Below are 56,739 nucleotides of genomic sequence, written 5' to 3'. Positions count from 1 at the left end.
TCGTCGCGTGTCGTCAGTTGCAGCTGCTCCTTCAGCTTGCGCGACTGATGCGACGCGCTGCGGATTTCGCCGAGCAGGATCCGCCTCTCCGCGACGGCCGATCCGCCGCCGGCATCGGCCGGCGCGAACGTCAGCCGGCCGTTGTCGACCTCGCATTGACCGCGCGTGAACGTCGCGCTCCACTCGCCGGCCGGCACGGCCGCGAACTCGCAGCGCATCCGCTCGTTCGTGCGCCGGCCGACATCATGCGCCGACGCGTGCGACAGCGCACGTTCCGGCCAGCCGGCCGCCATTGCGGCCGTCGACATCAGACACGCCGCGAGCACGATTCCTTTTGCAACATTGCGCATGGCACGCTCCTCTTCGTGTGGGGTGCGGCCGGCGGGCACCTCGCCGGTCGGCCGCGAATGACGATCAACGCACCGCAAACCGGTTGTCGTGCGCATCGACCAGCGGCGCCGTCTCGCCGCGATGCACCGTCGCGCGATGGATTTCCTGGTTGCGCGCGACGGCGGCCGGGCTCGCCGGGTAGTCGTGATTCGGGCTCGGGATCACGCCGTCGTGGCGCGCCCGCACCAGTTCCTGAAGGACTTCCTGCCGGGTCTTCTGCGGTGCGGCCATCGCTTGCGAGAGAGCCGCGATCGACAGTGCGGCGGCGGCGGCGACGATCATCGGTCGCGGAATGTTCATGTTGTTTGCTCCTTGCTGAGAATCCGTGACAGGAGCCTTCACTTTGATCCAGCGGCGGTGCGGAATCGTGATTGCCGCATGACGGTTTCGTCACCACCGAGACATCTTCTGCATCGCACTGCCAATGAAAATTCGTCACGCGTTTCTGTGCTCATGACGCGGCGATGACATTTTTCTCATTTGTCCCTCACCTTCACGATTCAACCGCTTTCCAGAATCGGCAACGCGATCGCGATATTTCCCATCCGCCGGCCAAGCACGCGGCTCCGGAATTGAGCGATGCACAAAACGATCATCTTGAACGCCAGGGGCAAACCATGAAAACTCCAGTTCGGCTCGCCATGATGTCGGGGGCGCTGCTCGCGACCACTCACGCGGCACATGCGTCGGAAGTCACGCTATACGGCCTGTTCGATACGTCGCTGACTTATGTCTGGAACGCCAACGCGGAGGGCAAGAATCTCGTCGGCCTCGGCAACGGCAACCTGCTCGGCAACCGCTTCGGCGTGAAGGGCGCGGAAGATCTGGGCAGCGGGCTGAAGGCGATCTTCACGCTGGAAAACGGCTTCAATCCGAACACCGGCGCGCTCGGGCAAGGCAACCGGATGTTCGGCCGGCAGGCATTCGTCGGCCTGGAAAGCACGCGCTGGGGCACGCTGACGCTCGGCCGCCAGTACGACGCGCTCGCGGACGTCGCATGGCCCGTCACCGGCGACTTCTACTTCGGCAGCGTCTACGCGACACCCGGCGATGTCGACAACTACGACACATCGTCGCGCACCGACAACGCGGTGAAATACACGTCGCCCTTGATCAACGGACTCCAGTTCGTCGGCATGGTTGCGCTCGGCGGCGTGGCCGGCAAGAGCGGCGCCGGGCAAACCTGGTCGGCCGGCCTGTCGTACAGCAACGGCCCGGTCGACGTGGCGGGCGGCTACTACTACGCGACCAATCGTTCGTCGCTCGCCAACGGCATCCGCACCGGCTGGAATGGCACCTCCGACGGCACATTCGACGGGTCGCTGGTCAACGGCGGCTACATCTCGGCAAAATCGATCGGCATCGCGCGCGGCGCGTTGCGCTACAGCTTCGCGCCGTTCGCGGTCGGCATCGACTACAGCAATGCGCTGTACAAGGCCGATGCGACGTCCGCGTTTCGCAGCACGCAGAAGTACGACACCGCGCGCGGTTTCTTCAACTACCAGGCGACGCCCAGCCTGCTCGTCGGCGTCGGCTACAGCTACACGCGCGCCCGCGGCGATACGAGCGCGACCTACCATCAAGTGTCGGCCGGCGCCGATTACGTGCTGTCGAAGCGCACCGATCTCTACGCGGTCGGTGCATGGCAACGCGCGAACGGCGAGCAACGCACGCTCGACGGTGGCACGCAAACGGCGCAGGCGTCGATCGGTTCCTATGGCTATGGCGGCACGCGCACGCAGGGCATCGTCAATCTCGGGTTGCGCCACCGGTTCTGAGCGCGGCGGCGATACGCGCGCCACGTGACGAAAATTTCATGTTCCGATCAGGTTCGCGAAGCGTCGTATCGCTACGATCGAAGACGTGACGGGCAGCGCCCGTTCCAGACCACGCAAGCGGGTCGCTGCCGCACGGCACGTCACGCGTTAGGCCCGGACACGTCGAGTGCCGGGCTTCTTTTTTGCTCATCGCGCATCGACACCGCGCGCGTTCGGCGATGAACCCGCCATCGCCCGTGAGCTATTCTGTGACATTGCCGCTGTCCGCACCCTGTCATGCCAGACGACCCGCAAGCCCTGACACTTCCCATCGACGCCGATCTCGTTCGGCGGCTCATCGCGCAGCAATTCCCGCAGTGGCGCGACCTCGACGTCGTCCCCGTGCTGCCGGGCGGCTGGGACAACCGGACCTTCCGGCTCGGCGACGACAAGCTGGCGAGACTCCCCAGCGACCGCGATTATGTCGCCCAGGTCGAGAAGGAGCAGCACTGGCTGCCGCAACTGGCCGCGCATCTGTCGTTGCCCATTCCCGCACCGATTGCCAAGGGCGCGCCTACCGAGTTCTACCCGTGGCCGTGGTCGGTCTATGGCTGGCTGGACGGCGAACCCGCGCGCGATGAATTGATCGACGACAAGCCGGCGTTCGCGCGCGCAGTGGCCGGCTTTCTGACCGAACTGCATCGGATCGACGCGTCGGACGGCCCGCCGCCGGGCCCGCACAATTTCTTCCGTGGCGGGCCGTTGTCGCTCTACGACGGCGAAACACGCGCCGCACTTGAAACCCTGTCGGGTTTCGTCGATACCGGCCGTGCGCTTGCCGTGTGGGAAACCGCAGTGCATTCCAGCTGGAACGCCGCTCCCGTCTGGGTGCATGGCGACATCTCGGCCGGCAACCTGCTGATGAAGGACGGGGCACTGCACGCCGTCATCGATTTCGGCTGCGCTGCGGTGGGCGACCCGGCCTGCGATCTCGCGATCAACTGGACGCTGTTCGACGACGCAGCGCGCCGCGCTTTTCGATCGACGCTTGCCGTCGATGCCGGTACCTGGGCGCGCGGGCAAGGCTGGGCGCTGTGGAAGGCGCTCATTACGATCGCGAAACTGGATGACGACCTGCGCGAGAACGATCCGTCGAACCGCACGCTCCGGTGCATACTGGACGACTACCGCTGCGAGCACGGCGGCTGAGGGCCGAGTCATCCCGAGCGGCACGATCGCGATCAACGCGTGCCGCTGCGCTGCGGGAACAGGCACGTATGCGTTTTCACATACAGGTTCGGATTGCCACAGCGATGCCCGGCATAGTCGATCTGCTCGCCAGGCATGAGGTCGGTCGGCACCGGCTTCTTTGCGGCGGCCGGTGCGGTCTGCGCGGTCAGCGTGGTGCCGGAACGTGTCGATGCGCAGCCGGCGAACAACGGGACGATCAGGACTGCGATCAAGGCTAGGCGGATGGCGGGACGATGCACTTTTCGGTCCGGAAGGAAAGTCTGAACAAGGCCGCCCGCTTTCGATACCGATGTCGCGAACGGCGTGAATGCCGTCGGCCAAGTCGACCATCGGCAGACTTCATGTTCCGCTTCCCGCTCATCGCACCCATGACGCGAACATGACGCTTGCGTCATGTCGGTCGCATCCTGTCGACGCATCTCCGCAACACGCAATCTGACGCATTTTTCATCTCGCGATCACGATCACGCACGGCTGCTTTCGCATACTGGGTCCACGGTTCGCCACCCGGCGGCCCCGATCAAGGAGAGCACTCGATGAAAACCGCAAAACTCGCAGCACTGTTCGTCACCGCCACGCTGTCGCTCGGCATCACCACGCAGGCCGCATTCGCGCAAACGCAAACGCAGGGCAAGACCCGCACGCAAGTTGTCAACGAACTGAAGCAGGCGCAGCACGACGGCGTCGTGCCGGTGAGCAAGACGCAGTACCCGCCGACCGGCGAACTCGTCGCGCGCAACAAGGAGCTTCACGGGATTTCGGTGCATGGCGGCGAGAAGAAGCCGCAGACCGACAACCACGACAACCTGACTGCGCAGCAATGACGCTCGGGTACACGACCGCGGGCAGCGCGCCGCGCGCGGCCGCCTCATGGCGAACGCGCGGGCGTGCCCGTCGGCGGTGTCAGGTACTGATGGCCGCCGGCCGTTTCAGCTCGGCCGGCCGTCGCGGAAAGCGCAGCCAGAACGTCGTGCGCCGGCCGGGGTCGCTGTCGACGCCGCATTCGCCGCCGTGGTTGTCCATGATCGACCGGACGATCGCAAGGCCGAGCCCCGTCCCCGACGCCGAATTGTGCCGCGACGGATCGACGCGATAGAAGCGCTCGAAGATCCGCCCGACATGCTCCGCGGCGATGCCGGGCCCCGTATCCGACACGGCGATCGTCGTCGCACCGCCCTGCTCCACACAGTCGATCGTCACGACGCTGCCGCGCGGCGCGTACCTCAGCGCGTTGGACAGCAGGTTGCTCAGCGCGCGCTGGTACAGCGTCAGATCGGCATCGACCCACGCATGGCCGTCGACCTTCACCTGCACGCCCGCATCCTCCGCCAGCGGCTCGTAGTAGCCGGCGACACGGCCGGCCTCCTCCGCCGCATCCAGCCGCCGCACGTCGATCGACGTGCCGGCCTGTTCCGAGCGTGCCAGAAACAGCATGTCCTCGATCATCCGCGACAGCCGCTGGTATTCGTCGATGCTCGACTCGATCACGTTCCGGTATTCGTCCGCACTGCGCGGCTGCGACAGCACGACCTGCGCGGCCGCCTGCAGGTTCGTGAGCGGCGTGCGCATGTCGTGCGCGAGATTCGACGAGAACTGGCTCAGCCGCGTGAACGACTCGTTCAGCCGCTCGAGCATGCCGTTGAACGCATGCTCGAGCTCCTTCAGCTCGCCGGCCGTGTCGAGCGCCGGCAGCGGATGGGCGAGCCGGCTCGTCGACATCTGCTCGGCACGCGCCGCGAACCGCCGCAGCGGGCTCAGCCCGAGCGCCGCGATGCCGTACGCGATCGCCGCCGCGAGCACCACGCCGAACACTTCGATCACGACGATCGTATACGCGTGCGTGCGCAGCAACAGCACGTCGGCGCTGCGGTCATACTGCACCACGACGCGCACCACGGGCGCACCTGCACCCGCGCCGGCCAGCGGCACACTCGTCACCAGATACTGGTGCCGCGCGCCGGGTGGCGCGACGCCGACCGGCACGCGCCCCGCATCCAGCGACATCAGCGGCCCATACGGGCGGAAACCGGGCGTGCCGACCAGGCGCGTACCCGTGGCATCGTAGATCGACAGATCCATGTTCGGATGGCCATGCAACTGGTCGATCCAGATATCGGTGTTGCGCGCGACGTCGGCCGTCGAGCGCGCTTCGGCCAGGTGCGCGCCCAGCGCGGCGGAAATCCCGGCCATCTGCTCGGCCGCCGTCGTTTCGACGCGATTACTCAACGCTTCATAGAGCGCGACGCCGCTCGACGCGAGGATCACCGACGTCGACAGGATGATCAGCGCGGTCAGGCGTCCGCGCAGCGTGCGCGGCAGCAGGCGCGCGATCATGCCGCCGCGCCGCCGCGTGCCTCGAGCACGTAGCCCATCCCGCGCACGGTGTGGATCAGCTTCGGGTCGTACGCGTCGTCGATCTTCGAGCGCAGCCGCCGGATCGCCGAATCGACGACGTTCGTGTCGCTGTTGAAGTTCATGTCCCACACCTGCGACGCGATCGTCGCGCGCGGCAGGATCTCGCCCTCGCGGCGCATCAGCAGCCACAGCAGCGCGAATTCCTTCGCGGTCAGCAAGATCGTGTCGCCCTGCCGCGTGGCCTTGCGGCGCGTCAGGTCGAGTTCGAGGTCGGCCACGCGCAGCGTGTTCGAATCGCGCGGCTGGCCGCGTCGCAGGATCGACTTGATGCGCGCGGTCAGCTCGACGAAGTCGAACGGCTTCGCGAGGTAGTCGTCGGCGCCGAGCTCGAGCCCCTTCACGCGATCGCCGACGTCGTCGCGCGCGGTCAGGAACAGCACGGGCGTCGACTTGCTGCGCCGCAGGTTCTGCAGCAGCGTCCAGCCGTCCTGCCCGGGCAGCATCACGTCGAGCACGAGCAGGTCGTATTCCTCGGTCTCGGCCTGGTGCTGGCCCGTGATGCCGTCCTCGACCCAGTCGACGACATAGCCGGCCTCGGTCAGCCCCTTGCGCAGGTACGCGCCCGTCTTCGGTTCATCTTCGACAATCAGAATTCGCATCACGCATTACCCTTGAAGAAACCCAGGCGACGCAGCACGCCCGAGCCGAAGCCGCCGCGCAACGCCGCGCGCCACGACACCGCATGGCTCACGCGGTACAGCACGGGCAGCACCAGCAGCGTCAGCGCCGTGGACGACAGGATACCGCCGATCACGACCGTCGCGAGCGGGCGCTGCACCTCGGCGCCGGTGCCGGTCGCGAACGCCATCGGCAGGAAGCCGAGCGACGCGACGAGCGCGGTCATCAGCACCGGCCGCAGCCGCGTGAGCGCGCCTTCGCGCACGGCGGCCTCGAGCGGCATCCCTTCGTCGCGCAGGTTGCGGATGAACGAGATCATCACGAGCCCGTTGAGCACGGCCACGCCCGACAGCGCGATGAAGCCGACCGCCGCCGTGATCGACAGCGGAATCCCGCGCAGCCACAGCGACACCACGCCGCCGCTCAGCGCGAACGGAATGCCGGTGAACACGAGCAGCCCGTCCTTCACGTTGTTGAACATCACGAACAGCAGCACGAACACCATGAACAGCGCGAGCGGCACGACCAGCTTGAGGCGCTCGCTCGCGCTTTGCAGCTGTTCGAACTGCCCGCCCCACGACACCCAGTAGCCGGCCGGTACGCGCACGTCCTGCTGCAATTGCTCGCGCGCATCGGCGACGAACGAGCCGACGTCGCGGCCGCGCACGTTCGCGCTGACGACCACCCGCCGCTTGCCGTCCTCGCGGCTGATCTGGTTCGGGCCCGGCGCGACGTCGATCGTCGCGAGCTCCGCGAGCGGCACGTACGGCGCCGCCGCGAGCGGTGCGCTGGCGCCGGCCGCCGGCGCGGGCAGCGCGATCGGCAGCCGCTTGATCGCCTCGATGTCCGAGCGCAGCTCGTCGGGCAGCCGCACGACGATGTCGAAGCGGCGATCGCCCTGGAACAGCGTGCCGGCCTTCTGCCCACCGACCGCCGCGGCCACCGAGTCCTGCAGGTCGGCGACGCTCACGCCGTAGCGCGCGAGCTTGTCGCGGTCGAGGTTGACGGTCAGCACGGGCAGGCCGGTGGTCTGCTCGACCTTCACTTCGGACGCGCCCGGTACCTTCTGCAGCGCGGCCGCGATCTGCTCGCCGGTCTGGTTCAACACGGCCATGTCGTCACCGAAGATCTTCACGGCGACGTCGCTGCGCACGCCCGAGATCAGTTCGTTGAAGCGCAGCTGGATCGGCTGCGAGAACTCGTAGGCGTTGCCCGGCAGCTCGGCGAGCGCTTCCTCGATCTCGCGCACGAGCTGGTCGCGCGGCTTCTTCGGGTCGGGCCACTGATCGGCGGGCTTCAGCATGATGTAGCCGTCCGACAGGTTTGGCGGCATCGGGTCGGCCGCGATCTCGGCCGTGCCGGTGCGCGCGAACACGCGCTCGATCTCGGGGAAGCGCGCCTTCAGTGTCTTCTCGATCGACTTCTGCATCTCGACCGACTGCGACAGGCTCGTGCCGGGAATCCGCAGCGCGGACACGGCCAGGTCGCCTTCGTTGAGGCTCGGGATGAACTCGCTGCCAAGCCGCGTGGCAAGCCCGAGCGTGACCAGCACGATCGCGCCCGCGCCGATCATCACGCGCGCCGGGCGCGTCATGAACGCGGCGAGCACCGGCTCGTACGCACGCCGCGCCCAGCCCATCAGCCGGTTCTCCTTCTCCTCGACGCGCTCGCCGATGAACAGCGCGACAGCCGCCGGAATGAACGTGACGGTCAGCACCATCGCGGCCGCGAGCGCCATCACGACGGTAATCGCCATCGGGTGGAACATCTTGCCTTCGACGCCCGTCAGCGCAAAGATCGGCAGGTACACGACCATGATGATCAGTTGCCCGAAGATCAGCGCGCGGCGCGCTTCCTGCGACGCGCCGAACACCTCGGCGAAACGCTCGTCGCGCGTCAGCGGCCGGCCGGCGGCCGCCTGCGCATGCGCGAGCCGCCTCACGCAGTTCTCGACGATCACCACTGCACCATCGACGATGATCCCGAAGTCGAGCGCGCCGAGGCTCATCAAGTTCGCGCTCACTTTCGCGTTGACCATCCCGGTGAAGGTCATCAGCATCGACAGCGGGATCACGAGCGCGGTGATCAACGCCGCGCGCATGTTGCCGAGGAACAGGAACAGCACGGCGATCACGAGGATCGCGCCTTCGAGCAGGTTCTTCTTCACCGTCGCGACGGCCTTCTCGACGAGCACGGTGCGGTCATACACGGGAATCGCCTTCACGCCCGACGGCAGCGTGCGGTTCACGTCGTCCATCTTCGCTGCAACGGCCTTCGCGACCGTGCGGCTGTTCTCGCCCATCAGCATGAAGACCGTGCCGAGCACGACCTCCTCGCCGTCCGACGTCGCCGCGCCGGTGCGCAGCTCGCGGCCGATGTCGACCAGCCCGACGTCCTTCATCCGCACCGGCACGCCGCCAACGTTGGTCAGCACGATGTTGGCGATGTCGTCGACGGTGCGCGCCTGGCCGGGCACGCGCACGAGATACTGTTCGCCGCGCTTCTCGATGTAGCCGGCGCCGACGTTGTCGTTGTTGCGCTCCAGCGCGCGCACGACGTCGGCGAGCGTCAGCCCGTACGACATCAGCTTCGCCGGGTTCGGCGCGACGCGGTATTCCTTCACGTAGCCGCCGATCGAGTTCACCTCGGTCACGCCGCGCACGTTGCGGAGCTGCGGCCTGACGACCCAGTCCTGCAGCTCGCGCAGGTCGGCCGCGGTATAGCGCGTGCCGTCGGGCTTGCGCGCGGCTGCGTCGGCCTCGACGGTCCACAGGTAGATCTCGCCGAGGCCCGTCGACGTCGGCCCCATCGCGGGCGCGATGCCGGCCGGCAGCTTGTCCTTCGCTTCCTGGATGCGCTCGTTGACGAGCTGCCGCGCGAAATAGATGTCGGTGCCGTCCTTGAAGATCACGGTGACCTGCGACAGCCCGTAGCGCGAGATCGAACGCGTCTGCTCGAGGCCCGGCAGGCCGGCCATCACGGTTTCGACCGGATAGGTGATGCGCTGCTCGGCTTCGAGCGGCGAATAACCGGGCGCGGACGTGTTGATCTGGACCTGCACGTTGGTGATGTCGGGCACCGCGTCGATCGGCAGCTTCTGGTAGCTGAACACGCCCAGCGCGGCCACGGCCGCGATCGCCAGCATCACGAGCCAGCGGTGCGCAATCGCAAAGCGGATCAGGCGTTCAAACATGACGGGATTCCTTGAAACGGGGCACGGTCACCGTCGACGGACGGGCCGCCCGGCCAGTCACGCGGCGGGCCGGAAAGCGGGCCGCATAGCGGGCCGCGAGTCGTGCAACGGCACACACGTAGCGCTCATTCATGTTCCGCGCTCCCCTTGCCGAGCTCGGCCTTCAGCACGAAGCTGTTCGACGCCGCGTATTCCTGGCCCGGCTTGAGCCCCTTCAGCACTTCGGTCGCCCGTTCGTCGCGCCGCCCGGTTTCGACAGCCTGGGCGACGAAGCCCTTCGACGAGCGCACGAAGACGGACGGTGCGCCGTCGACGTCCTGCAGCGCGTCGCTTGCGACCGCGAGCGGCACGCCCTGCTTGCCCGCGTCGACCGACACGTTCACGAACATCCCGGGCCGCCACACGCCGTCCGGGTTCGGCAGCACGACGCGCGCCGGCGCGGTGCGCGTCTGTTCGCCGAGCAACGAACCCACGTACGCGATCGGGCCGCTCGAACGCGATTCGAACGCGGTCGCGACGACCGTCGCGTCGCGGCCGACCCGCACATCGTTCAACCGCTGCGCCGGCACGGCCATCTCGGCCCATACCGTCGACAGATCGGAGATCACGAACATGCTGGCATCGGCGGCGATCGCTTCGCCCGGCGTCGCATGCTTCTCGACGATCGTGCCGGCGAACGGCGCGCGCAGTTCGTAGCGGTTCAGCGCACCCGCGCCGACCGGCGCGTTCAGCGCGGCGAGCTTCTGCCGCGCGTTCTGCACGGCGATCTCGGCTTCACGCAATTGCACCTGCGCCTGCTGGTAGTCCTGCTCGGCCGAGATGCGCTCCTGCCACAGCGTGCGTTCGCGCTCGTAGGTCGCGCGTGCGCCCGACAGCCGGCGCTCGGCCGTCAGCAGCTCGCTGCGCCGGTCGGCAAGATCGGTGCTCGCGATCACGGCCAGCACCTGCCCCTTCGCGACGTTCTGTCCGAGCGACACCGACACCTGCTCGACGATGCCGGCCACGCGCGGCACCACGTGCGCGGTGCGATCCTCGTTGAACTTGATCTCGCCAGGGAGCTGGAACGGCGTCGCGATCTGCGCGGGGCCGGCCTTCGCCAGCGCAATCTTCGAGGTCGCCAACTGCGCATCGGTCAGCGCGATCGCGCCGTCGGCGCGGGCGAACGGGAACGATGCGGAGTCGTTGCCCGCCTTCACGTCGATCGTCGCATCGAACACGTGCGGCTTGCCGATCGACTGCGCGGACACGAACTTCTGGCCGGCCGCGTCGAAACGCAAGGGTTCGTGCGTGCGGTCGTAGCGGACCAGCGTACCGGACACGGTCACGCCCTTGTCGGCCCGCTTGCCATCGACGAACGGATAGACGATGAGGCGCGCATCGCCGGGTTTCTCCGTCATCACGATTTCGACGGACAGCTTACCGCGCTTGAGCACGACACCACCGCGCTCGCCGGCGGCTTCGACGGACGAAGCGGCTTCGGCAACCGCCGACGCGGACGCGCCGTTGCCGCCGTTGCGCGTGACGCCGAGTGCGCCGATGACGATTCCGGCACTGCCGAGCACGACCGCCGCGATGATCAGGATTCTGCTGCGTGACATGGTGATCCTTCAGGTAAAAGAGGCGCCCGTTGCGCTATTGCGCGACCGGTGCAAGCGGTGAGAGCGGCGTACCGACGAGCCGGCCGATGTCGGCGCGGGCCGTATGGGCATCGGCGAGCGCGCGCACGTATTGCGACTGGCCCTGGAACAGCGTGCGCTGCGCATCGAGCACGTCGAGGAAGCTGAACTTCCCGAGTTCGTAGCCGCGCGACATCGCATCGAGCGCGAGGCGCGCGGCCGGCAGGATGTCGGCCTTCAGGCGCTGCGCTTCCTGCGCGGCGGCTTCGAAATTCGTGTACGCCTGCGTGAGGTCCAGCCGCAGGCGCGTGCGTTCGCGATCGAGATCGGCATTCGCGCGCTCGGCCTTGTGCGTCGCTTCGAGCAACGCGCCCTTGTTCGTGTTGAACAACGGGATCGGGATCGACACGCCGACCACCGCCTGGTTGTCCGGCACACCGCCCGTGGTCACGCGCTTCACGCCCGCGCTGATCGTCACGTCCGGAATGCGCCGCGCACGTTCGAGCGACACGGCCGCGTTCGAGCGCAGCATCTCGGCGCGCGCGATCCGCGCGAGCGGCGCATCGTCGAGCTGCGCGGTCAGCGCGGACAGCGGGTCGACCGGCGGCACAGCTTCGAGGTCGCCGAGCACCGCAAGCCGGCCGTCGCGCGCTTCGCCCATCACCGCGTTCAGCTTCTCGCTCGCGACCTCGACACGGCCGCGCGCGGTCACGACTTCGATCTGCACGCCGGCCGCCGCCACGTGCGCCTTGGTCGCCTCGACCGGCGACACCTTGCCGGCCTGCGCACGGCGGTTCGCGAGATCCGCGGAACGCGCGGCAATCGCGGCCGATTCCTCGGTCACCTGAAGCTGGCGCTGCGCGGCGAGCAGCCCGTAGAACGCGGCGGTCACGTCGGCGCGCACGACGGCGCCCTGCTCGTCGAGCGACGCATTGGCCGATTCCCGGCCGTACGACGCGACGTCGAGCCGAGCGCTGCGCTTGCCGCCAAGCTCGATCGTCTGGTTGATCAGCGCGGTCGACGTGCGTTCGGCGCGGCGAAACCCTTCCTGCAGGAACGACACTTCGGGATTGGGGCGCGCGCCGGCCTGCAGCAGCGCGCCGGCCGATGCGTCGACGTCCGCGCGCGCGCCGCGCAGCGCCGGATTGTTCCGGGCCGCGATCGACAGCGCATCGGCAAGCGTCAACGAGGTGGAAGGAAGGGTGTCGGGTGTCGGTGCGCCGATCGGCGCGGCGCTGCCGGAGGCAGCCGGCGCCGGCCCCGGCGACAGCGACAGCGACGGCTGCGCATGAGCCGTCGCGGCCATCGCGAAGACGACGGCCACGGCGAGGTTGAGCTTGAGCATGTTCGGTTCTGCGGTAACGGTTCGCGACCGATGCTACGGTCCGGCCGCAGTGCGAACATGAGGCGAAGATGATATTTCCGTCATCTTGGGTGCGGCCGCGCGCACGCGTGCGGCGCCCCGCGGGAGCCACATCCCGCTTGAACGATCAGGAGGATTCGGTGAATGCGCGACGCGATGGCCACGAAGAAGACTGCAGAAGTGCGGGGAATCGGCACACGCGCGCCGAAACCCCGGGCGCGGGAATCAAACGGCCCCTTGCTTCACCCGCCGCCGCTGCACGAGCCAATCAAGCAATTGCCGCCCGTCGCGCTCGCCGAACCAGCGCGCATGCCCGATCAGGTAGCCGTCGTACGCGATATCGACAATTTCCGGCGCATCGATGATGCAGCCGAAATAAGCGACTTCCGACAGCGCGAACTCCGTATGCACGATCGGCAGCAGCGCGACCAGCGCCGCATAGGCTTCGTCGCCCAGCGGTTCGAGCGATTCATACCCGTCGAGCAGCGCGCCGATCTGCGCGTACTCGACGCGGCGCGCATCGGCCGGCGCCATCCAGTCGACCGTATTGCGCTCGATCGCGAGCGCGAGATCCATCACCGCGCAGGTGCGATCCGACAGCCCGAAATCGAGCACGGTCCGCACCTGCGCGCCGGGCCCCGCCTCGGTCCACAACAGGTTCGACGCATGCCAGTCACCGTGCGTCCACAGCGGCGGCAACGCAGGCAGCAGCGGCACGAGGCGCGCGTGATACGGGCCGATCGCATCGGCCACGTCACCGCGCCAGTCGCGCGCGCCGAGCGCGCGCACGAGCAGCGGCTGCGCGTCGACCCAGCGTTCGAGCGCGCCCGCCAGATCGGGGGACGACAGCACGCGAAAGCTCGACAGCAGCGTGCGCACGGGCCGCGCCGGCGCGTCGTAGCCGGCCGACGCGCGATGCAATTCGGCCAGCGCACGTCCGGCCGCGTACGCGTGCGACGGATGTGTGAACGGCTGCCACGACATCACGCCGCGATACGGGTCGACGCCCGGCGCCCGCACGTGCACCTCGTAGGTCCAGTCGCCGGACGCGAACGCGGTCGCACCGTCGCGATCCGCGAGAATGTCCACCACGGGCATCCCGCGTTCGCGCAGATGCGCGATGAAGCGATGCTCTTCCTCGAGCCCTGCGACATCGCGCAGGCTCACGTGATGGCGCTTGACGAACAGCCCGCGCCCGTCCGCCATCTGCACCAGGACGGCCGCCGCGAACTGCCGCGGGCTGTGCCACGTCAACCGCGCCGGCTCGCCGGTGCCGTCGATCCGCGCGAGCACCGCTGCCACCTCGTCGTGCGTCATCAGCGGCCAGTCGCGTTCGGCCTGCTCGCCGTCGACACCGAATTGCGGCGGCGCGACGTCACGCGACAGGGATCCGTCCGGCTCGAGTGGGAATGACATGAACGACGTTGCTCCGTGGTTGATTCAGATCGGCGCGTGGCTCAGCGCGCGCCGCCGCCCGTTGCCAGCGCACCGCCGGCCGCCGCGCGCAGCGCCGCGGCCGTCCGGCTCCAGTCGCGCCAGCCGACGACGGCCAGCCCGATGAACAGCGCATAGAGTCCGGCCGTCAGATACAGTTCCTTGAACACGAACATCCCGACGTACACGACGTTCACGACGATCCACAGCCCCCACGACGCGATGTAGCGCCGCGCGGTCCAGTATTGCGCGACGAGGCTGAACGCGGTCAGCGACGCATCGACGAACGGCAGCGCCGCGTCGGTCCAGCGCGCCATCATGCCGCCCAGCAGCGCGCTGCCGACGACGGCCGCGATCAGGTCGGGCAGCATCTGCAGCGGCCGCACGCCCGTGACGGGCGCGACGTCGCCAGCCGGCGCCGCGCCGCCATCGGCTTCGCTCGCGCGCTGCGCGAGCCAGCGTTGCCAGCCGTACACCTGCAGCACCGCGAACGCGCCCTGCAGCAGCATGTCCGAATACAGCTTCGCGTCGAAGAAGATCCAGCCGTACAGCGCGACCGACACGAGCCCGACCGGCCAGCACAGCATGCGCCGCTTCGCGGTCAGCCAGATCGCGAGCGCGCTGACGATCACGCCGGCGATTTCGAGTGGGGACATCGTCTGTGCTCTCCAGGTTAGCTGCCGGGGCCGCGCGTCACGCTGCCGGTTCCGGACGGTCAGAAATCATAGGTCAACGACACGCGCGCGGTGCGCGGCGCACCCGGGAACAGGTACGCATCGCCCTGCTGCTCGCCCGCGTCGCGCCAGTAGAACTTGTTGAACAGATTGTCCACCGACACGCGCAACACCGTGCGATGGCCGCCGATCTTCGTCGTATAGCGCGCGCCGAGATTGAACACGAACCACGACGGCACGCGCGCGGTGCCCTCCTCGTTCGCATTGCGGGCCGCGCTGTACTCGACGCCGCCCAGCACGTTCAGCCCCGCGACGCCCGGCACCGCGTAGTCCGCATACAGCGACGCGCGCAGCGCCGGCACGTTGATGATCTGGTGCCCTTCGTACGCCGGCGAACCCGAATCGTACGCACGAGCACGAATCGCCGCGACACTGGCAGTCAGTCCGAGCCGCTCGGTCACGCGCCCGGCCGCGCCGAGCTCGATCCCCTGGTGCCGCTGCGTGCCGCGCTGCACGAACGTGTAGCTCGTGCCCGACGGGTCCGGGTCGGCGAACTGGAACGGCTTGCTGATCGAGAATACGGCCGCCGTGAGGCTCAGCCGATCGAGCCAGTCGTATTTCGCGCCGACCTCGATCTGGTGCGATTCGACGGGCGGCAGGAACGCATACGCATTGGTCGCGCGCACCGGCGCCTGGTCGCCGAGCGACAGCGCCTTGCTGTACGACGCGTACAGCGACAGCACGTTCACCGGCTTGTAGACGAGCGCGACCTGCGGCAAGAACACCGAGCGGTCGGTATGCGTGGCGTCGCCGTCGAGGCTGCTCCAGCTGCGCTGGCGCAGCAGCACTTCCTTGCCGCCCGCGAGCACCTGCCAGTGTTCGCCGATGCTGATGCGGTCGAGCCCGAACACGCCGTACTGCCACGCGTCGAGGCGCGGATACGACGGGCCGGGCGAATTCGGCGACGGCGAGAACGTCGTGTCGGGCCCGTAGATGTTCTCGCTGCCCACGTAGTCGTACACCGCGTCGGCCATGCTCACGACGCGGCGCTGCACGCTCACGCCGAGCGTCAGCTCGTGCCGCAGCGGGCCGGTTGCGAACTTGCCCGTCGTGACCGCACGCAGGTCGTCGTTGCGCCGGTATTCGCCGGGGCTGCGGAAGTCGTATACGTCGTAGTCGCCGTTCGCGCCGAAGAAGAACGGCGACGTCGCGCCGGCCGCGCAGCTCGCCGCATACGAGCAGCCGTACGCGAACGCGCTGTTGTCGTCGATCATCGTGCGGCTGCGGCCAGCGGCGATATAGGCCTTCCAGTCGTCGTTGAACTGGTAGTCGAAGCGCGCATTCAAGTTCAGCGCGTCGGTCGTCACCGGTTTCGCCCACGGCTGCGTGCCGAGCGCCTTCGACGTCGTCTTGATCGACGGCACGACGGTGCCGCCGAGCAGCTGGTAGCCGGGTGCGGAACGCTGGATCCACTGCTGGAATTCCGCGTTGAGCTGCAGGCTCGCGCGCGGGCTGATGTCCCAGTCGGCGGCGATCGAGCCGAACGTGCGCCGCCCGTTGGTGCCGTCGATGTACGAGTGCATGTTCTCCTTCGCGGCATTGATCCGGAAGCCGAACTGGTTGTCGGGGCCGAAGCGGCGGCCGAGATCGACGGCCGCCGACGTCGAGCCGCGGCTGTCGACGCCACCGGTCACGCTCGCGACGTTCGCCGAGCGCTTCGTCACGAAGTTGATCACGCCGCCCGGCGCGACGACGCCACTGTCGATACCGGCGAGTCCTTTCAGGATCTCGACGCGCTCCTTGTTCTCGAGCGGCACGTTCTGCTCGCCGGACACCGTCAGCCCGTCGATCCGGATCGCGCTCGCGAGATCGACCGGAAAACCGCGGATCGCAAAACCTTCGAAATAGCCGACCGGTGCATAGTCGTTCACGACCGACGCGTCGTTGCGCACGACGTCGCTCAGCCGCTTCGCCTGCTGGTCGTCGAGCTGTGCGCGCGTGACGACGCTCACCGACGCCGGCGTGTCGCGCAGCGGCGTGTCGTCGAGCCCCGCCACCGATGCGTTGCGGGCGCGCAGCGCGTTGCCGCGCTCGCCGCTCACCGTGATCGTCGGCAGCGTCGCGCTACCGGCTGCCTCGGCGTCCGGCGTCGGCGTATCGCCCTGCGCCGCGGCGGCCTGTGCCGCGAAAAGCGTGATGCCGAGACCGACGCCAAGCCCGACCTTCGCGCGCCGCCGCCGTGCGGGCGACGCTGTTGTTCTATTTACCGTCATTGTTCTGGATGGAAAACTCGCCACTCGACCCTGTCGAAACCATTACGCCGTTGCGAAGCATGCCCGCGCATGAACCCGCGACGATCCCGGCGAACCGCCGGACACCGTCGGCAAATCGGCACGACATTCATCTGACGAATCGGACAATCCGGCCGCATGCGTGCCGTTCGATCGGGAAAGCGCAGGATGGGCATCGGAGGCCGGCGACGCGCCGGGCGCCGACGCGGCTGCCGATCCGTGGATCGGGTACCTGTCGGGCGGCCGGCTGCCTCGCGCGGTCTTGTCATGCGGGGGGGCGCTTCGAACGCCCCGGTGCGGGCGCCGGGCATTTGCGTGCGCCGTTCGTCGGAACGGCGGATGTCCGTCGCGCGCGACATCGCGGCGTGGCGCGCATTTTACCCCGGGCGGACGGGGCGGCAGGGAAATCCGCCCGGCGGGTGGTTATCGCAAGCGTAGCGGGCGGCACGGCGGCCGCCCGTCCGGTACTACGCGGTATCGGCGGCTTTCAGCCCCCATGCGTCGATCATCTGCTGGCGCATCACGAACTTCTGCACCTTGCCCGTCACCGTCATCGGCAGTTCATCGACGAAGCGGATGTAGCGCGGAATCTTGTAGTGCGCGATCTGTCCGTGACAGAACCCGCGCACGTCGTCCTCGGTCATCCGCTCGTCCGCGCGCAACACGATCCACGCGCACAGCTCTTCGCCGTACTTCGCGTCGGGCACGCCGAACACCTGCACGCTCTGGATCTTCGGATGACGGAACAGGAATTCCTCGATCTCGCGCGGATAGATGTTCTCGCCGCCACGGATCACCATGTCCTTCAGCCGGCCCACGATGTTGCAGTAGCCGTCCGCGTCGAGCGTCGCGAGGTCGCCCGTGTGCATCCAGCCGTCGACGATCGTTTCCTGCGTTTTCGCTTCGTCTTCCCAGTAGCCGAGCATCACCGAATAGCCCTTCGTGCACAGCTCGCCTGTCGCGCCGATCGGCACGATACGCCCGTCCGGATCGACGATCTTCACTTCCAGGTGCGGCTGCACACGGCCGACCGTCGTCGTGCGCTTCTCGAGCGGATCGTCGGTCGAGCTCTGGAACGACACGGGGCTCGTTTCCGTCATTCCGTACGCGATCGTGATCTCCGACAGGTGCATCTGCGACACGACGCGCTTCATCGTCTCGATCGGGCACGGCGAGCCGGCCATGATCCCGGTGCGCAGCGTCGACAGGTCGAATCGAGCGAACTCCGGATGATCGAGCTCCGCGATGAACATCGTCGGCACGCCGTGCAGCGCGGTGCAGCGTTCATCGGCCACCGCCGCGAGCGTCGCGACCGGGTCGAACGCCTCGCCGGGGAACACCATCGCCGCGCCCGTCGACACGCATGCGAGCACGGCCAGCACCATCCCGAAGCAGTGATACAGCGGCACCGGGATGCACAGCGTGTCCTGCTCGCTGAACCGCATCGCCATCGCGATGAAGCGCGCGTTGTTGACGACGTTGCGGTGCGTGAGCGTCGCGCCCTTCGGGCTGCCGGTCGTGCCGCTCGTGAACTGGATGTTGATCGGATCGGTGGCCGCGAGCGTCGCGCCGATCGCATCGAGCCGCGCGACATCGAGCGTGTCGCGGCCGCGCGCCATCACGTCCGCGAAGCGGAACATCCCGGCCGGCGCGACGTCGCCCATCGACACGACCGTGCGCAGGCTCGGCAGCCGCGCGGCATGCAGCTCGCCCGGCGCGCAATGCGCGAGTTCCGGCGCGAGCGCCTGCAGCATCTCCAGGTACTTCGACGACTTGAACTGCTCGGCCGCGATCAGCGCGCGGCAGCCTGCCTTGTTCAGCGCGTAGTCGAGTTCCGCGAGCCGGTAGGCCGGGTTGATGTTGACGAGGATCGCGCCGATGCGCGCGGTCGCGAATTGGGTGAGCAGCCATTCGACGCGGTTCGGCGACCAGATGCCGACGCGGTCGCCCGGCTCGATCCCGAGTGCGACGAGGCCGGCCGCGAGTACGTCGATCTCGTGCGCGAACGTGCGCCAGTCCCAGCGAATGCCCTGCTCGCGGAATACGACGGCCGGCCGCGCCGGAAAGCGCGACGCCGTGTCGCGCAGCAGCGCGGCGACGGTCGCATCCGACAGCGGCACGTCGGTGCGGCCCTGCACGATCGACAGGCCGTCGCGCGGCATGCCGGCGGCGATGGCGGTGGTCATGGAGTCTCCTGATCTATGGCGCCGGCCCGCGGGCCGGCGCATGCATCATCGTGTAAACATCTGTGCGGTCGTGATCGCCATGTCGCCGCCCGGCACGCGGATGTCCTTCAGCTTCTTCAGCGTGTCGGCGTCGTACACGGCGACGGTGTTGTAGGTGCCCGCGAGATACACCTTGCTGCCCGCGCGGTTGAACGACAGGCAGTAGTACGAGTGATCGAGCGGCGCAGCCTCGACCAGCTTCTCGTTCTTCACGTCGTACTTCGCGAGCCGGTTCAGCACGCCGTACATCGCGTTCGGATCCTTCGGCGACAGCCCGCCCGTGAAATACACCTCGGTGAGCGGCGCGAAATCCCTGACCGTTGCGTTGCCCGTCTTCAGGTCGATGTCGACGTAGCCGTACATCGGCTGCGCGGATGCCGGATCCATCTTCTCGTCCTTGAAGCGATTGGCCGTGTAGAGCAGGTTCAACGTGTGCTGCGGACGCTGCTGCGGCCACACGTACAGCACGTCCGGCTGGCCGTGCAGCGGCTGCTTCCAGTTGCGCAGCGGCACCGCGACGTCGTACTTGCCGGTCTGCACGTTCATCCGGTAGATATCGGCGCCGACGATGAACAGCGACCCGTCGTCGGCGGCCTGCAGCATCGTCGTCTGGCGCGGTGCGGGGAAGGTGCGCACCGGCTTCGCGTCGAGCCCGCCATCGGTGCGGTACACCTGCAGGCGCGGCGACTGCACGTCGTAGCTGTCGCGGTTCAGCTTCGTCGGGTTGACGACGCTGTAGATCTCCTTGCCGTCGGGGCTCAGCCCGATCGAGAACATCGCGCGCGCCCGCTCGTTGCCCGCTTGCGCGAGCTCCGCATGGAACACGGTCTTGCACGAATCGAGATCGACACCGTACAGGTCGCCGTAATGGTTGTTCAGTACGTAGGCACGCGTGCGGTCCGGGCTGATCTGGATCGTGCCGGGGCCGAACGCGTCGGGCAGCGTGCAGGTCTTGACGACGCTGTCGGTGCCCGTGTCGATCACCGTCAGGTTGTTCGGATAGTTCGTGACGGCGAGGTACTCGTGGCCGGCCTGCAGCGGGCCGTCGGCCGCGGCCGACAGCGACGCGGCCGAGGCGAGCGCGGCGGCGAGGAGCGCGCGGCTCAGGGGTGTCGTGAATCGCATGGAGAATCCTTGATCGGTGCCGGGTGGATCACTTGTCTTTGGGGAACACGCTGCCGAGCTGGCGCCAGTCCGCGCCCGAATCGGTCGCGTGCTTGTTCCAGTCGGGATAGGTGCTCATCATGTCGGGCACCTGCGCGGGCCACCAGCACGGGTCGGAGCAACCGTACAGGTCGGCCTCCATCGGCTGGCACAGCGACGCGACCCCGCCGAACACGTCCGTTTCCCAGCCGGGGTCGGTCGTCGACGTGCAGCCCGCGACGGACGTCATCGCGACGACTTCCTCGAGGCGATCCTGCTGCACGGCCTCCTCGAGCTTTTTCGCCTTGTTGTTGAGCGGCTTCAGATGTTTCATGTCAGTTCGCCTTGCGCGGAGTGATGTGGTTGTCGATGAACGCCGGGTTGCCGGCGATGATCCGGCTGTAGACCTCGATGCCGAAATCGATCCAGTCGCGCATCAGCTCGCAGTAGTGGTAGGTCGGATGCGCGGGGTCGCCGTAACGCGCATAGCTCTCGTGATAGCAGCCGCCCGAGCACAGGTTGCGGATCCGGCAGGTTTCGCAGCCGGTGCCGCTGCGCTCGAGGCGTTGCGACAGGAAGTCGTTGAGCTCGGCCTGCGCGACGCCCTCATGCACGTTGCCGAAAGTCGGCAGCGCCGAGCCGGTGAAGCGGTGGCACAGGTTCAGGTCGCCCTTGTGATCGACCGCCAGCATCTTGAGCCCCGCGCCGCATGGCAACGACTTCTTGTGCCCTTCGTGCAGATCGGTGATCAGCTGGTGCAGGTTCGAGAAGCCGATGTTGCGGTTCTCAAGCGCGGCGGCCAGGTAGCGCCGGCCGAGCGCCTTCATGTTCGCGAACACCTGCGCGAGTTCATCGGTCTGCAGATTGAACGTGTCGAGCTGTCCCGACGTGACCGGCGCGAAGCCGACTTCCGCGAAACCGAGTTCGTTGAACAGGTGATCCCAGATGCCTTCGATGTCGGTCACGCCGCTCGTCAGCGTCACGCGCGCGCCGACCGGGCGGCTGCGGTAGCGCTTGAGCAGCATCTCGACCTTGCGGCGCACGACGTCGTAGGTGCCCGCGCCGCCGACCGTGCGGCGGTTCAGGTCGTGGATCGAGCGCGGCCCGTCGATGCTGACCGACAGCCCGAAGCGATGCGCGTCGAGCCAGTCGACGATCTCCTCGGTCAGCAGCGTCGCGTTGGTCGTCATCACGAACTCGACCTGCTTGCCGAGCGCGCCGAAGCGCAGCTCGCAATACTCGACCATGCATTCGATCAGCTTGCGGTTGCTGAGCGGTTCGCCGCCGAAGAACACGACCGTGTAGCGCGGCAGGTCGGGCGATTCCTTCAGCAGCATCTCGACCGACGCCTTCGCGGTGTCGATGTCCATCCGCCGCCCGGCGGACGGCGTGTCGAGATCTTCCTTGTAGCAATACGTGCAGCTCAGGTTGCAGCCGGTGTTCACGTTCAGCACGACCGTGTCGATCGCGGTGCGCTCGACGCGCTTCACCGCGATCTCGGGCGTAAGCGGCGAGCCGTCGCTGACGACCTCGAGGGCCATCAGCTCGCCAAGCGTCTCGGCGAGTTCGCCGTGCGGCGAGCGGCCGGCCAGCCGCGCGAACAGCTCATCGGCCGTGCAGCTGCTCGCACGCAGCGCGTCGATGATGTCGGCCGTCACGCGATCGGCCGCGAACAGTGAGCTGCTCGGCACATGAAACATCAGGCGCTCGTCGTCGACGCGCACTTCGTGCACGTTGCGTTCGACCACGTTCAGCATGGCGCTCATCGGATTCTCCTTGCGTTCGTCGGATTCGGACCGGGCCGCGTCGCGGCCCGGCGTGCGGACAGGCGGACCGGTCAGGGCAGCGGCGGGTTGTTCCAGCGCTGCACGCCGACGATCATGCGTCCGGTGCCCGTCACCGTGCGTGCCCCGTCCGTCACCGTCGCGACGACGTTCAGGTTGCCCGTGTTGTTGGTGCCCATTCGGCGCGCGGGGTTCGGGCCCGCGTTACCCGGCGTGAAGATGCCGGTCGACGCCTGCATCGTGCCGGCGAACTGCGTGTCGCGATCGCCCTTCGACTGATCGTCGAACGGGGCGACCGACCATTGCGCGGGCACGACGCCGATGCGGAACGGCTTGCCCGTGCCGTCGACACCCCATGCCACCGCGTCGAAACGCCCTTCGACCTTCGGCGTCGAGCCGCCGTTGCCGCCGATGCGCGCGACCGCGTAGTCGGGTTCGACCTTCACGTCGTGGATCTCGCGATAGACCGCGAAGCCGTCCGCATGCGCGGCGCCGACGCTCACCCGGCGCGCGCCGGCCGCGCTGCCGTCGGCGGCCTTCACGCGCACCCGCACGTATTCCGGCGTGCGCTCGAGCACCGATGCAACCGTCACGCCCGTGCCGAACGCAGGCGTGCCCTGCAGGTTCGAGCCGACGATCGTCACGTCGGTCTCCTCGCCCGCCTTCACGTAAGCCGGCTGCACCGCCACGATCTGCGCGTTGCCGAGCTTCGCCGCGTTGAAGTCGAGGCCGCGTTCGTCGTGCGCATCGTCGAACATCCGGCCGCGCAGCGTGCCGTCGCTCGCCATCAGCACCTGACGCATCGTCGTGTCGCCGACCTTCACGCTCGCCCGCCATTCGTAGCCGGTATAAAGCGTCGCGGTGCCGGTGCCGACGAGCGGGCTGCCGTCCGCGAAGCGGCCCTTCAGCTCGACGTCGAAGCGGTCGCCCGCGCCGCCCTTCACGGTCATCGTGCCGTACGCATCGCCCTTGCCCGGCATGTGGCCGCCGAAGCTCCACGTGCCGGCCAGCGCGGTCGCGGGCGGATGGTGCTGCTTCCACGCAGTCCATGCGCTGCTGTTGTACGGGTAGTCCTTCGCGAGCAGCGGCGCCATGTCGGTCAGCGCGATCTTGAACCAGTCGCGGTCGCGGCCCATCGCCGAATACTCGATCGACGGCCACTGCCCGAGGTGGAAGTTCACGAGCTTGTCCCATTCGGCGACCGGGCGGCGCTGCAGCAGCGGGCGCGCGGCCGAGTGGCAACGCGCGCACATCTGCTTGAACTCCTCGTTGCCGGCGGTCTCCTGCGTGTTCAGGCGACGCTCGGGCGCGTAGCGGAAATCCTTCGACTCCGACGGCGCGAGGCCCTGCGTATCCGACAGGTACTTCACCAGAATGCGCCGTTCGTCGTCGCTGATCGTGAGGCCGTGCATCGTCTGCATGCGCGCGATCGTCATCAGCCAGCCTTCCGGCGTCTTGCGCTGATGGCTGATGCGGCTCCACGAATCCTTCGACTCGGCCGCGTGACACGCCGCGCATGTCTGGCTCAGGATCGCGTGAGCGTCGCGCGGCGCCTGGGCCTGGGCCTGGGCCTGTGCGGCGCCCGAGGCCAGCGCGAGCGCACCGGCGGCGGCGACGGCGGCGGCCGCGCGGGGCGGCCGGCGGCGTCGAATGAAAGTCTTGAACAAGGCTCTGCTCCTTTACGTGGGGTCTCGAATCGTCCGGCCTGCAGCGCTGCGGCGCTTGTCTCATGCTCTTCAAGCACAGGCCGTGCCAATTGCCGACGTCGGGTTTGCCACAAGGAAAACACGCGCTTTTACCGCCGAACGCTCGGGAAAATCCCGATTCAAACCGGCGCGCCAAACCGGCATTCGCGCGCCTTTGCGGCGGTGTGGCCATGACGGCCGGCAGCGCGCGTGCCGCATGTCGCGTCTCACGTTGCATCCGGATTCTCAAATTGAGACACCGCTCGGCCGACGCGGCGCGACGCCGGACGGGTGCGCGATCGCGGGCCGTCACGCCGCGCGCCCCGCGCCGCATGGCGTGTGCGGCGCGCACGCAAGCCGCCGCATCAACGTTGGTATGGAAGCTGCTTTTCGCCTCGACACCCGAACCCCGATGAGCGAGGAGCTTCCATGCAGGCAACGTTGTCGTTACTTCCGCAAACCCAGTCGTTCATCGCACGCACGCCGTCGATGCTGATCGGCGAGACGTGGCGCGGCGCCGAAAGCGGCGCCACCCTGGCCGTCCACAACCCCGCGACCGGCGACGAGCTGTGTCGCGTGCCGGCCTCCGGCGCGGCCGACGTCGACCGCGCGGTCCGCGCCGCCCGCCAGGCGTTCGACGATTCCGCATGGAGCCGCATGCGGCCGCGCGAACGGCAGAACCTGCTGTGGCGTCTCGCGGATCTGCTCGAACGCGACGCGCAGCAGCTCGCCGAGCTCGAATGCGTGAACAACGGCAAGAGCGCGCAGATCGCGCGCGCGATGGACGTGCAGCTGTCGATCGACTTCCTGCGCTACATGGCCGGCTGGGCGACCAAGATCGAAGGCGCGACCGTCGACGTGTCGATGCCGCTGATGCCCGACAGCCAGTTCCACGGCTTCATCCGCCGCGAGGCCGTGGGCGTGGTCGGCGCGATCGTCGCGTGGAATTTCCCGCTGCTGCTCGCGTGCTGGAAGCTCGGCCCCGCGCTCGCGACGGGCTGCACGATGGTGCTGAAACCGGCCGACGAAACGCCGCTCTCCGCACTGCGGCTCGCGGAACTCGTGCAGGAAGCCGGTTATCCGGCCGGCGTGTTCAACGTCGTCACCGGCACCGGCGTCGAAGCGGGCGCCGCGCTCGCGCACCACCCCGATGTCGACAAGCTGACGTTCACGGGCTCGACCGAAGTCGGCAAGCTGATCGGCAAGGCCGCGATGGAATCGATGACGCGCGTGACGCTCGAGCTCGGCGGCAAGTCGCCGACGATCGTGTTCGACGATGCGGACCCGGCCGTCGCGGCCGCGGGCGCGGCCACCGCGATCTTCTTCAACCACGGCCAGGTGTGCTGCGCGGGCTCGCGCCTGTACGTGCAGCGCAAGCACTTCGATCGTGTGGTCAGCGACATCGCGGGCATCGCGAGCAACATGAAGCTCGGCAACGCGCTCGACCCGTCGGTCGACATGGGCCCGCTGATTTCGGCGAAGCAGCAACAGCGCGTGGCCGGCTACATCGAGCGCGGCCGCGAACTGGGCGCGCAGCTCGCGTGCGGCGGCGAAGCGTACGGCCCCGGCTTCTTCGTGAAGCCGACCGTGCTCGTCGACGTCGACCAGAAAGGGCCGCTCGTGCAGGAGGAAATCTTCGGGCCGGTGCTGGTCGCGATGCCGTTCGACACGATCGACGATGCGATCCGCCTCGCGAACGACACGCGTTACGGGCTCGGCGCGAGCATCTGGACCAACAACCTGTCGGCCGCGCACCGGATGATCCCGAAGATCCGCTCGGGCTCGGTCTGGGTCAATTGCCACAGCGCGCTCGATCCGGCGCTGCCGTTCGGCGGCTACCGGATGTCGGGCTTCGGCCGCGAAATGGGCGCGGCCGCGATCGAGCATTACACCGAGTTGAAATCGGTGCTGATGAACGTGTGATCGCGTCGCCGAGTTGAGCGACGCCCGCGCCGCGCGACACGATCGCGCGGCGCGCAGGTCGGCCCGTGTTCGTCTTCCGCTGCGCTGTTCCCAAACTTTAACAACAACGAGACACCCGATGCCCCGCCTCCCCGCTTCCCGCCGTACCTTCATGATCGCCGCGGCCGGCCTGCTGTCGGCCGCCGCGCTGCCGCGCGCCGCCTCTGCCGCGCCGGCGCTGCTCGACGAAACCGATCCGGCCGCGAAAGCGCTCGGTTATCGCACCGACGCCGCTCACGTGAACCGCGCCGCGTTCGCACGCTATACCCCTGGTCAGGACTGCGGCCGCTGCAGCTTGTACCAGGGCAAGGCCGCGGATCCGGCCGCACCGTGCCCGCTGTTCGCCGGAAAACGGGTCGCGAACGGCGGCTGGTGCAACGCGTACAACCCGCGGACGTAAGCGCCGCCGCCGCAAGCATTCCGCACGCCCTCGAGCCATGCACGCCGCCCCGTCACGCACGTCGATTGCGGTCCGCCCGCCCGCGCGAATCGCCCGCACTGCCGCGCCCCGCCTGGGCCTTAGGTTTTTGACCGGATGGATTTATGCCCGGGCTTATGCCAGACTCGCCGGGCCTTTTTGCGTGCGGCCGCGCCGGATCGGACGGCCCGACATTCTCCTGAGGAGGGGCGACGTGCAAGACTACTTCCCTTCCGGCCAACGACTTCCGGACCGGCTGCAGGCAACCCGCCTGATTCGCGAGCGCCTCAGTTCCGACGGCGTGCTGCCGCAGGGTTGCCTGCGCATCGAAATCGACCAGTCGTGGCGGCGCAGCCTCGATCACGGCGTGCGCTGGGACGACGACGCGCGGCTGAACCTGCATGAATTCTGCAACCTCGACGAGCTGCACGACGCGAACCGCCTGCTGCTCGCCGCGGCCGCCCCCGAACTCGAATTCCTCGCCGAGCGCTGCGGACGCGACGGGATGATCCTGCTGGCCGATGCGCGCGCAACGATCCTGTCGGTCGACGGCGACGCGAGCCAGCTCGCCGCGCTCGGCATCGGCGACATCCGCGCCGGCGCGAGCTGGTGCGAATCGCTGCGCGGCACGAACGCGCTCGGCACCGCGCTCGTCGAAGGCCGCGCGGTCGCGATCGACAGCGGCGAGCATTTCCTCGGCCGGCTGAGCCGCTTCTCGTGCCGCTCGCTGCCGCTGTGCGACCCGCACGGCAAGCCGATCGGCGTGCTCGACCTCACCCGCGAAGGCGAACTGCCGCTCACGCTCGACGACATGTCGATGCTGATGAGCGCGGCGGCCACGCACATCGAGACGCGCCTGTTCGATGTCTATTTCCCCGAGCACGTGGTGCTCGTGTTCCACCCGCGCCATGCGTATCTCGGTTCGAGCTGGAGCGGCGTGCTTGCCGTGTCGGAAGACGGCCGCATCGTCGCCGCGAGCCCGCATGCATGCGACCTGCTCGGCACGGCGCGCGACGCGCTCGTCGGCCGCCGCTGCGAAAGCGCAGCGGTCACGCGCATGCCGTCGTTCGTCGCGTTCGCCGAGCAAGGCGGAATGCTGCGCGTCGAAGGCGTCGATGCCGCGTTCCATTGCAAGGCGCTGCGCCTGCCGCGCGCAACCGCGGTGCCGGCGTTGCGCGGACGCGGGCCGGCCCCGGCCGCCGCCGTCCGCGACGATGCCGGCGCGCAGGCGCTGGCGGCCCTCGCCGGCCGCCAGCCGCGCCTGCTGCGCGCGCTGACGATGGCGCGGCAAGGTCTCAACAACGGGCTGCCCGTGCTCGTGCAGGGCGAGACGGGCACCGGCAAGGAAGTCGTCGCACGTGCGCTGCACGATGCGAGCGCGCGCGCCGGCAAGCCGTTCGTCGCGGTGAACTGCGCGTCGATTCCGGAAGGGCTGATCGAGTCGGAGCTGTTCGGCTATCGCGACGGCGCGTTCACGGGCGCCCGCAAGGGCGGGATGACGGGCCGGCTGATGCAGGCGCACGGCGGCACGCTGTTTCTCGACGAGATCGGCGACATGCCGCTGCACCTTCAGGCGCGCCTGCTGCGCGTGCTGCAGGAACGCAAGGTTGCACCGCTCGGCGCGGGCGACGAGCAGGCGATCGACATCGCGGTGATCTGCGCGACGCACCGCGACCTGCCGACGATGGTGCGCGACAAGTCCTTCCGCGAAGACCTCTACTACCGGATTCACGGCGTGAACGTGCTGCTGCCCGCGCTGCGCGAACGCGACGACGTCGACCTGATCGTCACGGCGCTGCTCGCGCGGCTCGGCGCGCCGCACGTGAGCGTGAACGCCGAACTCGCCGACGTGTTCCGTCAACATCGCTGGCCCGGCAACATCCGCCAGCTCGAGATGGTGTTGCGCACCGCGCTCGCCGTGCGCGACGAGCACGACGACGTGATCGGTCTCGACCATCTGTGCGACGGCTTCATCGACGGCGTGTGTCCGGCACCGGACGCATCGTTCGGGCTGATCCGCCGCCACGAGGACGACCTGATCCGCGAATCGCTCGCGCGCCACGACGGCAACGTCGCGGCCGCCGCGCAGACGCTCGGCATCAGCCGCGCGACGCTGTACCGTCGCCTCAAGCGGCTGCAGTCATGAGGCCGCGCGCGCGTTCGTCCGCTGCGTTCGTGACGGGCCGGTCGAGCCGATGCTGAAACTCGTCCTGCGTTTCGTGAAGACCGACGACCGCGCGCAGCTCGCGCGCGCGTTCGGCTGGCTGTACGGTTTCGTGCGGCCGCACCGGCTCGCGATCGCCGGGCTGCTCGCGCTGTCGGCCTGCGCATCGCTGCTCGCGCTCGCGCAACCGTGGCTCACGAAGGAGCTGATCGACCGCGGGCTGGTCGGCAAGGATTTCCGGATGCTGGTGGTGGTCGCGTTCGCGATGGTGTTCGCGGGCTTCGTCGGCACGCTGCTCGGCGGCATCAACCGCTATCTGCATACGCGGCTGTCCGGCCGCGTGCTGTTCTCGCTGCGCAGCGCCGTCTATGCGCACCTGCAGCGGCTGTCGCCGTCGTTCTACGGCCAGCGCCGCCTCGGCGACCTGCTGTCGCGCCTCGACGGCGACGTCGCCGAGATCCAGCGCTTCGCGCTCGACGCGCTGTTCTCCGCCGTATCGAACGTGATCGGGCTCGTCGGCACGCTGGTGCTGCTCGTCACGCTGTCGTGGAAGCTGTCGCTGCTCGCGCTGCTGCTGATTCCGTTCGAGATCCTGTGGCTGCGCACGATGCGCCGCAAGGTCGAGCGCGATGCGCGATCGGTGCGCGAAGGCGCGGCCGACGTGTCGTCGTTCCTCGTCGAGACGCTGCCCGCGATGAAGTTCATCCAGGCCGCCGGCCGCCAGCGCGCCGAACAGGCGCGGCTCGACGGCCTCGGCGATCGCTACATGGAACGCCTGCTGAAGCTGCAGGTCACCGAGTTCATCACGCAATCGGTGCCCGGCACGCTGACGTCGCTGTCGCGCGCGGGCGCCTTCATCGTCGGCGGCTACTGGGTGATTCGCGGCGACTGGCCGCTCGGGTCGCTGATCGCGTTCTCCAGCTATCTCGGGATGGCGATCGGCCCCGTGAAGAGCCTGCTCGGGCTCTACGTCGCGCTGCAGCGGATGACGGTCAGCCTCGGACGCGTGATGGAGCTGCAGCGCGCACCGGTCGCCGTCCAGCCGCCGGCCGACGCACGCGAGCTGCCCGCGCGCGGCGATCTCGAGTTCGTCGACGTGTGGTTCGCGCACGACGAGCGCGCGCGCCCGGTGCTGCGCGGCGCCGGCGCACGCGTGCCGGCCGGCAGCAAGGTTGCGCTGTCGGGGCTGTCGGGCAGCGGGAAGTCGACGCTGATCGACCTGATGCAGCGCTTTTACGACCCGCAGCGCGGCAGCGTGCGGATCGACGGCATCGATCTGCGCGACGTCGATCTCGACGCGCTGCGCCGCCACGTCGCGGTCGTCAGCCAGGACATCGTGCTGTTTCGCGGCAGCCTCGCCGACAACATCCGCTACGCGGCGCCGCTCGCGACCCATGACGACATCGTGCATGCCGCGCGCGCCGCGCAGCTCGACGAACTGATCGCGACGCTGCCGGGCGGGCTCGACGGGCCGGTCGGCGAACGCGGACAGCAACTGTCCGGCGGCCAGAAGCAGCGGATCGCGATCGCACGCGCTCTGCTGCAGGCGCCGGCGATCCTCGTGCTCGACGAAGCGACGTCGGCCGTCGACGAAGCGACCGAGCGGCAGGTCATCGCGCAGATCGACACCCTGTTCGGCGACCGCACGCGCATCCTCGTCAGTCACCGCGCGTCGACGCTCGCCGGCGTCGACCTGCATTTCGAGCTCGCGGACGGACGACTCGCGCAGCGCACGCACCGGGATGTCGCGCATGCGTGACGATCGGGCCGTGCGCGTGGGCGTCGTCGACAGCGGCTATCCGCCTGCACTGGACGCACGCGTCGCCGCCGCGCGGCGCTTCTCGTTCGACGCGGCTTCCGTGGTGCAGGCCGGTGCCGTCGAGCCCGACCGGATCGGTCACGGCAGCGCGATCTGCACGACGATCGCGGCCGCCGCGCCCGAGGCGGCGTTGTGCGTCGCGCAGGTGTTCGAGGCACGCGGCGTAACGAGCGCCGCGCAGATCGCCGACGCCATCGACTGGCTGCTCCTGCAACGCGTTCGCGTGATCAACCTGAGCCTCGGCGTGCGCGCCGATCGCGACACGTTGCGCGATGCGTGCGCGGCAGCCGTCGCGCAACGCGTGACCGTCTTCGCGTCGAGCCCCGCGCAAGGCACGCCGGTGTTTCCGGCCAGCTATCCGGGCATCGTGCGCGTCACGGGCGATGCGCGCTGCATGCCGGGCCAATGGTCGTGGCTCGACAGTGCGCAGGCCGATTTCGGCGCGGTCGTGTCGAGCGGCGCACCGCGCGCACCGGCCGGCGCGAGCATCGCGTGCGCGGCGCTCAGCGGCCATGCGGCGGACTGGTTCGCGCGTCACCCGGACGACGATACGGCTGCCCTGCTCGAACATCTGCGTACGGACGCCACCTACATCGGCGTCGAGCGACGCACGCACGCATCATGAACCGCGCATCGGTCGTCGTGCTCGGCGCGGGGCCGGCGGGCGCCGCCACCGCGCTCGGGCTCGCGCGGCTCGGCTATCCGGTCACGGTCGTCAGCGAATGGCGACACTTCGATGCGGTCGAAGGCGTGTCCGATCGCGTGCTGCAGGGGCTGCGTCATGCCGGGCTCGCGCAGGCCGCCGCCTGTGCGCTGCCGCCCTGTGCACGCACGACGCGCTGGAACGGCGACACGCGTACGCTCAATCACGAACACCTGATCGACCGCCGCCGTTTCGACGCGGCGCTGCGCCGCGATCTGGCCGATGCGGGCATTGCGGTGCGCGAAGCGACCGTACGCGCGGTGCAAGCCGACGGCGACGGGCATGCGATCCGCATCGACACGCCCGCCGGTGACGCAACGCTGCATGCGGCGTTCGTGGTCGAAGCGCGCGGCCGGCTCGCGCCGCACGCGCGCGATGCGATGCGCGGCCCGCAGACGCTGAGCCTGCTGAACGTGTGGCAAGGCACGCCCGGCGATGCGGCTTCCGCGATCGAGAGCTTGCCCGAGGGCTGGGCGTGGATGGCGCGCCTGCCTGACGGCCGCTGCTACTGGCAGGCGACGCTCGACGTCGCGACCACGACGCTGCCGCCACGCGACGCGCTACCCGCGTGGTGCGCGACGCTGCGGCAGACGCCGCTCGCCCATGACTTCTTCGGTGCGGGAGGCGTGGATACCGGCGCCGATGCGCGCGTGTTCGCGCGCACCAGCAGCGCGACGCTGTGCGGCGACACCGGCGGCACGAACTGGCTGCGCGTCGGCGACGCGGCGATGGCCGTCGATCCGCTGTCCGGCAACGGCATCTTCCAGTCGCTGTCGTCGGCACTGCAGGCGCCGGCCGTCATCCATACGCTGCTCGCACATCCCGAGCGTGCGGCACTCGCGCTACGCTTTCACGCGCGACGCATCACCGCGCTGTTCATGCGCTTCGCGAGGATCGGCCGCGACTTCTACGCGCTCGACACGCAATGGGCCGACCGGCCGTTCTGGGACGCGCGCCGCGCGTGGCCGGACGATGCGCCGTCGCATCGCGCCCCCGATTTTGGCGCGCTCGCGATCGAGCGTGCGCCCGTGATCGACGGCGACACGATCGTCGAGGCCGACGTCGTCACGAGCCCCGATCAGCCGCTCGGCAGCTGGCATCTGCAAGGCATCCCGCTCGCGCCGATCGTCGCGGCGCTGCGCGAGCGGCCGGTGGCGCAGGTGCTGGCGGAGTTCGCGCCGCCGCAGGCCGCGCTGGTGCGGCACTGGCTCGAAACGCAGGGATATCCGTTCGTACGCGCGTGACGCGCGCGCCTCTGCCTCTTCCGCCTCTTCCGCCTCTTCCGCCTCTTCCGCTGCTTTCGCCTCTTCCGCTGCTTTCGCTGCTTTCGCTGCTTTCGCTCCATCGTCCCGCGAATCACGCATCGCGGCACGCGCCTTTGCCCCCGCACGATTCCGCATCGCCGCCCGTCTCAATCTGAGACGCAACATGCGACACGCGATGCGAATTGCTACGCGATTTGCGCGCGATCAAGCCCGTTCGACGATCACACCACAATGAAACGGAACGCAGCCCGCGCATCGCGGTCTTGAAACGCGTGATGGCACGCCATCTGCTTGTCGAAAGTCACGCGCCGCTCACGCCGCGCGCCGGACCATCGACCGTTTCACCCTTCTAGCCCGCACCCCACATGAAAAAATCACGCCTCATCATTTCAGCAGGATTCCTGATCGGTTTCACGAACGCGCACGCGCAAAGCTCCGTCCTGATGTTCGGCATCCTCGACGAAGGCATCAACTACACGAGCAATGTCGGCGGCAAGTCGTCATGGGAGATGGCGAGCGGCGATCTCGCGACGAGCCGCTGGGGCATCAAGGGCAACGAGGATCTCGGTGGCGGGTTGCGCGCGATCTTCGACCTCGAGAGCGGCTTCCTGGTCGAAAACGGCCAGCTCGGCTATGGCGGCCGTTTGTTCGGCTACCAGTCGTATGTCGGGCTGCAGTCGGACCGGCTCGGCACGCTGACGCTCGGCCGCCAGTTCGATACCGTCGCCGACACGATCGGGCCGCTGACCGCCAACGGCAGCTGGGCGGGTTTCCTGTTCTCGCATCCGCTCGACAACGACAACACCGATGCGTCGTTCCACGCGAACAACGCGGTGAAGTACACGAGCCCCGCGTTCGGCGGCTTTTCCGGCACGGTCATGGTTGGACTGAGCAACCTGGCCGGCGGCTTCGCGCAGAACCGGATGCTCGGCGTCGGCTTGAACTACACGTACCAGACGCTGTCGGTCGCCGCCGTCTACGAAAACATGTCGAATCCTGGCACCACGGCGGGCGGCGCGCTGACGCCGGACGATACGGATTTCGTCGCAGGAAATCAGAAGATCTACGGGATCGGCGTGAACTACGGGATCGGGCCTGCGACGCTGGGCGCGGTCTATTCGCACGTGAACGTCGGCCAGCCCGACGCGTCGATCTATGCGGGCAGCCTGGGCCTCGCGAATGCGCGGCTCACGTTCGACAATGTCGAAGTCAATGCGAAGTACAACGTGACGCCGGCCTTCCTCGTCGGCGGCATGTACACGTACACGCGCGGCGGCCTCGATCGGGCCGGCGCGAAGTCCTCGCTGCACTGGAACCAGTTCGGCGCGATGGCGCAGTACCTGCTGTCGAAACGCACCTCGGTCTATACGCAGGTCGCCTGTCAACGGGTGGGCGGCAGCGCGACCGGCACGCCGCTCGACGGCGGGCTCGTGCCCGGTTCGCCCGGCGCGTCGTCGAACGGGCACCAGCTCGTCGCCCGTGTCGCGGTGAACCACACGTTCTGAGCGCGTGCGCCGCGTGCCGACACGGGAACGCGTGCGGCACGCGCGACGCTCAGAACCCCTGCATCGTCACGGTCGGATCGACGACCAGGTGCACGACGCCGTAGATGACCGCGCCGACGAGCACCGCGAGGATGATCGCCACGAACGGCAGCATCGTGAAGTTGGCGTTCGCGAGATCGGTTGCGTGCGCCTTGCTGTTGCGTACGCCGAAGAAACTCCACAGGACCAGTTTGATCATGCCGAGCAGTTTCATGATTGCGCTCCTTTCATCTATCGGTTGACGCTATCGTCGATCCGACCGGCATCCGGAAAAAGAAGCAGTTGCGCGTGCTTTTCGCGCAGCAGGCCATCTGCGGCGGCATGCCGCAGGGTGCATCAGCGGTCGAGCACGAGCGGTTCCGACCCTTGTGCGGGCCGCGTGACGCACAGCAGCGCGCAGCCGGGCTCGACCGGTGCATCGGGCACCTGCTCGTAGTCGACCGCACCGGACAGCACGCGCGTCGCACACGTCCCGCATGAACCGGAGCGGCATTCGGACGGCACGGCGATGCGCTGCCCTTCCGCGAATTCGAGCAGCGTGCCGTCGGCGGGCGTCCATGCGGCATCGCGCCCCGTGCGCCGGAATACGACGGGCACGCTTGCCGCCGTCGGCCTGTCGGTCGCGCGGGTCGTGTTGCGCGCCACGCTCGACGGCCCGAATGCCTCGAAACGGATGCGATCGTCCGGCACGTTCAGTGCGCGCAGCCCGTCGTACAGGTCGCGCATGAATGCCGACGGCCCGCACAGGTAGAAGTCGTAGTCGTCGAACGGCAGAATGCGCTTCAGTTGCGCGATGTCGATACGGCCTGCCCGCGCGGCCGAGCCGTCGTGCAGACGACTGTCGAAGCAGTGGAGCGACAACCGTTCGTCGTTGGCCGCAAGGCGCGCCAGCTCCGCCGCGAACGGCCGGTCGGCCGCTTCGCGCGCGCCGTGCACGAACATCACGCGGCGCAACGGCTGATCGTCGGCCAGCGCGCGGCGCAGCATCGCGACCATGGGCGTGATGCCGATGCCGGCCGACACGAGCACGGCCGGACGCGGGCTCGCGAGATCGAACGTGAAGCGGCCGCGCGGCATCTGCGCGTCGAGCGTCATGCCCGCCTGCGCGTGATCGTGCAGCCACGCCGATACGCGCCCTTCGCGCTTCACGGTGATCCGGTAATGCGCGCCGCCCGGTGCATCGGACAGTGTGTAGCTGCGGATCGCCGGCGAATCGCTGCCCGGCAGCGCGACGCGCAGCGTCAGGTGCTGCCCGGCTTCGTAGGCGGGCAACGCGCCGCCGTCCGCCGGTTCGAAATGGAACGAGCGGATCGCGCGCGCTTCGTCGACGATCTTCGCGATGCGCAGCGGCCGCCATGCCGGTGCCGATGCCGATTCGGGTGCCGGTGCCGGTGCCGATGCCGGTGCCGATGCCGATGCGATCGCCGGTGTCGATGCCGATTCGGGTGCGGATGTGGACGGCACCACAACCGCCCCAGCGACGGCGCTTGCCTCCGCCGCCGCCATCGCCGCGAACTGCGGCGCGCGCTCAACCGTCGACCACCGAAACGGCAGCACCGCGCGCATGCGCCGCACTTCCCGCACATGGAACCGCACGACCCGCTGCGCGCCGACGAACGACGCGACGAGCGGCCCGTCCCACACGATCTCGGCGCGCGCGGCCACATACAGCAGGTCGCCGTTGTCGAAATCGACGAACAGCAACCCCGCGCGCGGATCGTGCTGCAGGTTGCCGAGCGTGTTGAAGAAGCGGTTGCCGCTGAAATCCGGCGTCGTCAGCGTGCGCGCATCGTCGACGCGCACGAACCCCGGCATCCCGCCGCGATGCGACACGTCCGCCCCGCGCGCGGCGCCCGCGTCCGCCGACGTGTTCGCGCTCGCGACGAAGAACGTATCGGCCTGCGCCAGCAGCGCGCGATCGGCATCGTCCAACTCATCCGACACGTCGGGCCCGGCGGACGCATCGACTTCCCGTGCGACCAACGTCGGCTTGCGGCCCTGGATGTATTTCGCGCAGTTGCCGAAGCTCTGCTCGACCGCGATCGTCAGCGCATCGCCGTCGACCGCACGCACGACGCCGTTGACGCGATTGCGCCGCCGCGTATCGAATTCGATGCCGAGCCCGCCGAGCGGCGCGCCCGGCCGCCACGTGCCGGCCAGCGGATCGCCCGGCAACGCGTGCACCGCGATGCGCAGCGTGCGTGCATCCGGCGACGTCACGAACCCCGGCGCGCCGGCCCGCAGCGTCGCCCACGGCTGGCCGTGCGCATCGACGCCGCCGAGCACGAAGAACGGCAGTTGCGCGAAAAACGTCCGGTGCTGATCCGGCATGAAACGCCGGATCCCGCGCCGGCCGGCCGAGCCCGCGGCCTCCGTCACACCCGCGCGCTGCTGCACGGCAAGCTCGCCCGCGTGAAACGGCGCGGCGTCGAGTTCCCAGCCCGGTACGACGGCGGTCGGGGCAATCGGGGCAATCGGGGCATTCATCGCGTTCTCCCTGAGCAGGCGCGGCTTCGGTGGGCGTTACGCGGCGAGCAGGCCCACGCGCGTCGTCGGCATCGCGACGAAGCCCGGCAGCGCCTCGATGCGCGCCAGCCACGCCCGCACGTGCGGATACGGTTCGAGCGACACGCCGCCCTCCGGCGCGTGTGCGATGTACGAGTACGCGGCGATGTCGGCGATCGTCGGCTGCGCGCCGGCCGCGAACGGCTTGCCGGCCAGCTCGCGATCGATCACGTCGAGCACCTTCGCGGCCGTCAGCTTGGCGGCCTCCTGGTCGAGCTTCGCGCCGAACACGGTCACGAGCCGCGCGGCGGCCGGCCCCGAAGCGATCGGCCCGGCCGCATACGACAGCCAGCGCTGCACGATCGCCGCGCCGACCGGGTCGCCGGGCAGCCAGTGCGCGTCGCCGTAGCGCTTCGCGAGGTACACGAGGATGGCATTCGAATCGGCGATCACCGTGCCGCCGTCGTCGATCACGGGCACCTGCCCGAGCGGATTGAGTGCGAGGAACGCCGGTTCGCGCTGCGCACCGGCCGCCAGATCGACGTCGACGGTCTCGGACGGCAGGCCGAGCAGCGACAGGAACAACCGGACGCGATGCGCGTGCCCGGACAGCAGGAACGAGTAGACGCGGATGGGTGCAGCAGGCTTGTTGGCGGCAGACATGGTAACGCTCCGGTATCTCGCGCCGCCGGGGATCGGCGACGAACAGCTGCAGCGTAGCGCTCGCCGTTCGTCGCCAGAAGACGGATAATCGCGGAAACATTATCCCTTCCCATAGGACAATCGACGATGGCCGATCTGCGCGACGTGAACCTGAACCGGCTGGCGATCTTCGTCGCGGTAGTCGACGCCGGCTCGCTGACGGCTGCGGCCGAGCGGCTCGGCCTGGCGAAGACGGTCGTCAGCACGCACATGCAGCGCCTCGAATCCGAGGTCGGCGCGAACCTGCTGGTACGCACGACGCGGCGGCTGAGCGTGACCGACGCGGGGCGCGCGTTCTACGACGCGTGCCGCGACATCGTGCGCGCCACCGAGAGTGCGCTCGACGCGGTGTCGTCCGACGCGGGGCCGCTGCGCGGCACGCTGCGCGTGAGCGTGCCGATCGACTACGGCGCGCTGGTCGTCGCGCCGGCCGTCGTCGCGTTGCGCGACCGGCATCCGGGGCTCGACGTCGAACTCGTCGCGAGCGACCGCGTGGTCGATCTCGTCGCCGACAATCTCGACGTCGCGATCCGCATCGGCCGCCTCGCCGATTCGAACTATCGCGCGGCGCAGCTCGGCACGTACGAGAAATGGCTGGTCGCGAGCCCCGCGTTCGTCGCGCGCCACGGGCGGCCGCACGATCCGGATGCGCTCGCCGCGCTGCCGTTCGTGATGCTGTCGACGTTGCCGCGCCCGCATACGATCGAACTCGAAAACGCGAACGGCGGCAATGCGTCGGTGCGCTGCGTCGCGCCGGTCGTGTCGAACACCGCCACCACGTGCCGCGCGATCGTGCTCGCGGGCGGCGGCTTCGGGCTGCTGACGGATTTCTCGACCGCCGACGACGTCGCGGCCGGCCGGCTCGTGCGGCTGCTGCCGGCGTGGCGCTCGGCGCCGGCCGGGATTCATGCGGTGTATCCGTCGACGCGGCTGCCGTCGCCGAAGGTGCGGGCGTTTGTCGAGGCGATGAAGGCGAGGATCGGGGAGACGGCGGGGGCGCCAATGGCGAAGCGCTCACGCCCTGCTTAGCCAAAGAAGACGGCGCGGCGGGACGACGCAGCATCTCGTCATACGCGTCGCATGATCCGACCTCCATGACGGCAAGTTCCGCTTCGCCGCTGCCATGGTCCGACTCCAGTCTCGCCAGACGGCAAGCCCGTCACATGAACTTGACGTAGCACGCCTTCTTCTCGACCTGTTCGCGCTTGAATCCGCTGTCGGCCATGCACGCTTCGTATTCGTCGGGCAGCGGCTTCAGATTGAAGATCCGCTGGTCGAGCGCGGTGGGCAGGCCATGATCCAGTTCGTCCTGCGCCTCTTCGCAGGTCGCCTTGGCCAGGCTGAGCTTCACGGGCTCCCCGGTAATGACGTTGCGGATCTTTTCATATTCCCCGCTCTTGCAGGCCGCAATGGCCTCATTGAGGTGTCGCGTGTAGACCGCGTCGCGGCATCGATCCCCTTCCTGGTCCCGGTTCTTGAACTTCGCCGCGAAAGTCTGCGACTTCCACACGGTTTCATAAGTCGTGGACTCGCTGAACGGCCAGCAGCCGCAGCCCGTCAGCCCCAGGACGGAAACAGCCATCCCCGCCGACGTCATGCGGCGCAACCATCGGTTTCGTACTTGCATAGGTTCCTTGTTATTGATTATCGGCCGTGCATGATCGCGGGCGACCGGCCCCGTTCCCGCGAATCTACCCCGCCTCCCGCAACGTCCCCAGCAACACCTTCCGGCAACTCGCGATCATCTGCGCCTCCGGATCGCGATAGTCGGTGAGCAGCCACGCCGCGCCGACGTTCGTCATCGCGCCGACGAGCGCGAGCCCGATCAGCCGCTGCTCGGTACGTTCCGCGGCCGTCGTCGCGTCGCGCGACACGCCGATCGCCATGATCAGCTTGCCGAAATCGATCAGCATGCGCTGGTACGTCATGTCGGTGTCCGCGCTCACGCCCATCACCTCGAGCAGCAGCACGCGCGCCGCGCACGGATCGCGCAGGAACGCGAAGAACGCGGCGAGCCCCGCGTCGACGCTCTCGCGCAGATCGCCCCCGCGCGCGGCCACCGCCCGCGCGACCGCTTCGTGCAACTGCTGCGCGTGATGCAGGTAGGTGTGGCGCAGCAAATCCTCGGTGCTGTCGAACGCCGCATAGAAATAGCGATCGTTGAGCTTCGCTTCCTGGCAGATCGACCGCACGGTCGCCTTGCGGAACCCGACCGTGCCGAACACGCGCGTCGCCGCGCGGATCAGCGCGTCGCGCCGCTCCGCGGCCCGCACCTCGGGCGCCACGCCGCCATACGACCGGCCCCGTTTTTCCGTTTCGAGTGCTTTCTCCATTCCGCTATTTGACATCAGGACACCCGAAAACTAAAGTGGTGACGACCAACACCACATTAGACGTGCCGCCGGCGCAGTGCAAGCGGAACAGGAGGAGCGACGGATGAACAGGTTTTCCGGCAAGGTTGCCGCGATCACGGGCGCCGGTTCGGGCATGGGCCGCAGCCTCGCGGTCGAGCTCGCGCGGCGCGGCTGTGAAGTCGCGCTGAGCGACGTCAACGACGTCGGGCTCGCCGGCACGGCGGCCGCCTGCGCGCAGCACGGCGTGCGCGTGAGCACGCGGCGGCTCGACGTGTCCGACCGCGATGCGGTGTTTGCGTGGGCCGGTTTCGTGCGCGCCGAGCACGGCAAGGTCAACCTGATCTTCAACAATGCGGGCGTGTCGCTGGCCGCCAGCGCCGAGACCGCGCGCGTCGCCGATCTCGAATGGATCGTCGGCATCAACTTCTGGGGCGTCGTGCACGGCACACAGGCGTTCCTGCCGCACCTGCGCGCGTCGGGCGACGGTCACGTCGTCAACACGTCGAGCCTGTTCGGGCTCGTCGCGATGCCGACGCAAAGCGCATACAACGCGACCAAGTTCGCCGTGCGCGGCTTCACCGAGGCGCTGCGGATGGAGCTCGAACTCGACGGCGCGCCCGTGAGCGCGACCTGCGTGCATCCGGGCGGCGTCGCGACGAGCATCGTCGACGCGAGCCGCGTCGATACCAGCATCCATGCGCTGACCGGGCAGGACGAAGCGACCCATCGCCGCCAGGCGAACCGCCTGATCAACGCGACGACGGCCGACGACGCCGCGCGGCAGATCCTCGCGGGCGTCGAACGCAATGCGCGCCGCGTGCTCGTCGGCGCCGACGCGCGCCGGCTCGACCGGATCGCGCGCCTGCTCGGCGCCGGCTACCAATGGCTGATGCTGCGCCACGTGCGCCGCGCCCGTGCCCGCAACCTCGAACGCGCGCACGCCCCGGCTGCGCTCCCGACCACGCCGACCAAGGATCCCGCATGACCTCGACGACGACCGACCGGCGCGACGCGCCGCCCGCCCCCGGCGCCCGTGGCGACAGTTACGACCTCGACGTGCTGATCGTCGGCGCCGGCCTGTCCGGCATCGGCGCCGCGTATCACCTGAAGCAGCGCTGCCCGTATGCGAGCGTGGCAATCGTCGAGGCGCGCGACGCGATCGGCGGCACCTGGGATCTTTTCCGCTATCCGGGCGTCCGTTCGGATTCCGACATGTTCACGCTCGGCTACAGCTTCCGCCCGTGGCACAGCGACAAGGCGATCTCGGACGGCCAGACGATCCTCGACTACATCCGCGACACCGCGCGCGCGTACGGCATCGACAAGACGATCCGCTACGGCCAGAAAGTGGTCGCGGCCGACTGGGACTCGAACCGCGCGCGCTGGACGATCCGCATCGAGCGCACGCGCGACAGCGCGACCGACACGCTCGTCTACACCTGCCGCTTCCTGTTCATGTGCAGCGGCTACTACGACTACGACGCCGGCTACCTGCCCGACTGGGCCGGCATGGACACGTTCGAAGGCAAGCTCGTACATCCGCAGCACTGGCCGAAGGACCTGTCGTACGCGAACCGGCGCGTCGTCGTGATCGGCAGCGGCGCGACGGCCGTCACGCTGGTGCCGTCGATGGCGGCCGACGCGCAGCACGTGACGATGCTGCAGCGCTCGCCGACCTACATCGTGTCGCTGCCCGCCCGCGACAAGATCGCGAATGCGCTGCGCCGCGTGCTGCCGTCGCGGCTCGCACACCGGCTCGTGCGCGTGAAGAACGTGCTGCTGACGATGTACCTGTACAACGTGTCGCGCCGCAAGCCCGACCGGACGAAGCGATTCATCATCCGCGCGGCCAGCAAGCAGGTCGGGCCCGGCTTCGACGTCGCGAAGCACCTGACGCCGCGCTACATGCCGTGGGACCAGCGCGTGTGCCTGGTGCCGAACGGCGACCTGTTCAAGTCGATCCGCTCGGGCCGCGCATCGATCGTCACCGACGAGATCGAGCGCTTCACGCCGACCGGCCTCAAGCTGAAGAGCGGCCAGCAGCTCGACGCGGACGTGATCGTCACCGCGACCGGGCTGAAAGTGAAGATGCTCGGCGGTGCACGCGTCACGGTCGACGGCCGCGCGGTCGACCTGCCGGACACCGTGTCGTACAAGGGGATGATGTACAGCGACGTGCCGAACCTCGCGTCGTCGTTCGGCTACACGAATGCATCGTGGACGCTGAAGGCCGAGCTGATCGCGCGCTATGTGTGCCGGCTGCTCAACCACATGCGCGCGAACGGCTACGACACCTGCGTGCCGCGGCTCGGCACCGGCGACCTCGGCGACGTGCCGGCCGTCAACCTGAGCTCGGGCTACATCCAGCGCGCGGCCGGCATCCTGCCGAAGCAGGGGCACAGCAAGCCGTGGAAGTTCCACCAGAACTACGTGCTCGATCTCGCATCGCTGAAGTTCAGCGGACTCGCCGATTCGGCGATGCAGTTCGAACGCCGCGCGAAAGCCGGCCCGGCCGCCACGACGCCGGTTGCCGAACCCGCACTCGAAACCCGCTGAGGCCGACATGACCCATACGCTCCATCTGATCCAGAACGTGCTGTTCGGCGTCGTCGCGGTGCTCGCCGCGCTCGCGCTGTTTACCGCTTACGTGGCCCGTCGCGTGACGCGCGCGTTTCCGCCCGAAGGCCGCTTCGTCGACATCGGCGGCGACCGCATCCACTACGTCGAATACGGCAACGGCCCGCCGCTCGTGTTCGTCCACGGGCTCGCGGGGCAACTGCGCAATTTCGCGTACCTGCCGCTCGCGCGGCTCGCGCAGCAGCATCGCGTGATCCTCATCGACCGGCCGGGCGCCGGCCGCTCGATCCGCGGCGCAAGCTCGCAGGCGAACGTGTTCGCGCAGGCCCGCACGGTCGCCGCGTTCATCGACGCGCTGCGGCTCGACAAGCCGGTGCTGGTCGGCCACTCGCTCGGCGGCGCCATCGCGCTCGCGGTCGGCCTCAATCATGCGGACCGCGTGAGCCGACTTGCGCTGATCGCGCCGTTGTCGCACGAGCAGACCGAGCCGCCTGCGCCGTTCAAGCCGCTGATGCTGCCGTCGCCGCTGGTGCGCCGCTTCGTGTCGTGGACCTTCGCGATTCCGCTGACGATCCTGACCGGCCGCAAGGCCGTCACGCAGGTGTTCGCGCCGGAAGACGTGCCGCGCGACTTCCCGGTCAAGGGCGGCGGGCTGCTCGGGATGCGCCCGCACGTGTTCTACGCGACCGCGACCGACCTGCTGTCGGCACCCGTCGACCTGCCCGCGATGGTGCGCCGCTACGCGGACCTCGCGCTGCCGGTCGACGTGCTGTACGGCCGCGCCGATCCGATCCTGAACTGGCGCGAGCACGGCGAAGCGCTCGCGAAGAAATCGGCGCGCGTGCGGCTAAAGGTCGTCGAAGGCGGACACATGTTGCCGGTCACGATTCCGGAGGCCACCGCCGACTGGCTGCTTGAAGTCGCTGCTGCACCGGCCGAGGTGGCCGCACCGACGGCACGCATCGCGTAAGCCGCGACCGCGTGACAGGGACTGATTCCGTGCCGCGCAGCCAGCGCTGCGGCGGAATCAGGCTTCGTCGTCGGGCACCGACAGCCCGAGATCCGCGATCACCTCGCGCGCGCTGCGGAATGCCTCGACCGCGGCCGGCGCGCCCGCGTACAGCGCGCTGTGCAGCAATACCTCGCGGATCTCGACGAGGCTCGCGCCGTTGTTGAGCGCGCCGCGAATGTGCCCCTTCAGTTCCGTGCTGCGGCCGAGCGCCGCCAGCATCGCGCACGTGCACAGGCTGCGCGTCTTCAGATCGATCCCGCCCCGCTGCCACGTGCTGCCCCACGCGTGCTCGTTCAGCCAGTTCTGCAGCGGGCGCGAAAATCCGTCGAGGTCGTGCATCGCACGCTCGACGAACGCCTCGCCCATCACGTCGATGCGTCGCGCCTTGCCGTATTCCCTGTCCTGTTCGCTCATGTCCGTGTCCTGTTTGGAGTCGTGGCGGCTGCTTCGCCGGCAGCCGGGGATGTCGCGCCATGTTCATCGGGCCGGCACGTTTCGTCAAAGATGCGGCCCTCGGTTCGAGGCTGGCCGCGTCACGCGATATCGAGCGCTACGTAACATCGCGCCGCGCGTTACGGCGGCTGACGGGAACATCGCAACCGCCGCGCCGGCATGCCGTGCGTAGCCGTCGCGCGAAAGCACCGTTACTCCGTTTAAATCGCGCGTATATCCCCGATTCCTGCAATAAAGCGCGACACCATTTCGGGAAAGCTGGCGTGGCGCGGAATTTGCAGTGGAGGCTTGGACACACTTCCAATGTCGAGGCCAACATGCATAAATTCTTCAAGAAGACGACGGTAACGATGGCCGTCTCGTCGCTGCTCGCACTCTATGGTTGCGGCTCGGTCGATGGACCGACGACCCCGCCGACGATCAAGCCGAGCACGTCAGGGACGGGCGGCAGCTCGGGGACTTCGGGTACGTCGGGTGGCGGGACGTCGGGTGGCGGGACGTCGGGTAGCTCCGGTACGTCGGGTACTTCCGGCACGTCGGGCACCTCCGGCACGTCGGGCACTTCCGGCACGTCGGGCACTTCCGGCACGTCGGGCACTTCGGGCACTTCGGGCACTTCGGGCACTTCGGGCACTTCCGGTACGTCGGGCACTTCCGGCACGTCGGGTACTTCCGGTACCTCGGGCACCTCCGGTACGTCGGGTACTTCCGGCACGTCGGGCACTTCCGGTACCTCGGGTACTTCCGGCACCTCGGGCACTTCCGGTACCTCGGGCACGTCGGGCACTTCCGGTACCTCGGGCACCTCCGGTACCTCGGGCACCTCCGGTACGTCGGGCACCTCCGGTACCTCGGGTACTTCCGGCACGTCGGGCACCTCCGGTACGTCGGGTACTTCCGGCACCTCGGGCACCTCCGGTACGTCGGGCACTTCCGGTACCTCGGGTACTTCCGGCACGTCGGGCACCTCCGGTACGTCGGGTACTTCCGGCACGTCGGGCACCTCCGGCACGTCGGGCACTTCCGGCACGTCGGGCACTTCCGGCACGTCGGGCACGTCGGGCACTTCGGGCACTTCGGGCACTTCGGGCACTTCCGGCACGTCGGGCACGTCGGGCACGTCGGGCACGTCGGGCACGTCGGGCACGTCGGGCACTTCCGGCACGTCGGGTACTTCCGGCACGTCGGGCACCTCCGGCACCGGCGTCACCCCGCTCGGCAATGTCCTCCAGCAAACCGGCACGCTCGTGACGGGACTCGGCACGACCGTCGCGAACGGCGGCGCGCAGATCGGCGGCGTGCAGATCCCCGGCACGAACCCGACGACGGCTACCAGCGTCGGCAACGCGGTCACGAGCCTCGGCAACGGTGTCCAGTCGCTCGGCAACGGCGTCGCGGCCGGCCTCGGCTCGATCGGCGTGTCGGCCAACCCGCTCGGACCGACGCTCACGTCGACCACCGGCCTGCTGACCGGCGCCGGCGGCGCGGTCAACAACCTCGGCAACGCAGTGACGAGCCTCGGCTCGGGGCCGCTGGCCCCGCTCTCGCCGGTGACGACACTGGTCGGCGGGCTCGTCAACACGGTCGGCGGCGCGGTCAACTCGACCGCATCGGGCCTCAACACCGCGCTGAACAGCGCACCGGTCCAGCAGCTCGGCACGCAGGTCGGCACGCTGATCAATCCGATCACGAACGCGCTGACGGGCGGCGTCACGACGCCGGGCGCCACGCAGACGCTCGGCAGCGTGACCCAGCTCGGCGCGCCGCTCAGCAACCTGCTGGGCACGCTCGGCAGCGGCCTGGGCCTCGTCGGCTCGCAGGTCAGCGGTGCAACCGGCAACCCGACCGGTACGAGTCTCGGCGGATCCGTGAACCAGCTCGGCAACACGGTGACGTCCGTCGGCGGCCTCTTGAACAGCCCCACGGGCAGTTCCAGCAGCGGTTCGGGCGGCACCAGCGGCACGAGCGGCAGCAACCCGCTCGCGCCGGTCACGGGCCTGCTCGGCTCGCTGACGGGCGCGCTCGGCGGCAGCAGCTCGAGCGGCACCGGCGGCACCAGCGGGACGAGCGGCAGCCCGCTCGCCCCGGTCACGAACCTGCTCGGCACGGTAACGGGTGCGCTTGGCGGCCTCGGTTCGAGCGGCACCGGCGGAACGAGTGGCACCGGTGGCTCGGGGGTCGGCGGCCTGCTGGCGCCGGTCACCAACCTCGTCAACTCGCTGACGCCGCTCGGCGCCAGCCTCACCGGCACGGTCACGACACCGGGCGGCAACGTGACGGGCACGCTCGGCGGCCTGCTGTCGAGCGGCCCGGTCGGCACGGTGGCGGGTGCACTGACGACGCCGGCGGGCGCCGCGGGCGCCACCGGCACGGCCAGCCCGACCGGCGCGGCCGGCACGGTCACGACGCCGGCTGGCGGCGGCACCGTGGTGGGCGGCCTGACCGGCGGCTCGAACGGTGGTGCCGCGGGCGGCGCCGCCAACCTGCTGTCGCCGGTGACGAACCTCGTCGGCGGTCTGCTGGGCGGCGGCACCAAGAAGTAACGCTTTACCTATCAGAACCACAGGCCAATGGCCGGGCGCGCATCCATACCAAGCCCGGCCGATGGCCGGCGTCACCCGCCAAGCGGGGGCGCCGGCCCTCATCCGTACGAGGATCCGATCATGAACTCCACGCTCGACGGCATTGCCGCGGCCCAGGACCGCCCACCCCGTTCCGCCACGCCCCTCCGCGCCGGCCTGCTTGGCATCGCCGCCGGGCTCTGCGCGCTGTGGATCACGCGCGACCATCCCACGCTCGATGCAGCCACGCGCGCGGTCATCGCCAGCCTCTCGATCATCGGCACGATCGCGCTGCACGAAATCTTCATCTCGCGCGTCTATCTGCGCCCGAGCGCGGGCCTGTCGCGGCAGGCCGTCCGGCCGCTCGGCATCGCGCGCGTCGCGACGCGGCTCGGCGCACTGGCGTCGATCTATGCGGGCATCGGCGCGATCTACTGGCTGCTGCCCGAATACCACGGCGCGTTCTACCTGCCGTTCTGGTCGCTGCTGCGCTCGCTCGCGCCATACGTGATCGTCGCCGCGCCGTTCTACTTCGCGTGGATGGACCGCCACCAGCGCGAGACCGACGACGCGTATCTGCTGTGGGGGCGCCTCCTGTTCCGACGCGCGCAGCCCGCGAGCTGGAAGCCGGTGCGCGAGATGCTGGCCGGCTGGGGCGTGAAGGCGTTCTTCCTGCCGCTGATGACCGTCTACCTGTCGAAAGACGCCGATCACCTCACTGCGTCGCTCGCGAACGCGATGCACGCGCCGATGACGCTCGCGGCCTTCGTGTTCATGTACGACCTGTCGTTCACGATGGACCTGATGTTCGGCACCGTCGGCTACCTGTGCACGTTCCGCCTCCTCGACAGCCACGTGCGCACCGTCGAGCCGACGACGCTCGGCTGGGTGGTCGCGCTGATGTGCTACCAGCCGTTCTGGTCGCTGTTCTCGAACAACTACATCCGCTACGAAGGCTCGATGTTCTGGGACAACTGGCTGCTGTCGGCCCCGACGCTGCGCGTGATCTGGGGCACGGCGATCATCCTGCTGCTGCTGACCTACGCGCTGTGCACGATCTCGTTCGGCCTGCGTTTCTCGAACCTCACCAACCGCGGGATCATCACGTCGGGCCCGTACCGCTTCACGAAACATCCGGCGTACATCACGAAGAACCTGTCGTACTGGATGGTGTCGGTGCCGTTCGTCGAGCCGCTCGGCTGGCAGGTCGGGCTCATGCACTGCGCCGGGCTCGTCGCGGTCAACCTGATCTACTACACGCGGGCGAAGACGGAAGAGCGTCACCTGATGCGCGACCCCGACTATCGCGCGTATGCCGAATGGATCGCGCAACACGGGTTGTTCGCGCGGATCAGGCAGGCATTCGGGCAGCGCGCGCCGGCCTGATGCGGCGGCGCAAGGCGAGGCCTGACACCGCCCCGCCCCCGTCTGCGTTCGTGTTCCCGTCCGTTGTTCGCACATCGACGTTTCGCCGGTTCCGGCGCACAATGCGCGCTCTCTTGCGAACGGAGCAACAGGCGAACGATGAACGTCACCACGGTGCGGCAGGCCACGACCCATGATGCGGCGATTGCCGCACGCATCCTGACCGATGCCGTCGCGTTCAAGTCCGCGCACGACGACCCGGCATGGGGGCACGGCACACGCACCGAACAGGATGTTCGACCGATGCTCGACGACGGCAGCCTTCACATCGTCGAGCACGACGGCCTCGCGGCCGCGATGTTCGTGCTGACGTGGGAAGACGAAGAATACTGGGGGCCGCAAGCGCCTGTCGCCGGTTATCTGCACCGGCTCTCGGTACGGGACGGCTTCCACGGCCGCGGGCTCGGCCGCGTCGCGATCGACTGGTGTGCGGATCAGGTCCGCGCGCAGCAGCGCACGCGTCTGCGACTCGATTGCGATCCGCGTAACGCGAAGCTGTGTGCGTATTACGAGGCACTCGGCTTCGAACGCGTCGCGCTTCGCCCACTGCCCAGCGGCTACATCGCTTCGCTCTACGAGCGCGCGGTGGCCGGTTGACCGCACCGGCCGCGCGCGCCATCGACTTCATCGAGGCGCCGGGCGGCCCGATGAAGTCACGCGTTGCTGCTCGCGTGCTCAGTCGAACGAGACGCCGCGAGCGCTTCCGTCACGCTCACGCCCGATCGCGCGCGTCAGCCCCTTGATCGCGACGAAGCTCGCGAGGCCCATGCCGAAGCAGGAGGCCGCCAGCGGCCACGCGGTCGCGCCGTCGAAGACCAGCGTCGCGAACGTGCCCACGCCGGTGGCGATCACGCTCTGCACCGCGTAGTAGAGCGCGACCGCCTTGCCGGCGGCATCGCCGAAATCGCGCAGTGCGCCGTTCGCCGTCACCGACGACATCAGCACGATGCCGACCGCCACCAGCCACATCGGCATCACGAACGTCGCGAACGACGGCTTCGTCAGGACCGTGCAGACCGCCAGCACGATCGCCCCCGTCATCATCGTAAGCGCCCCTCGCGCAATGCAGCCTGCCTCGCCCCACCGCGACACGAACGTCCCGGCGAAGCGCGACACGATGACCATCACGATCGCGACGGTCGCAAAGGCCGCGCTGAACGCCACGCGGGAATAGCCGGCACCGCCGACCAGCACGCGCGGCGCGGTGGAGAAGAACACGAAGAACGCCCCCATCGCGGCGGCAAACGCGAGCGTGTGAACCTGAAAGGGCCGGCTGCCGAGAATCGATACGACGGACGGCCCCCGCGGGTTCGCCGTCCGCGGCCGCGTTTCGTGCCAGCGTGGCCACGCGCGACCGCACGCGAGCACACCCAGCACGCCGAGCGTCGTGAAGATCGCGCGCCATCCGCTGGCCATCGCGATGGCCGCGCCGAGCAGCGGCCCCAGCGCGGGCACGAACGCCAGCATCGCGCCGAACTGGCTGTAGATGATGCGGCCTTCCGGGCGGTCGGCATAGACATCGCGAACGGTGGCGAACGTGGCGACGAGGGCCGCCGACGCACCCAGCGCCTGCAGCACGCGCAGTGCGACGAACAGGCCACCGCCGGCGGCAATCGCAAGCGCCAGGGAAGCCGCCGCGAAACACAGCGCGCCGCCCAGCACCACCGGCCGTCTGCCGACGCGGTCCGACAACGGGCCGAAAATCAGCTGGCCCAGGCCGAGGACGACCAGGTAGACGCTCAACGTCAACTGGACGATGGCCGGCGACGTGCCGAGCGCGGACGGCATCTCGGGGATCACCGGCAGGTACACGTCCATCGCCAGCGAAGCGAGGAGATCGAAAGGCGCCATCAGCAGGAGCGCCGACGGCAACGAATGGGCCCAGACGGGCGTGGATTGTTCAGGCATGACAATGCATCCGCTCAGAAAAGGGAATCTGGCGGCGATCTGCCTGGTCAGCGAGGGACAACGGGAGATCGCCGCAACGACCGGTTGACGATGGTCGTTGCGGCTTAGCGATCCGTGGACGGGCCGGCTCCCATGGAGGAATCCTTGTGGCGTGCGATGACCGTGCAGTGTAGTCGGTTCGACAGAAGGGTGCCAGCCGTGCGGTACGGCCGGGTGGTTGCGATCCGGCCGGCTCGCGTATCGTGCTGACAAGCCGCGTGCGATACGGCGCCGCGCATGCCGGTGGAACGGGACGTGATCCACAAAGTCCCGACTTTGCTCGCCCGCTGCATGGCGGGCCTCGCCGCGAATCGCCCCATCCCCGGCGGATTCGCGGCCCCGGCTTGCGTCGCCGGGCGTTAATGCTTCAGACGCACAACGTACAGGCCGGTGAAGTTTGCAGCCGCCGCCAGACTGAAGTTCGGCGGGGTCGAAATGATCGACTCCATGATGGTCGGCTTGTAGGTGACGGTCCCGCCCGAGATGTCGGCCATCTCGATGACCGCCGGGCTCGGATTGGGAATGATGTTCGACGTGAAGTTCAGGGTCAGCGTACGGTTGTACATGTTGTCGAACCCACCGTAGGACTTGATCTCGTAGACAAAGTCCGCGTTCACGCCTGCAGGCACCGGATCCGGTTTGCCCAGGCAAATCAATCCGTCGCGAACCACGCCATCCGGCGGGGTCTTGAAGGTCAACGTCGCGATGCCGTCGTCGGTGACCAGCGTCATCGTCGCATTCGCAACGGCACTCTTGGTGAGCTGGATCGACTTGTAGCCGTCCGGACACTTGAACGTGACAGGCTGAGGGTCCGGTGCGGTCGGCGAAGGGGTTCCCGTCGCGCTGTCGCTACTCGTCGCGTTGCTCCCGCCGCCGTCACCGCCCCCACCGCATGCCGACAACAAGACGGTAGAACCCGCCAGGATCGCCAGAATAATATTGTTTTTCATCTTCCACTCTCTCTATTGATCAATATCACTAACAAAACATCTCCCTCGTGATCGGTTTTCTGTCGACTGCCCGGCGTCATGCGCGGCTGAATACCAGGCGATACGGGTTCTTGTTCAAGGTGCGACGGGCGCGCCTTTACGCACCAGGCGAATACGTTTGGAACGCCATAACCCGTGATGAAAAGGTGACAACGCCGGAATCGACCGGTCCGGATTTCCCCGCGTTTTCTTCACTCAGGCCGTCGCGAATTTAATGATTCTCTCGCGTCGAAATATATCGAAACATGTGTCGGCACAGTGTCAGGAATTGATAAAGTCGCGGCACTCGGAAATGCGCCACCATCGATTTTCCTGATCGGTATTCCTCATTTTTCGACGTATCAGCGCCAAGTACCGCCCAAAAAACCTGCGTTATTTCCCACCGTTCTTTAACGATCGGAAGCGATTGCTAAAAACAGGCCTTACATTTGAGATAACTCGATACGCGCGGCAGCCTCACGATCGGCATCCCGCCAATCACGTCGTGAACGTGTCACCGCAACACGCGCGCGAGGTCGCAACGCACGCGCTGTTCGCGCGGACGCATCGGCATCCGCCGTTGCGACCAATCGTCGCGAAACACCCGATTCCCCCGCGTTTCGTCGCGTTTCTCCGCCAGTCCGATTGCCCGCTCCGTGCCTGTCGCGTATGGTGCAGACCGTCCGCGCGCTTGTCGCCCGGACCTACGACCGTCGTCACGCTCGACGGCCGCGCGGGCCGCGCCCGCCGCTCACCGTCTCCGCGATGCCGCCCTTCGGCGCCGCGCATTCATGAGGAGAGAGACGTGATCCACAAAGTCCTGATCCTGTTCGCACTCTGCATCGCGGGCCTCGCCGCGATCGCCGCCGGTTTCCAGCACATCCCCAGCTGATTCGCGGCCCCGGCTCGCTTCGCCGAGCCCGGGGGCCGCAGCCATTCCTTTCCCCATTTGCGATGAACCACTTTCTCGGACCGCCCGGGACGGGCGACCTTTGCCATGCGCATCGACGTACAGCATTCCCAGCACGACATCGACGATGAACTCAACGCGCTCTACGCACGCCTGCACCAGCCGGGCCACCGCCTGCACGGCCTGCCGGCCGTCGCGCTCGGCCGCTCCGGCCTGATCGTCCGCCACCGCGAGGCGGACGGCGAATACTTCCTGTATGTCGAAGACCCGGCCGCGCGCCAGCTCGCCGGCTATACGGTGTTCAACCGCCTGCCCGAAATCCCGCGCCGCGCCGACCGCTACCTGCGCGCGCCGCATACGCGGCTGCGCGGGTCCGCGCAACGCAAGGGGCTTGCGACGACGCTGTATCGCTGGGGGCTCGACGCGGGCCTGTGCCTGATCAGCGGCGCGCGCCAGTCGGTCGGCGCCGCGCATTTATGGACGGCGCTCGCGCACGATTACCGGCACGGCTTCGTCGATATCGACGGGCGTGCGCTCCGTTATCTCGGCGAAACCGTTGCCGACGACGTGCATGGCGCGCTGCATACGCGGCGGCTGATGCTCGGCAACGGGTGGGAAATCGGGGAATTCGCGCGCGTGGCGGGGATGGCTGGCGCCGTCTGCATGTGAGCGTCCGCGCGCCGGGCACGGCTGCGGTTAGATCGCGATGCCGGTTCGTTCGCTGAACGCCGCACGCAATACGTGCTCGTCCGTCATCTCCATCCGGGCGAGCCCGGCGAGCACCGACGGAAGCAGCCATTCGATGTTCGGATCGACACGCTTCATCTGCGCGACCAGCGCGGCCGTGAACGCCGCATCCTCGTGCGTGCCCGATTCACCAGCCTGACGGCGCTGCCGATACAGCACGCCGACCCAGTAGCCGATTCGCTCCGGCACGATCCAGCCGGCGTAGGTGCGCGGGAACTCGGTCTTGCGCAGCGCATCGCGCACGACGTCTTCCGGATCGCTCATCGCGGGCGAGAAACACATCTGCTCGCTCTGCACGAGCAAGGCTGACGTTGCGTTGTCGAATGCCGCATAGGTCTCGCTGCAGACATCCGTATCGTGATCGAAGCGATAACCGACGTGGACGGTCACGCGCCCGTCCGGCATCACGAACGTCCGGTTCGGCGGACACAGCGCGTGGCGCTCGGCGACGGTCAGGAATGCGCCGGTCGCATGCGAATACTCGCGTTCGCGCTGGCGGTTGAGCGACGGATCGATGACCCAGATGACCAGTGTCGCGGTACCGGGACGATCGTATGCGGTCAGGTAGCTTTCCGCCGGAATCGCTGCGGCTACCGTCGGCGGCAGGTCGATATGGTCGATGTATTTGCGGAACGGCATCGGCTTCACCGTCGCTTGCCGTTCAACGGCAGGGCGACAGCGTGAGACCTCGCCGCGCGCTCGCCCCTGATTGCAGCGGACAGCACTGCGGCAGTCATTCCGGAACACGGGTTCATGCCAGCCCTCGGTTGTCTTATTTCGTTTCCAGGCATCCGCCCTCTCACGCGTGCAGGATCGATCCTGGCGATTGTAGCGCCTGCGCTCGCGCACAACGCTACCTGAACGCCGGTGCGATAATCCGCGCGACGCTCACCGCTGCGCCACGCGCCAACCGACACGCCCATCGATGACCACCGATCCCCGAACCGACGCCACCCGCCGCCTCGACATCGTCGCACTGTGCGGCAGCCTCCGCGCCCAGTCGTACAACGCCGCGCTGCTCGATGCGGCCGCGATAGTCGCGCCGCGCGGCATGCGCATCGTGCGCTTCGATCGTCTCGGCGAATTTCCGCTGTTCAATCCCGACGCAGAATATCCGTCGCCCGCCGCGGTGCGCGACCTGATCGACCGCGTGAATGCCGCCGACGGCCTGCTGATTGCCAGCCCGGAGTACGCGCACGGCGTAACGGGTGTGATGAAAAACGCGCTGGACTGGATCGTGGGATGCGAGGCCGTCGTGTACAAACCGGTCGCCGTGCTGAATGCGTCGCCGCGCGCGACGCATGCGGACGCAGCGCTGCGGGAAACGCTGTCGGTGATGTCGGCACGCATCGTCGAACCCGCGTCGATCACGCTGCCGATCCTCGGGAGCCAGCTCGACGCGACGGGCATCGCCGCGCATCCGCCGTTCGCGTCGGCGCTGGCTGATGCGTTGCATGCGCTGCGTGCGGCAATTGTGGAAGACGAGCCATCACGCTGACGTCACGCATCCCAAAACACATCGCAGTCCAGAATAATCGGACATGATGCCTGTCGATAGGCATCATGTCCGGCCCGGCTCATCGTCCACGATAGATCGGCAGTTCGCGGGCAATCGAGCCCGACTCGCCCGCGGCCGGCGACATCGTCCCGTATCCACTCGTATCGGCCGTCGACGGGCCGGTCGAGCCGATCTTCATCACCGCTTCCGCGAGGCGCGCCGGATAGTGCGGGTCTTCGCCAGTCTGACGGTAGCCGGCCGCGCGCACAGCGGCCAGCTCGGCCGTGACCTCCGCGCGCGTCACGGTGGACGCCTGCGCGGCCCATGCGGAAACGGAAGCGGTCGCGGCAACCATCGCGAGAACATACAGGGCTAGCTTGTTCATCTGATCTCTCCTGAGCGTCGACGACGTTGTCGACGGAGAGTGAGTCGACCCGCGAGCGCAAAGATGACACGCGCCGGCAGAAATTTTTCCGCATCGTGTCGCCACGTGGCTGCCGGGTGCCCTGCCCTATGGATACGGCCTGCGCCAATGAATGTCGGCCGGGCGTCAGATTGTGCCGGCCCGCGCGACTACAGGGTTGTGGCGATGCGCCACCCTCTGTTCTCGCGCTTGGGGTTCGATATGAAAAACCGAATCTGGATACCGATCGCGTCGCATCTCGCGACCGCGCTCGTGGCATTCACCGTCGGCATCTATGTCCTTCCGGTCCTGACGGCATCGGAAGGCGCAACCGCCGTCGAACTGCAAGTGGCCGCCGAAAATGCACGTCATACCGGCTGTCTCGAACGCGACCTGAGGGCATTCGGCAATTTCGTCGTGCCGCTGCCCGCCGACGTGAACCCCGCGCAATACACGTCGGTCGTGATCTGGTGCGCGCGCTTTTCGACGTTCATCCGCGTGGCTCGGTATCGGAACGCGACGACGTCATGCCGGGTGCCGATGCAACGGGCCCCGACCGCCGCCGCGCGCTAGCGGCTCTTGCTCCGCGCAACCTTCTTCACCGCCTTCGCGCGCGGCGCTTCCTTCTCGGGCTGTGCGCCGCCGCCGGCAAGATCCTCGAGCCATGCGAGCGCGTCGACATACGACAGGAACTGCTGCAGATAGGCCGGCGACAACTCGCGCATCGTCGCGAGCGACCGGTGCACGAGGCTGTTCGAATTGAGCGGACCCGCGTTACGCGGCACCTGGTCGAGCGACTGGCGATACTGCTGTTCCGTGCGGACTTTCGACCACATCGTGCGGAAGTAGTCGACCAGCTCGGGATCGAGCCCGCGCCGGTCGGCCTGCGCATCGCGCGCAAGCCGCTCGACGAGTTCCGCAAGCGCGCCGCGCGCGGGCGCACCTGTTGCGTCGCTCACGGCTGCCGCTTCACCAGCGTGCGCTACAACCTCCGCGAAAGCGTCGAGCAGCGTCGCCAGCCGTGCGTCGAGCAACGCACGCGCGTCGCCGTCGAGCGCGGCCGCGCGCCGTTCGAGCGCGTCGATCCGGTGAAAGCGCACCGGATCGAGCCGGTCGGCGCCCTGCTCGCGCCATGCGTCGAGCGTCGCGCGGACGTGCGTCGCGTCGCCGGTCACTGCGCCTTCCCTCCGTTCGAAGCCGACTTGCGCGGCACCGGCGCAATCTCCACGCGACGATTCTTCGCGCGGCCTTCATCGTCCGCATTCGAGCTGACCGGCTGTTCGGAGCCGAACGCGGCCGCGAACACCGACGACGCCGGCACGCCGGCGTCGATCAGCTCACGCGTGACCGTCAATGCCCGCTTGGCCGACAGCTCCCAGTTGTCCGCGAACTGGCGGTTGCCGGCGTGCACCTGCTGGTCGTCGGCGAAGCCGCTGATCATCAGGATCTCGTCGCGCGTCTTCAGGTACGCGCCCAGCGGCGCGGCCAGCGTCTTCAGCAGGTCACGGCCCGCGGGCTGCAACTGGTCGGAGTTCAATGCGAACAGCACGTTGCCGCTGATGCCGATGCGACCGTTGACGAGCGTCACGCGGCCGGCCGCGAGCGGCCCGGCGAGCGCCTGCTCGAGCGACTTGCGCTGCTGCGCTTCCTGCTGGCGCGCGCGCACGGCTTCCTCGAGCTTCGACGTGAGCTGCAACTGCATGCCGATCACGCCGACGAGGATCAGCACGAACGCGCCGAGCAGCACCGACATCAGGTCGGCGAACGCGGGCCACACCGGCGCGGCGGGCGCGCCGTCGTCGATTTCGTCGTGCATGCGTTACGCTCCGACGCTCGCCCGCCGGCCGGCGAGCTGCTGCAGGTCTTCGACGATCTGCTTCTGCGACATCATGCTCAGGTCGATCACCTCGCGCGCCTGCGCGACGTAGTACTCGAGCTGCTCGTCGCTGCGCGAAAGCGATTTCTCGAGCGCGGCCTCGATGCGTTGCAGATGGGTCAGCAGCTTGTCGTTCGACTCGCCGAATACCTGTACGGCCATCCCGAACGCGTCGCCGAGGCTCGCGACCTCGACGGCGCCCGCCGTAACCTGTGCGGCCACCGAGTCGAGCTTGCGCGTTTCGGCATCGACGGTGTCGTTGAAGCGCGCACCGACGCGGTCGAGCAGATCGGCCGACGTGCTGACGAGCGCATCGATCGCGGTGCGCTGTTCGGTCGACGCGTGGTTGACCGCGCCGAGCAGCGTTTCGAGCGTCGCGAGCAGGCGGCTGCGTTCCTCGAGCATCGCGGTGTCGTGCGTGAGGCTGTCGGACAGGCGCTGGCGCAGTTCGGCGACGACGTCGGCCGCGGCCTTCGGCGCCTCCGACGCAGCCTGCACGAGGCGCGCGATCTCGTTGATCGTGTCGCTCGCATGCACCTGCGCCTGCGCGGTGATGTCGTTCGCGGTGCGGGCCAGCGTGTCGCAGATGTCCTGCTGGCGCGTCGCGGCCTGCGCGCTCGTGTTCGCCCATTCGTCGCGTAGCGCGGCGGCCATCGCGGCGAGCGAGTCGTTCCACGCGGACAGGCGTTGTTCGTCGCGCGCGGCCAGTTGCGTCTGCAGGCCCGTATGCGACTCGCGGATCGTCGACAGCAGGTCGTTCGAGCGCTGCTCGAAGGTCGATGCCTGCGCGGTCAGGTCGCGCGTCGTTTGCGCGAGTGCATCGCAGATTTCCTGCTGACGGCCCGCGCTGTGCACGCCCGCGCGCTGCCATTCGTCGCCGAGCTTCGTGGCCATCGCGGCCAGCGAATCGTTCCATGCCGACAGGCGCTCTTCGTCGCGCGCAGCCAGTTGCGTCTGCAAGCCCGTGTGCGACTCGCGAATCGTCGACAGCAGATCGTTCGAGCGTTGTTCGAAGGTCGACGCCTGTGCCGTGAGGTCACGCGTCGTGTGTGCGAGTGCGTCGCAGATTTCCTGCTGACGGCCCGCG

The 56,739-nt window shown here is 68.4% G+C and carries 48 protein-coding genes and 1 pseudogene (1 of these 49 only partly in view); 20 read left to right on the top strand and 29 right to left on the bottom strand.

All coding sequences use genetic code 11. The features are described from left to right. Together QZM67_RS31280 and QZM67_RS31275 are read right to left on the bottom strand one after the other, a co-directional pair. Positions 1–350: the 5' portion of a hypothetical protein gene (locus QZM67_RS31280; protein WP_301809217.1), read on the bottom strand. The gene continues 154 nt to the left of window position 1, outside the view; 350 of the gene's 504 nt are visible here — the first part of the coding sequence; its start codon is at positions 348–350; the stop codon falls past the left edge of the window. 64 nt (positions 351–414) lie between these two features. Next, positions 415–690: a DUF4148 domain-containing protein gene (locus QZM67_RS31275; RefSeq protein WP_301809214.1), complete on the bottom strand. Its 276-nt coding sequence runs from the start codon at positions 688–690 to the stop codon at positions 415–417. Between the two features lie 317 nt (positions 691–1,007). Between QZM67_RS31275 and QZM67_RS31270 the strand changes: the two genes are divergently transcribed. Together QZM67_RS31270 and QZM67_RS31265 are read left to right on the top strand one after the other, a co-directional pair. Then, complete coding sequence (locus QZM67_RS31270) at positions 1,008–2,168, top strand: porin (RefSeq protein WP_301809211.1); 1,161 nt, start codon at positions 1,008–1,010, stop codon at positions 2,166–2,168. Positions 2,169–2,444: 276 nt separating this feature from the next. Further along, a complete protein-coding gene (locus QZM67_RS31265) occupies positions 2,445–3,356 on the top strand; it encodes an aminoglycoside phosphotransferase family protein (protein WP_301809208.1) in 912 nt (303 codons plus the stop codon). 32 nt (positions 3,357–3,388) lie between these two features. On the opposite strand, the gene QZM67_RS31260 is transcribed toward QZM67_RS31265, so the two are convergent. Further along, positions 3,389–3,793, bottom strand: coding sequence for a hypothetical protein (locus QZM67_RS31260; RefSeq protein WP_301809206.1), 405 nt, complete (start codon positions 3,791–3,793; stop codon positions 3,389–3,391). 141 nt (positions 3,794–3,934) lie between these two features. Here QZM67_RS31260 and QZM67_RS31255 point away from each other — a divergent pair, with 141 nt between their 5' ends. Next, on the top strand, positions 3,935–4,222 hold the full coding sequence (locus QZM67_RS31255) for a DUF4148 domain-containing protein (RefSeq protein WP_301809201.1): 288 nt from the start codon (positions 3,935–3,937) through the stop codon (positions 4,220–4,222). Between the two features lie 79 nt (positions 4,223–4,301). Here QZM67_RS31255 and QZM67_RS31250 read toward each other — a convergent pair whose 3' ends face one another. The 13 genes from QZM67_RS31250 to peaA all read right to left on the bottom strand — a co-directional run bounded on the left by QZM67_RS31250 (position 4,302) and on the right by peaA (position 23,821). Continuing rightward, a complete protein-coding gene (locus QZM67_RS31250; protein ID WP_301809196.1) occupies positions 4,302–5,732 on the bottom strand; it encodes a heavy metal sensor histidine kinase in 1,431 nt (476 codons plus the stop codon). Further along, positions 5,729–6,412 carry a heavy metal response regulator transcription factor IrlR gene (irlR, locus tag QZM67_RS31245; protein WP_021157388.1) on the bottom strand — a complete coding sequence of 228 codons (684 nt, stop codon included), beginning with the start codon at positions 6,410–6,412 and terminating at the stop codon, positions 5,729–5,731. The genes QZM67_RS31250 and irlR overlap by 4 nt, the downstream gene beginning before the upstream one ends. Continuing rightward, positions 6,412–9,624, bottom strand: coding sequence for an efflux RND transporter permease subunit (locus QZM67_RS31240; protein WP_175024770.1), 3,213 nt, complete (start codon positions 9,622–9,624; stop codon positions 6,412–6,414). Before QZM67_RS31240 ends, irlR begins: the two co-directional genes overlap by 1 nt. Before the next feature lie 125 nt (positions 9,625–9,749). Then, positions 9,750–11,222, bottom strand: a complete 1,473-nt coding sequence (locus QZM67_RS31235; protein ID WP_301809189.1) for an efflux RND transporter periplasmic adaptor subunit — start codon at positions 11,220–11,222, stop codon at positions 9,750–9,752. A gap of 34 nt (positions 11,223–11,256) precedes the next feature. Then, complete coding sequence (locus tag QZM67_RS31230) at positions 11,257–12,585, bottom strand: TolC family protein (protein WP_301809187.1); 1,329 nt, start codon at positions 12,583–12,585, stop codon at positions 11,257–11,259. 243 nt (positions 12,586–12,828) lie between these two features. Further along, positions 12,829–14,019 carry a phosphotransferase enzyme family protein gene (locus tag QZM67_RS31225; RefSeq protein WP_301809184.1) on the bottom strand — a complete coding sequence of 397 codons (1,191 nt, stop codon included), beginning with the start codon at positions 14,017–14,019 and terminating at the stop codon, positions 12,829–12,831. Positions 14,020–14,060: 41 nt separating this feature from the next. Continuing rightward, positions 14,061–14,693 carry a nicotinamide riboside transporter PnuC gene (pnuC, locus tag QZM67_RS31220; RefSeq protein ID WP_089453540.1) on the bottom strand — a complete coding sequence of 211 codons (633 nt, stop codon included), beginning with the start codon at positions 14,691–14,693 and terminating at the stop codon, positions 14,061–14,063. Positions 14,694–14,752: 59 nt separating this feature from the next. Further along, the gene (locus QZM67_RS31215; protein ID WP_301809181.1) at positions 14,753–16,984 is read right to left on the bottom strand and encodes a TonB-dependent siderophore receptor; all 2,232 of its coding nucleotides are present in this window, start codon (positions 16,982–16,984) and stop codon (positions 14,753–14,755) included. Between the two features lie 485 nt (positions 16,985–17,469). Further along, positions 17,470–19,188 carry an AMP-binding protein gene (locus QZM67_RS31210; protein WP_301809180.1) on the bottom strand — a complete coding sequence of 573 codons (1,719 nt, stop codon included), beginning with the start codon at positions 19,186–19,188 and terminating at the stop codon, positions 17,470–17,472. 45 nt (positions 19,189–19,233) lie between these two features. Continuing rightward, on the bottom strand, positions 19,234–20,352 hold the full coding sequence (gene peaD, locus QZM67_RS31205; RefSeq protein WP_301809177.1) for a quinohemoprotein amine dehydrogenase subunit beta: 1,119 nt from the start codon (positions 20,350–20,352) through the stop codon (positions 19,234–19,236). 28 nt (positions 20,353–20,380) lie between these two features. Continuing rightward, the gene (qhpC, locus tag QZM67_RS31200; RefSeq protein ID WP_014900223.1) at positions 20,381–20,704 is read right to left on the bottom strand and encodes a quinohemoprotein amine dehydrogenase subunit gamma; all 324 of its coding nucleotides are present in this window, start codon (positions 20,702–20,704) and stop codon (positions 20,381–20,383) included. Position 20,705: 1 nt separating this feature from the next. After that, positions 20,706–22,136, bottom strand: coding sequence for a quinohemoprotein amine dehydrogenase maturation protein (gene peaB, locus QZM67_RS31195; RefSeq protein WP_175024762.1), 1,431 nt, complete (start codon positions 22,134–22,136; stop codon positions 20,706–20,708). 71 nt (positions 22,137–22,207) lie between these two features. Then, entirely contained in the window at positions 22,208–23,821 is a 1,614-nt protein-coding gene (peaA, locus tag QZM67_RS31190; RefSeq protein WP_301809173.1) for a quinohemoprotein amine dehydrogenase subunit alpha, read from the bottom strand. Positions 23,822–24,268: 447 nt separating this feature from the next. On the opposite strand from peaA, the gene QZM67_RS31185 reads away from it, so the two are divergent. From QZM67_RS31185 to QZM67_RS31155, 7 genes are all read left to right on the top strand, one after another. Further along, positions 24,269–25,762, top strand: coding sequence for an aldehyde dehydrogenase (locus QZM67_RS31185; protein WP_301809169.1), 1,494 nt, complete (start codon positions 24,269–24,271; stop codon positions 25,760–25,762). Between the two features lie 118 nt (positions 25,763–25,880). After that, on the top strand, positions 25,881–26,201 hold the full coding sequence (locus QZM67_RS31180) for a high-potential iron-sulfur protein (protein ID WP_175024760.1): 321 nt from the start codon (positions 25,881–25,883) through the stop codon (positions 26,199–26,201). A gap of 232 nt (positions 26,202–26,433) precedes the next feature. Further along, positions 26,434–28,365 carry a sigma-54-dependent Fis family transcriptional regulator gene (locus QZM67_RS31175; protein WP_301809167.1) on the top strand — a complete coding sequence of 644 codons (1,932 nt, stop codon included), beginning with the start codon at positions 26,434–26,436 and terminating at the stop codon, positions 28,363–28,365. Between the two features lie 49 nt (positions 28,366–28,414). Then, positions 28,415–30,142, top strand: a complete 1,728-nt coding sequence (locus QZM67_RS31170; protein ID WP_301809164.1) for an ABC transporter ATP-binding protein — start codon at positions 28,415–28,417, stop codon at positions 30,140–30,142. After that, positions 30,135–30,827 (top strand): S8 family serine peptidase, encoded by a 693-nt coding sequence (locus tag QZM67_RS31165; protein WP_301809161.1) that lies wholly within the window; start codon positions 30,135–30,137, stop codon positions 30,825–30,827. Before QZM67_RS31170 ends, QZM67_RS31165 begins: the two co-directional genes overlap by 8 nt. Then, complete coding sequence (locus QZM67_RS31160) at positions 30,824–32,149, top strand: NAD(P)/FAD-dependent oxidoreductase (protein WP_301809158.1); 1,326 nt, start codon at positions 30,824–30,826, stop codon at positions 32,147–32,149. Before QZM67_RS31165 ends, QZM67_RS31160 begins: the two co-directional genes overlap by 4 nt. Positions 32,150–32,535: 386 nt before the next feature. Then, positions 32,536–33,675 carry a porin gene (locus QZM67_RS31155; protein WP_301809155.1) on the top strand — a complete coding sequence of 380 codons (1,140 nt, stop codon included), beginning with the start codon at positions 32,536–32,538 and terminating at the stop codon, positions 33,673–33,675. A 49-nt stretch (positions 33,676–33,724) separates the two neighbouring features. Here the strand turns inward: QZM67_RS31155 and QZM67_RS31150 are convergent, their stop codons facing one another. From QZM67_RS31150 to QZM67_RS31140, 3 genes are all read right to left on the bottom strand, one after another. Next, positions 33,725–33,928: a DUF2970 domain-containing protein gene (locus tag QZM67_RS31150; protein WP_043178166.1), complete on the bottom strand. Its 204-nt coding sequence runs from the start codon at positions 33,926–33,928 to the stop codon at positions 33,725–33,727. 122 nt (positions 33,929–34,050) lie between these two features. Next, positions 34,051–36,201: a pyridoxamine 5'-phosphate oxidase family protein gene (locus tag QZM67_RS31145; RefSeq protein ID WP_301809152.1), complete on the bottom strand. Its 2,151-nt coding sequence runs from the start codon at positions 36,199–36,201 to the stop codon at positions 34,051–34,053. Positions 36,202–36,237: 36 nt separating this feature from the next. After that, positions 36,238–36,882: a glutathione S-transferase family protein gene (locus tag QZM67_RS31140; RefSeq protein ID WP_301809150.1), complete on the bottom strand. Its 645-nt coding sequence runs from the start codon at positions 36,880–36,882 to the stop codon at positions 36,238–36,240. 126 nt (positions 36,883–37,008) lie between these two features. On the opposite strand from QZM67_RS31140, the gene QZM67_RS31135 reads away from it, so the two are divergent. Then, a complete protein-coding gene (locus tag QZM67_RS31135; protein WP_301809147.1) occupies positions 37,009–37,950 on the top strand; it encodes a LysR family transcriptional regulator in 942 nt (313 codons plus the stop codon). Between the two features lie 130 nt (positions 37,951–38,080). Here QZM67_RS31135 and QZM67_RS31130 read toward each other — a convergent pair whose 3' ends face one another. Further along, positions 38,081–38,518 carry a hypothetical protein gene (locus tag QZM67_RS31130; protein ID WP_230624125.1) on the bottom strand — a complete coding sequence of 146 codons (438 nt, stop codon included), beginning with the start codon at positions 38,516–38,518 and terminating at the stop codon, positions 38,081–38,083. 94 nt (positions 38,519–38,612) lie between these two features. Continuing rightward, complete coding sequence (locus QZM67_RS31125) at positions 38,613–39,254, bottom strand: TetR/AcrR family transcriptional regulator (RefSeq protein WP_301809146.1); 642 nt, start codon at positions 39,252–39,254, stop codon at positions 38,613–38,615. 103 nt (positions 39,255–39,357) lie between these two features. Here QZM67_RS31125 and QZM67_RS31120 point away from each other — a divergent pair, with 103 nt between their 5' ends. The 3 genes from QZM67_RS31120 to QZM67_RS31110 are packed head-to-tail and all read left to right on the top strand — an operon-like array spanning position 39,358 to position 42,822. Then, positions 39,358–40,260, top strand: coding sequence for an SDR family oxidoreductase (locus QZM67_RS31120; RefSeq protein WP_301809143.1), 903 nt, complete (start codon positions 39,358–39,360; stop codon positions 40,258–40,260). Continuing rightward, positions 40,257–41,831, top strand: coding sequence for an NAD(P)/FAD-dependent oxidoreductase (locus tag QZM67_RS31115; protein WP_301809141.1), 1,575 nt, complete (start codon positions 40,257–40,259; stop codon positions 41,829–41,831). The genes QZM67_RS31120 and QZM67_RS31115 overlap by 4 nt, the downstream gene beginning before the upstream one ends. A 7-nt stretch (positions 41,832–41,838) precedes the next feature. Continuing rightward, positions 41,839–42,822 carry an alpha/beta fold hydrolase gene (locus QZM67_RS31110; protein ID WP_043178185.1) on the top strand — a complete coding sequence of 328 codons (984 nt, stop codon included), beginning with the start codon at positions 41,839–41,841 and terminating at the stop codon, positions 42,820–42,822. Positions 42,823–42,879: 57 nt separating this feature from the next. Here QZM67_RS31110 and QZM67_RS31105 read toward each other — a convergent pair whose 3' ends face one another. Next, a complete protein-coding gene (locus QZM67_RS31105) occupies positions 42,880–43,278 on the bottom strand; it encodes a carboxymuconolactone decarboxylase family protein (RefSeq protein WP_043178187.1) in 399 nt (132 codons plus the stop codon). A 356-nt stretch (positions 43,279–43,634) separates the two neighbouring features. Between QZM67_RS31105 and QZM67_RS31100 the strand changes: the two genes are divergently transcribed. The 3 genes from QZM67_RS31100 (at position 43,635) to QZM67_RS31090 (ending at position 47,900) form a co-directional block, all read left to right on the top strand. Beyond that, positions 43,635–45,860, top strand: a complete 2,226-nt coding sequence (locus QZM67_RS31100) for a collagen-like triple helix repeat-containing protein (RefSeq protein ID WP_301809139.1) — start codon at positions 43,635–43,637, stop codon at positions 45,858–45,860. 120 nt (positions 45,861–45,980) lie between these two features. Further along, complete coding sequence (locus tag QZM67_RS31095; protein WP_301809137.1) at positions 45,981–47,264, top strand: isoprenylcysteine carboxylmethyltransferase family protein; 1,284 nt, start codon at positions 45,981–45,983, stop codon at positions 47,262–47,264. Between the two features lie 138 nt (positions 47,265–47,402). Further along, positions 47,403–47,900 (top strand): N-acetyltransferase, encoded by a 498-nt coding sequence (locus tag QZM67_RS31090; protein WP_301809135.1) that lies wholly within the window; start codon positions 47,403–47,405, stop codon positions 47,898–47,900. A gap of 78 nt (positions 47,901–47,978) precedes the next feature. Here the strand turns inward: QZM67_RS31090 and cml are convergent, their stop codons facing one another. Further along, entirely contained in the window at positions 47,979–49,211 is a 1,233-nt protein-coding gene (gene cml / locus QZM67_RS31085; protein ID WP_301809334.1) for a CmlA/FloR family chloramphenicol efflux MFS transporter, read from the bottom strand. 398 nt (positions 49,212–49,609) lie between these two features. Next, positions 49,610–50,200 carry a hypothetical protein gene (locus QZM67_RS31080; protein WP_301809134.1) on the bottom strand — a complete coding sequence of 197 codons (591 nt, stop codon included), beginning with the start codon at positions 50,198–50,200 and terminating at the stop codon, positions 49,610–49,612. Positions 50,201–51,215: 1,015 nt separating this feature from the next. Between QZM67_RS31080 and QZM67_RS31075 the strand changes: the two genes are divergently transcribed. Next, positions 51,216–51,797 (top strand): histone acetyltransferase, encoded by a 582-nt coding sequence (locus QZM67_RS31075; RefSeq protein ID WP_301809132.1) that lies wholly within the window; start codon positions 51,216–51,218, stop codon positions 51,795–51,797. Positions 51,798–51,824: 27 nt separating this feature from the next. On the opposite strand, the gene QZM67_RS31070 is transcribed toward QZM67_RS31075, so the two are convergent. Beyond that, complete coding sequence (locus tag QZM67_RS31070) at positions 51,825–52,514, bottom strand: hypothetical protein (RefSeq protein ID WP_175026422.1); 690 nt, start codon at positions 52,512–52,514, stop codon at positions 51,825–51,827. 286 nt (positions 52,515–52,800) lie between these two features. Here QZM67_RS31070 and QZM67_RS31065 point away from each other — a divergent pair, with 286 nt between their 5' ends. After that, positions 52,801–53,373, top strand: a complete 573-nt coding sequence (locus QZM67_RS31065; protein ID WP_301809129.1) for an NADPH-dependent FMN reductase — start codon at positions 52,801–52,803, stop codon at positions 53,371–53,373. A 79-nt stretch (positions 53,374–53,452) separates the two neighbouring features. Here QZM67_RS31065 and QZM67_RS31060 read toward each other — a convergent pair whose 3' ends face one another. Beyond that, positions 53,453–53,758, bottom strand: coding sequence for a DUF4148 domain-containing protein (locus QZM67_RS31060; protein ID WP_301809128.1), 306 nt, complete (start codon positions 53,756–53,758; stop codon positions 53,453–53,455). A gap of 240 nt (positions 53,759–53,998) precedes the next feature. Here QZM67_RS31060 and QZM67_RS31055 point away from each other — a divergent pair, with 240 nt between their 5' ends. After that, positions 53,999–54,349, top strand: coding sequence for a DM13 domain-containing protein (locus QZM67_RS31055; RefSeq protein WP_301809331.1), 351 nt, complete (start codon positions 53,999–54,001; stop codon positions 54,347–54,349). Here QZM67_RS31055 and QZM67_RS31050 read toward each other — a convergent pair. The 3 genes and pseudogenes from QZM67_RS31050 to QZM67_RS31040 all read right to left on the bottom strand — a co-directional run. Next, the gene (locus QZM67_RS31050) at positions 54,346–54,951 is read right to left on the bottom strand and encodes a DUF2894 domain-containing protein (protein ID WP_175026426.1); all 606 of its coding nucleotides are present in this window, start codon (positions 54,949–54,951) and stop codon (positions 54,346–54,348) included. The two genes, QZM67_RS31055 and QZM67_RS31050, sit on opposite strands and share 4 nt — an antisense overlap. Further along, positions 54,948–55,592, bottom strand: a complete 645-nt coding sequence (locus QZM67_RS31045; RefSeq protein WP_301809126.1) for an OmpA family protein — start codon at positions 55,590–55,592, stop codon at positions 54,948–54,950. The genes QZM67_RS31050 and QZM67_RS31045 overlap by 4 nt, the downstream gene beginning before the upstream one ends. A gap of 3 nt (positions 55,593–55,595) precedes the next feature. Further along, positions 55,596–56,739, bottom strand: a pseudogene (locus QZM67_RS31040) (DUF802 domain-containing protein); the annotation flags it as partial.

This window comes from Burkholderia sp. AU45251 (assembly GCF_030482905.1).
Taxonomy (GTDB): Bacteria; Pseudomonadota; Gammaproteobacteria; order Burkholderiales; family Burkholderiaceae; genus Burkholderia; species Burkholderia aenigmatica.
This window is presented reverse-complemented; position numbering and strand designations above follow the sequence as displayed.

What these genes read in the sequence shown, in the direction of transcription:
- QZM67_RS31080 (WP_301809134.1), bottom strand. Translation starts at nt 50,200, where the DNA reads ATGAAAAACAATATTATTCTGGCGATCCTGGCGGGTTCTACCGTCTTG.
- qhpC (WP_014900223.1), bottom strand. Translation starts at nt 20,704, where the DNA reads ATGAAACATCTGAAGCCGCTCAACAACAAGGCGAAAAAGCTCGAGGAG.
- QZM67_RS31110 (WP_043178185.1), top strand. Translation starts at nt 41,839, where the DNA reads ATGACCCATACGCTCCATCTGATCCAGAACGTGCTGTTCGGCGTCGTC.
- QZM67_RS31170 (WP_301809164.1), top strand. Translation starts at nt 28,415, where the DNA reads ATGCTGAAACTCGTCCTGCGTTTCGTGAAGACCGACGACCGCGCGCAG.
- QZM67_RS31240 (WP_175024770.1), bottom strand. Translation starts at nt 9,624, where the DNA reads ATGTTTGAACGCCTGATCCGCTTTGCGATTGCGCACCGCTGGCTCGTG.
- QZM67_RS31270 (WP_301809211.1), top strand. Translation starts at nt 1,008, where the DNA reads ATGAAAACTCCAGTTCGGCTCGCCATGATGTCGGGGGCGCTGCTCGCG.
- QZM67_RS31275 (WP_301809214.1), bottom strand. Translation starts at nt 690, where the DNA reads ATGAACATTCCGCGACCGATGATCGTCGCCGCCGCCGCCGCACTGTCG.
- QZM67_RS31150 (WP_043178166.1), bottom strand. Translation starts at nt 33,928, where the DNA reads ATGAAACTGCTCGGCATGATCAAACTGGTCCTGTGGAGTTTCTTCGGC.
- QZM67_RS31105 (WP_043178187.1), bottom strand. Translation starts at nt 43,278, where the DNA reads ATGAGCGAACAGGACAGGGAATACGGCAAGGCGCGACGCATCGACGTG.
- QZM67_RS31250 (WP_301809196.1), bottom strand. Translation starts at nt 5,732, where the DNA reads ATGATCGCGCGCCTGCTGCCGCGCACGCTGCGCGGACGCCTGACCGCG.
- QZM67_RS31185 (WP_301809169.1), top strand. Translation starts at nt 24,269, where the DNA reads ATGCAGGCAACGTTGTCGTTACTTCCGCAAACCCAGTCGTTCATCGCA.
- QZM67_RS31095 (WP_301809137.1), top strand. Translation starts at nt 45,981, where the DNA reads ATGAACTCCACGCTCGACGGCATTGCCGCGGCCCAGGACCGCCCACCC.
- cml (WP_301809334.1), bottom strand. Translation starts at nt 49,211, where the DNA reads ATGCCTGAACAATCCACGCCCGTCTGGGCCCATTCGTTGCCGTCGGCG.
- QZM67_RS31235 (WP_301809189.1), bottom strand. Translation starts at nt 11,222, where the DNA reads ATGTCACGCAGCAGAATCCTGATCATCGCGGCGGTCGTGCTCGGCAGT.
- QZM67_RS31145 (WP_301809152.1), bottom strand. Translation starts at nt 36,201, where the DNA reads ATGAATGCCCCGATTGCCCCGATTGCCCCGACCGCCGTCGTACCGGGC.
- QZM67_RS31210 (WP_301809180.1), bottom strand. Translation starts at nt 19,188, where the DNA reads ATGACCACCGCCATCGCCGCCGGCATGCCGCGCGACGGCCTGTCGATC.
- QZM67_RS31075 (WP_301809132.1), top strand. Translation starts at nt 51,216, where the DNA reads ATGCGCATCGACGTACAGCATTCCCAGCACGACATCGACGATGAACTC.
- QZM67_RS31230 (WP_301809187.1), bottom strand. Translation starts at nt 12,585, where the DNA reads ATGCTCAAGCTCAACCTCGCCGTGGCCGTCGTCTTCGCGATGGCCGCG.
- QZM67_RS31120 (WP_301809143.1), top strand. Translation starts at nt 39,358, where the DNA reads ATGAACAGGTTTTCCGGCAAGGTTGCCGCGATCACGGGCGCCGGTTCG.
- QZM67_RS31140 (WP_301809150.1), bottom strand. Translation starts at nt 36,882, where the DNA reads ATGTCTGCCGCCAACAAGCCTGCTGCACCCATCCGCGTCTACTCGTTC.
- QZM67_RS31070 (WP_175026422.1), bottom strand. Translation starts at nt 52,514, where the DNA reads ATGCCGTTCCGCAAATACATCGACCATATCGACCTGCCGCCGACGGTA.
- QZM67_RS31130 (WP_230624125.1), bottom strand. Translation starts at nt 38,518, where the DNA reads ATGACGTCGGCGGGGATGGCTGTTTCCGTCCTGGGGCTGACGGGCTGC.
- QZM67_RS31215 (WP_301809181.1), bottom strand. Translation starts at nt 16,984, where the DNA reads ATGACGGTAAATAGAACAACAGCGTCGCCCGCACGGCGGCGGCGCGCG.
- peaD (WP_301809177.1), bottom strand. Translation starts at nt 20,352, where the DNA reads ATGCGATTCACGACACCCCTGAGCCGCGCGCTCCTCGCCGCCGCGCTC.
- QZM67_RS31135 (WP_301809147.1), top strand. Translation starts at nt 37,009, where the DNA reads ATGGCCGATCTGCGCGACGTGAACCTGAACCGGCTGGCGATCTTCGTC.
- QZM67_RS31255 (WP_301809201.1), top strand. Translation starts at nt 3,935, where the DNA reads ATGAAAACCGCAAAACTCGCAGCACTGTTCGTCACCGCCACGCTGTCG.
- QZM67_RS31160 (WP_301809158.1), top strand. Translation starts at nt 30,824, where the DNA reads ATGAACCGCGCATCGGTCGTCGTGCTCGGCGCGGGGCCGGCGGGCGCC.
- QZM67_RS31100 (WP_301809139.1), top strand. Translation starts at nt 43,635, where the DNA reads ATGCATAAATTCTTCAAGAAGACGACGGTAACGATGGCCGTCTCGTCG.
- pnuC (WP_089453540.1), bottom strand. Translation starts at nt 14,693, where the DNA reads ATGTCCCCACTCGAAATCGCCGGCGTGATCGTCAGCGCGCTCGCGATC.
- QZM67_RS31090 (WP_301809135.1), top strand. Translation starts at nt 47,403, where the DNA reads ATGAACGTCACCACGGTGCGGCAGGCCACGACCCATGATGCGGCGATT.
- QZM67_RS31125 (WP_301809146.1), bottom strand. Translation starts at nt 39,254, where the DNA reads ATGGAGAAAGCACTCGAAACGGAAAAACGGGGCCGGTCGTATGGCGGC.
- QZM67_RS31225 (WP_301809184.1), bottom strand. Translation starts at nt 14,019, where the DNA reads ATGTCATTCCCACTCGAGCCGGACGGATCCCTGTCGCGTGACGTCGCG.
- QZM67_RS31055 (WP_301809331.1), top strand. Translation starts at nt 53,999, where the DNA reads ATGAAAAACCGAATCTGGATACCGATCGCGTCGCATCTCGCGACCGCG.
- QZM67_RS31155 (WP_301809155.1), top strand. Translation starts at nt 32,536, where the DNA reads ATGAAAAAATCACGCCTCATCATTTCAGCAGGATTCCTGATCGGTTTC.
- QZM67_RS31060 (WP_301809128.1), bottom strand. Translation starts at nt 53,758, where the DNA reads ATGAACAAGCTAGCCCTGTATGTTCTCGCGATGGTTGCCGCGACCGCT.
- QZM67_RS31260 (WP_301809206.1), bottom strand. Translation starts at nt 3,793, where the DNA reads ATGACGCAAGCGTCATGTTCGCGTCATGGGTGCGATGAGCGGGAAGCG.
- irlR (WP_021157388.1), bottom strand. Translation starts at nt 6,412, where the DNA reads ATGCGAATTCTGATTGTCGAAGATGAACCGAAGACGGGCGCGTACCTG.
- QZM67_RS31115 (WP_301809141.1), top strand. Translation starts at nt 40,257, where the DNA reads ATGACCTCGACGACGACCGACCGGCGCGACGCGCCGCCCGCCCCCGGC.
- QZM67_RS31180 (WP_175024760.1), top strand. Translation starts at nt 25,881, where the DNA reads ATGCCCCGCCTCCCCGCTTCCCGCCGTACCTTCATGATCGCCGCGGCC.
- QZM67_RS31165 (WP_301809161.1), top strand. Translation starts at nt 30,135, where the DNA reads ATGCGTGACGATCGGGCCGTGCGCGTGGGCGTCGTCGACAGCGGCTAT.
- QZM67_RS31265 (WP_301809208.1), top strand. Translation starts at nt 2,445, where the DNA reads ATGCCAGACGACCCGCAAGCCCTGACACTTCCCATCGACGCCGATCTC.
- QZM67_RS31065 (WP_301809129.1), top strand. Translation starts at nt 52,801, where the DNA reads ATGACCACCGATCCCCGAACCGACGCCACCCGCCGCCTCGACATCGTC.
- QZM67_RS31045 (WP_301809126.1), bottom strand. Translation starts at nt 55,592, where the DNA reads ATGCACGACGAAATCGACGACGGCGCGCCCGCCGCGCCGGTGTGGCCC.
- peaB (WP_175024762.1), bottom strand. Translation starts at nt 22,136, where the DNA reads ATGAGCGCCATGCTGAACGTGGTCGAACGCAACGTGCACGAAGTGCGC.